Origin of the sequence: Paraburkholderia sp. SIMBA_054, assembly GCF_046534875.1 — a bacterium.
Lineage (GTDB): Bacteria > Pseudomonadota > Gammaproteobacteria > Burkholderiales > Burkholderiaceae > Paraburkholderia > Paraburkholderia hospita.
On the sequence record NZ_JAWRXV010000001.1, the window covers coordinates 387,055 to 443,288 of the forward strand.

64 protein-coding genes (2 of these 64 only partly in view) are annotated in these 56,234 nt (G+C 59.9%); 28 read left to right on the forward strand and 36 right to left on the reverse strand.

What is annotated here, in order from left to right; translation table 11 throughout:
• Both SB822_RS02250 and SB822_RS02255 read right to left on the reverse strand, forming a co-directional pair.
• Positions 1–21: the start of a hypothetical protein gene (locus SB822_RS02250; RefSeq protein WP_410853992.1), read on the reverse strand. 1,479 nt of this gene lie to the left of the window's left edge; the window shows 21 of its 1,500 coding nt (coding positions 1–21); the start codon lies at positions 19–21; its stop codon lies beyond the left edge, outside the window.
• A 62-nt stretch (positions 22–83) separates the two neighbouring features.
• Complete coding sequence (locus SB822_RS02255) at positions 84–2,096, reverse strand: hypothetical protein (protein ID WP_410853993.1); 2,013 nt, start codon at positions 2,094–2,096, stop codon at positions 84–86.
• A gap of 318 nt (positions 2,097–2,414) precedes the next feature.
• On the opposite strand from SB822_RS02255, the gene SB822_RS02260 reads away from it, so the two are divergent.
• Positions 2,415–2,690, forward strand: coding sequence for a hypothetical protein (locus SB822_RS02260; RefSeq protein ID WP_410853994.1), 276 nt, complete (start codon positions 2,415–2,417; stop codon positions 2,688–2,690).
• A 384-nt stretch (positions 2,691–3,074) separates the two neighbouring features.
• On the opposite strand, the gene SB822_RS02265 is transcribed toward SB822_RS02260, so the two are convergent.
• The 14 genes from SB822_RS02265 to SB822_RS02330 all read right to left on the reverse strand — a co-directional run bounded on the left by SB822_RS02265 (position 3,075) and on the right by SB822_RS02330 (position 11,781).
• Complete coding sequence (locus SB822_RS02265; protein ID WP_410853995.1) at positions 3,075–3,566, reverse strand: hypothetical protein; 492 nt, start codon at positions 3,564–3,566, stop codon at positions 3,075–3,077.
• Positions 3,567–3,829: 263 nt separating this feature from the next.
• A complete protein-coding gene (locus SB822_RS02270; RefSeq protein ID WP_410853996.1) occupies positions 3,830–4,324 on the reverse strand; it encodes a hypothetical protein in 495 nt (164 codons plus the stop codon).
• A gap of 65 nt (positions 4,325–4,389) precedes the next feature.
• On the reverse strand, positions 4,390–4,818 hold the full coding sequence (locus SB822_RS02275; protein WP_410853997.1) for a hypothetical protein: 429 nt from the start codon (positions 4,816–4,818) through the stop codon (positions 4,390–4,392).
• A gap of 214 nt (positions 4,819–5,032) precedes the next feature.
• Complete coding sequence (locus SB822_RS02280; protein WP_410853998.1) at positions 5,033–5,188, reverse strand: hypothetical protein; 156 nt, start codon at positions 5,186–5,188, stop codon at positions 5,033–5,035.
• A gap of 108 nt (positions 5,189–5,296) precedes the next feature.
• A complete protein-coding gene (locus SB822_RS02285) occupies positions 5,297–6,484 on the reverse strand; it encodes a sterol desaturase family protein (RefSeq protein ID WP_410853999.1) in 1,188 nt (395 codons plus the stop codon).
• Positions 6,485–6,580: 96 nt separating this feature from the next.
• The gene (locus SB822_RS02290; protein ID WP_410854000.1) at positions 6,581–6,733 is read right to left on the reverse strand and encodes a hypothetical protein; all 153 of its coding nucleotides are present in this window, start codon (positions 6,731–6,733) and stop codon (positions 6,581–6,583) included.
• Positions 6,734–6,911: 178 nt separating this feature from the next.
• Entirely contained in the window at positions 6,912–7,355 is a 444-nt protein-coding gene (locus SB822_RS02295) for a hypothetical protein (RefSeq protein ID WP_410854001.1), read from the reverse strand.
• Between the two features lie 105 nt (positions 7,356–7,460).
• Positions 7,461–7,976, reverse strand: coding sequence for a hypothetical protein (locus SB822_RS02300; protein ID WP_410854002.1), 516 nt, complete (start codon positions 7,974–7,976; stop codon positions 7,461–7,463).
• 247 nt (positions 7,977–8,223) lie between these two features.
• Positions 8,224–8,796 carry a hypothetical protein gene (locus tag SB822_RS02305; RefSeq protein WP_410854003.1) on the reverse strand — a complete coding sequence of 191 codons (573 nt, stop codon included), beginning with the start codon at positions 8,794–8,796 and terminating at the stop codon, positions 8,224–8,226.
• 143 nt (positions 8,797–8,939) lie between these two features.
• Entirely contained in the window at positions 8,940–9,146 is a 207-nt protein-coding gene (locus tag SB822_RS02310; protein WP_410854004.1) for a hypothetical protein, read from the reverse strand.
• Positions 9,147–9,294: 148 nt separating this feature from the next.
• Positions 9,295–9,918 (reverse strand): hypothetical protein, encoded by a 624-nt coding sequence (locus SB822_RS02315; protein WP_410854005.1) that lies wholly within the window; start codon positions 9,916–9,918, stop codon positions 9,295–9,297.
• Between the two features lie 60 nt (positions 9,919–9,978).
• Positions 9,979–10,227 (reverse strand): hypothetical protein, encoded by a 249-nt coding sequence (locus tag SB822_RS02320; protein ID WP_410854006.1) that lies wholly within the window; start codon positions 10,225–10,227, stop codon positions 9,979–9,981.
• A 106-nt stretch (positions 10,228–10,333) separates the two neighbouring features.
• Entirely contained in the window at positions 10,334–10,957 is a 624-nt protein-coding gene (locus tag SB822_RS02325) for a hypothetical protein (RefSeq protein ID WP_410854007.1), read from the reverse strand.
• A 326-nt stretch (positions 10,958–11,283) separates the two neighbouring features.
• Positions 11,284–11,781 carry a hypothetical protein gene (locus tag SB822_RS02330; RefSeq protein ID WP_410854008.1) on the reverse strand — a complete coding sequence of 166 codons (498 nt, stop codon included), beginning with the start codon at positions 11,779–11,781 and terminating at the stop codon, positions 11,284–11,286.
• 381 nt (positions 11,782–12,162) lie between these two features.
• On the opposite strand from SB822_RS02330, the gene SB822_RS02335 reads away from it, so the two are divergent.
• The 10 genes from SB822_RS02335 to SB822_RS02380 all read left to right on the forward strand — a co-directional run bounded on the left by SB822_RS02335 (position 12,163) and on the right by SB822_RS02380 (position 17,676).
• Entirely contained in the window at positions 12,163–12,459 is a 297-nt protein-coding gene (locus SB822_RS02335) for a helix-turn-helix transcriptional regulator (RefSeq protein ID WP_410854009.1), read from the forward strand.
• Between the two features lie 27 nt (positions 12,460–12,486).
• Positions 12,487–12,861 (forward strand): hypothetical protein, encoded by a 375-nt coding sequence (locus SB822_RS02340; protein ID WP_410854010.1) that lies wholly within the window; start codon positions 12,487–12,489, stop codon positions 12,859–12,861.
• A 4-nt stretch (positions 12,862–12,865) separates the two neighbouring features.
• Positions 12,866–13,627: a hypothetical protein gene (locus SB822_RS02345; RefSeq protein ID WP_410854011.1), complete on the forward strand. Its 762-nt coding sequence runs from the start codon at positions 12,866–12,868 to the stop codon at positions 13,625–13,627.
• Between the two features lie 3 nt (positions 13,628–13,630).
• Entirely contained in the window at positions 13,631–13,810 is a 180-nt protein-coding gene (locus tag SB822_RS02350; protein WP_410854012.1) for a hypothetical protein, read from the forward strand.
• A gap of 9 nt (positions 13,811–13,819) precedes the next feature.
• The gene (locus SB822_RS02355; RefSeq protein ID WP_410854013.1) at positions 13,820–14,032 is read left to right on the forward strand and encodes a hypothetical protein; all 213 of its coding nucleotides are present in this window, start codon (positions 13,820–13,822) and stop codon (positions 14,030–14,032) included.
• 16 nt (positions 14,033–14,048) lie between these two features.
• Positions 14,049–15,353, forward strand: a complete 1,305-nt coding sequence (locus SB822_RS02360) for a type II toxin-antitoxin system HipA family toxin (RefSeq protein WP_410854014.1) — start codon at positions 14,049–14,051, stop codon at positions 15,351–15,353.
• A gap of 382 nt (positions 15,354–15,735) precedes the next feature.
• Positions 15,736–16,032: a hypothetical protein gene (locus SB822_RS02365; RefSeq protein WP_410854015.1), complete on the forward strand. Its 297-nt coding sequence runs from the start codon at positions 15,736–15,738 to the stop codon at positions 16,030–16,032.
• Between the two features lie 18 nt (positions 16,033–16,050).
• A complete protein-coding gene (locus SB822_RS02370; protein ID WP_410854016.1) occupies positions 16,051–16,464 on the forward strand; it encodes a hypothetical protein in 414 nt (137 codons plus the stop codon).
• Positions 16,465–16,671: 207 nt separating this feature from the next.
• Positions 16,672–17,079, forward strand: coding sequence for a hypothetical protein (locus tag SB822_RS02375; RefSeq protein ID WP_410854017.1), 408 nt, complete (start codon positions 16,672–16,674; stop codon positions 17,077–17,079).
• Between the two features lie 216 nt (positions 17,080–17,295).
• On the forward strand, positions 17,296–17,676 hold the full coding sequence (locus SB822_RS02380; protein ID WP_410854018.1) for a hypothetical protein: 381 nt from the start codon (positions 17,296–17,298) through the stop codon (positions 17,674–17,676).
• On the opposite strand, the gene SB822_RS02385 is transcribed toward SB822_RS02380, so the two are convergent.
• Positions 17,623–18,321, reverse strand: coding sequence for a hypothetical protein (locus tag SB822_RS02385; protein ID WP_410854019.1), 699 nt, complete (start codon positions 18,319–18,321; stop codon positions 17,623–17,625). The two genes, SB822_RS02380 and SB822_RS02385, sit on opposite strands and share 54 nt — an antisense overlap.
• Positions 18,322–18,814: 493 nt before the next feature.
• Here SB822_RS02385 and SB822_RS02390 point away from each other — a divergent pair, with 493 nt between their 5' ends.
• On the forward strand, positions 18,815–19,690 hold the full coding sequence (locus SB822_RS02390) for a TraB/GumN family protein (protein ID WP_410854020.1): 876 nt from the start codon (positions 18,815–18,817) through the stop codon (positions 19,688–19,690).
• Between the two features lie 551 nt (positions 19,691–20,241).
• On the opposite strand, the gene SB822_RS02395 is transcribed toward SB822_RS02390, so the two are convergent.
• Positions 20,242–21,099 (reverse strand): PA4780 family RIO1-like protein kinase, encoded by an 858-nt coding sequence (locus SB822_RS02395; RefSeq protein ID WP_410854021.1) that lies wholly within the window; start codon positions 21,097–21,099, stop codon positions 20,242–20,244.
• Positions 21,100–21,573: 474 nt separating this feature from the next.
• On the opposite strand from SB822_RS02395, the gene SB822_RS02400 reads away from it, so the two are divergent.
• The 3 genes from SB822_RS02400 (at position 21,574) to SB822_RS02410 (ending at position 24,451) form a co-directional block, all read left to right on the forward strand.
• The gene (locus SB822_RS02400; protein ID WP_410854022.1) at positions 21,574–23,586 is read left to right on the forward strand and encodes a hypothetical protein; all 2,013 of its coding nucleotides are present in this window, start codon (positions 21,574–21,576) and stop codon (positions 23,584–23,586) included.
• Between the two features lie 112 nt (positions 23,587–23,698).
• On the forward strand, positions 23,699–24,073 hold the full coding sequence (locus SB822_RS02405) for a hypothetical protein (RefSeq protein WP_410854023.1): 375 nt from the start codon (positions 23,699–23,701) through the stop codon (positions 24,071–24,073).
• Positions 24,074–24,115: 42 nt separating this feature from the next.
• Positions 24,116–24,451 carry a hypothetical protein gene (locus SB822_RS02410; protein WP_410854024.1) on the forward strand — a complete coding sequence of 112 codons (336 nt, stop codon included), beginning with the start codon at positions 24,116–24,118 and terminating at the stop codon, positions 24,449–24,451.
• Positions 24,452–24,542: 91 nt separating this feature from the next.
• Here SB822_RS02410 and SB822_RS02415 read toward each other — a convergent pair whose 3' ends face one another.
• Complete coding sequence (locus tag SB822_RS02415; protein WP_410854025.1) at positions 24,543–24,827, reverse strand: hypothetical protein; 285 nt, start codon at positions 24,825–24,827, stop codon at positions 24,543–24,545.
• Positions 24,828–25,046: 219 nt separating this feature from the next.
• Here SB822_RS02415 and SB822_RS02420 point away from each other — a divergent pair, with 219 nt between their 5' ends.
• Positions 25,047–25,553, forward strand: coding sequence for a hypothetical protein (locus SB822_RS02420; protein ID WP_410854026.1), 507 nt, complete (start codon positions 25,047–25,049; stop codon positions 25,551–25,553).
• A gap of 192 nt (positions 25,554–25,745) precedes the next feature.
• Here the strand turns inward: SB822_RS02420 and SB822_RS02425 are convergent, their stop codons facing one another.
• The 4 genes from SB822_RS02425 to SB822_RS02440 form a co-directional block, all read right to left on the reverse strand.
• A complete protein-coding gene (locus SB822_RS02425) occupies positions 25,746–26,093 on the reverse strand; it encodes a hypothetical protein (protein WP_410854027.1) in 348 nt (115 codons plus the stop codon).
• 21 nt (positions 26,094–26,114) lie between these two features.
• Positions 26,115–26,471 (reverse strand): hypothetical protein, encoded by a 357-nt coding sequence (locus tag SB822_RS02430; protein WP_410854028.1) that lies wholly within the window; start codon positions 26,469–26,471, stop codon positions 26,115–26,117.
• 230 nt (positions 26,472–26,701) lie between these two features.
• Entirely contained in the window at positions 26,702–27,292 is a 591-nt protein-coding gene (locus SB822_RS02435) for a hypothetical protein (RefSeq protein ID WP_410854029.1), read from the reverse strand.
• A 405-nt stretch (positions 27,293–27,697) separates the two neighbouring features.
• Positions 27,698–28,447, reverse strand: coding sequence for a hypothetical protein (locus SB822_RS02440; protein WP_410854030.1), 750 nt, complete (start codon positions 28,445–28,447; stop codon positions 27,698–27,700).
• 275 nt (positions 28,448–28,722) lie between these two features.
• On the opposite strand from SB822_RS02440, the gene SB822_RS02445 reads away from it, so the two are divergent.
• Positions 28,723–29,661: a DUF4189 domain-containing protein gene (locus tag SB822_RS02445; RefSeq protein ID WP_410854031.1), complete on the forward strand. Its 939-nt coding sequence runs from the start codon at positions 28,723–28,725 to the stop codon at positions 29,659–29,661.
• A 327-nt stretch (positions 29,662–29,988) separates the two neighbouring features.
• The gene (locus SB822_RS02450) at positions 29,989–30,741 is read left to right on the forward strand and encodes a DUF4189 domain-containing protein (protein WP_410854032.1); all 753 of its coding nucleotides are present in this window, start codon (positions 29,989–29,991) and stop codon (positions 30,739–30,741) included.
• A gap of 1,004 nt (positions 30,742–31,745) precedes the next feature.
• On the opposite strand, the gene SB822_RS02455 is transcribed toward SB822_RS02450, so the two are convergent.
• The 3 genes from SB822_RS02455 to SB822_RS02465 form a co-directional block, all read right to left on the reverse strand.
• Positions 31,746–32,957, reverse strand: a complete 1,212-nt coding sequence (locus tag SB822_RS02455; RefSeq protein WP_410854033.1) for a DUF1173 family protein — start codon at positions 32,955–32,957, stop codon at positions 31,746–31,748.
• A 118-nt stretch (positions 32,958–33,075) separates the two neighbouring features.
• Positions 33,076–33,738, reverse strand: coding sequence for a hypothetical protein (locus tag SB822_RS02460; protein WP_410854034.1), 663 nt, complete (start codon positions 33,736–33,738; stop codon positions 33,076–33,078).
• 593 nt (positions 33,739–34,331) lie between these two features.
• Entirely contained in the window at positions 34,332–35,726 is a 1,395-nt protein-coding gene (locus SB822_RS02465) for an integrase domain-containing protein (protein ID WP_410854035.1), read from the reverse strand.
• A gap of 1,800 nt (positions 35,727–37,526) precedes the next feature.
• On the opposite strand from SB822_RS02465, the gene SB822_RS02470 reads away from it, so the two are divergent.
• The 9 genes from SB822_RS02470 to SB822_RS02510 all read left to right on the forward strand — a co-directional run bounded on the left by SB822_RS02470 (position 37,527) and on the right by SB822_RS02510 (position 44,362).
• Positions 37,527–38,354, forward strand: coding sequence for a hypothetical protein (locus SB822_RS02470; RefSeq protein ID WP_410854036.1), 828 nt, complete (start codon positions 37,527–37,529; stop codon positions 38,352–38,354).
• A complete protein-coding gene (locus SB822_RS02475; RefSeq protein WP_410854037.1) occupies positions 38,351–39,121 on the forward strand; it encodes a hypothetical protein in 771 nt (256 codons plus the stop codon). The genes SB822_RS02470 and SB822_RS02475 overlap by 4 nt, the downstream gene beginning before the upstream one ends.
• A gap of 3 nt (positions 39,122–39,124) precedes the next feature.
• A complete protein-coding gene (locus SB822_RS02480; protein ID WP_410854038.1) occupies positions 39,125–39,790 on the forward strand; it encodes a hypothetical protein in 666 nt (221 codons plus the stop codon).
• Between the two features lie 882 nt (positions 39,791–40,672).
• Positions 40,673–41,590 (forward strand): hypothetical protein, encoded by a 918-nt coding sequence (locus SB822_RS02485; RefSeq protein ID WP_410854039.1) that lies wholly within the window; start codon positions 40,673–40,675, stop codon positions 41,588–41,590.
• Complete coding sequence (locus SB822_RS02490) at positions 41,583–42,245, forward strand: hypothetical protein (RefSeq protein ID WP_410854040.1); 663 nt, start codon at positions 41,583–41,585, stop codon at positions 42,243–42,245. The genes SB822_RS02485 and SB822_RS02490 overlap by 8 nt, the downstream gene beginning before the upstream one ends.
• 150 nt (positions 42,246–42,395) lie before the next feature.
• The gene (locus SB822_RS02495; RefSeq protein ID WP_410854041.1) at positions 42,396–42,863 is read left to right on the forward strand and encodes a hypothetical protein; all 468 of its coding nucleotides are present in this window, start codon (positions 42,396–42,398) and stop codon (positions 42,861–42,863) included.
• A 421-nt stretch (positions 42,864–43,284) separates the two neighbouring features.
• Positions 43,285–43,680 carry a hypothetical protein gene (locus SB822_RS02500; RefSeq protein ID WP_410854042.1) on the forward strand — a complete coding sequence of 132 codons (396 nt, stop codon included), beginning with the start codon at positions 43,285–43,287 and terminating at the stop codon, positions 43,678–43,680.
• Positions 43,661–43,987 carry a hypothetical protein gene (locus SB822_RS02505; protein ID WP_410854043.1) on the forward strand — a complete coding sequence of 109 codons (327 nt, stop codon included), beginning with the start codon at positions 43,661–43,663 and terminating at the stop codon, positions 43,985–43,987. Before SB822_RS02500 ends, SB822_RS02505 begins: the two co-directional genes overlap by 20 nt.
• A gap of 18 nt (positions 43,988–44,005) precedes the next feature.
• A complete protein-coding gene (locus SB822_RS02510) occupies positions 44,006–44,362 on the forward strand; it encodes a hypothetical protein (RefSeq protein WP_410854044.1) in 357 nt (118 codons plus the stop codon).
• 94 nt (positions 44,363–44,456) lie between these two features.
• Here the strand turns inward: SB822_RS02510 and SB822_RS02515 are convergent, their stop codons facing one another.
• On the reverse strand, positions 44,457–44,975 hold the full coding sequence (locus tag SB822_RS02515) for a lytic transglycosylase domain-containing protein (protein ID WP_410854045.1): 519 nt from the start codon (positions 44,973–44,975) through the stop codon (positions 44,457–44,459).
• Positions 44,976–45,003: 28 nt separating this feature from the next.
• Entirely contained in the window at positions 45,004–45,213 is a 210-nt protein-coding gene (locus tag SB822_RS02520) for a hypothetical protein (RefSeq protein ID WP_410854046.1), read from the reverse strand.
• Positions 45,214–45,385: 172 nt separating this feature from the next.
• On the opposite strand from SB822_RS02520, the gene SB822_RS02525 reads away from it, so the two are divergent.
• Positions 45,386–46,468, forward strand: a complete 1,083-nt coding sequence (locus SB822_RS02525; protein WP_410854047.1) for a CAP domain-containing protein — start codon at positions 45,386–45,388, stop codon at positions 46,466–46,468.
• Positions 46,469–48,277: 1,809 nt separating this feature from the next.
• Here the strand turns inward: SB822_RS02525 and pilV are convergent.
• The 8 genes from pilV to pilP all read right to left on the reverse strand — a co-directional run.
• On the reverse strand, positions 48,278–49,561 hold the full coding sequence (gene pilV, locus SB822_RS02530) for a shufflon system plasmid conjugative transfer pilus tip adhesin PilV (RefSeq protein ID WP_410854048.1): 1,284 nt from the start codon (positions 49,559–49,561) through the stop codon (positions 48,278–48,280).
• A 12-nt stretch (positions 49,562–49,573) separates the two neighbouring features.
• Positions 49,574–50,053, reverse strand: coding sequence for a hypothetical protein (locus tag SB822_RS02535; protein WP_410854049.1), 480 nt, complete (start codon positions 50,051–50,053; stop codon positions 49,574–49,576).
• Positions 50,053–50,862: an ATPase, T2SS/T4P/T4SS family gene (locus SB822_RS02540; RefSeq protein ID WP_410854050.1), complete on the reverse strand. Its 810-nt coding sequence runs from the start codon at positions 50,860–50,862 to the stop codon at positions 50,053–50,055. Before SB822_RS02540 ends, SB822_RS02535 begins: the two co-directional genes overlap by 1 nt.
• 223 nt (positions 50,863–51,085) lie before the next feature.
• A complete protein-coding gene (locus SB822_RS02545) occupies positions 51,086–51,586 on the reverse strand; it encodes a prepilin type IV pili (protein ID WP_410854051.1) in 501 nt (166 codons plus the stop codon).
• 42 nt (positions 51,587–51,628) lie between these two features.
• Positions 51,629–52,684, reverse strand: a complete 1,056-nt coding sequence (locus SB822_RS02550) for a type II secretion system F family protein (RefSeq protein ID WP_410854052.1) — start codon at positions 52,682–52,684, stop codon at positions 51,629–51,631.
• The gene (locus SB822_RS02555; protein ID WP_410854053.1) at positions 52,681–54,420 is read right to left on the reverse strand and encodes an ATPase, T2SS/T4P/T4SS family; all 1,740 of its coding nucleotides are present in this window, start codon (positions 54,418–54,420) and stop codon (positions 52,681–52,683) included. The genes SB822_RS02550 and SB822_RS02555 overlap by 4 nt, the downstream gene beginning before the upstream one ends.
• Positions 54,421–54,467: 47 nt before the next feature.
• The gene (gene pilO2, locus SB822_RS02560; protein WP_410854054.1) at positions 54,468–56,087 is read right to left on the reverse strand and encodes a type 4b pilus protein PilO2; all 1,620 of its coding nucleotides are present in this window, start codon (positions 56,085–56,087) and stop codon (positions 54,468–54,470) included.
• Between the two features lies 1 nt (position 56,088).
• On the reverse strand, positions 56,089–56,234 hold the 3' portion of the coding sequence (pilP, locus tag SB822_RS02565) for a type IV pilus biogenesis protein PilP (RefSeq protein ID WP_410854055.1). The gene runs 391 nt beyond the window's last position; 146 of the gene's 537 nt are visible here — the last part of the coding sequence; its start codon lies beyond the right edge, outside the window; it ends in the stop codon at positions 56,089–56,091.

A 56,234-nucleotide genomic window follows, 5' to 3' on the forward strand; every position in this document is an offset into this window, starting at 1 on the left:
CACTGCTTTCTGGTCAGCCATGACGTAGATGTCCTTGAAAGTTGTCAATCGCCGCGACCACGCGGCGCCGTAAGAACTTCGTGCTATTCGCGCGGCCCGATCGCATCGCGGGCGATCCGGTCCCTCGTCCGCTCTGCGGCTTCCGCTTCTTTCTCCGCTTTCTCCCGCTCGTGCGCGAGGTCCTCCTGCCTTTGTGGGCTGTTTTCATCGCGTTCGCGCTCGTGGCCCGCGAGTTTTTCGCGAAGACGCTGAAGGTCTTCGGCGAGGTCCCGCTTTCGCTGCATCGCCTCCGCAGTCGCATCCCCCTTCTCAATTTGCCTCTCGACTCGCTCGAGATCGGCTTCTCGAGCGGACGCCTCTTCACGCGTCGCATTGGCAGCTTCCGTCGCCGCAGCGTACGTCGATACCATCGATTCAGCCCGCTGCCGGAGGACTTCGCCGCGCATACCGGCGACCGCGGTACGAACTGCACTCGCCAGATACCCTTCACCCGTCAATCCGCCAGCGGCGAGATGCATGGTCATGGGGGTGGCGTACGCTTCCAGCAGGCCGGCGTGAACGATACCTTCCCCGTGAGCGTCCGCGAGCTTGCGGTACTCTGGAATGTCAGATAGCCCCGAACGCACGAATTCGTCGATCGTTCGCGCAATGGCGGACCGCAGTCCAGACTGGGTCAACCGCTGCATCGTGACTTCCGCCGGCGCGGCAGCATCCACCTCATTCGCCAAAATCTGCTGCCGGACTTCGTCATGCACTGCGGCTGCCACCTGACGCCGTGCAAAGTCCCACGGCAGATCGCCGCCGGCTTTCGCCAGTTCGTCACTGATTCCTGTTCTGAGCGTATCAACGAGTGTCTGCAAGGGCGCGTAACTCTCCGGGTCATCCACGAACCTGTCGACACCTCGCTGTACCTCGGTGTCGATATCGTCGACCGTTTCGATTTTCGGAGGATCTTGCAGATCGATCCCGACGACCTTGTCGGGGAAGAAAAGATGCAACGTTACCATCGCCTTGCTGAGCGCATCGTAGGTCGACAAGACACCGCGGTCCCAGTTTGACCATTCATTGCGAGTAGCCATTTCCTCGTTCAAACGCTTCAGCACCCTGCCGTCGAGACCGAGACCGCCAGCGCCGAGAAGGCCGAAATCCTTGATCAACTGCGGCATCATCTCCGCCAGAGCCAGTCCGCGGCTAAACGCGCCTGACATCAGATGGGTCATCGCGGCTTCGTTAAGCGCGTCGGGCAAGTTGCACCCGAACGATAGCCCGTGCTCTCCGACACCCAACGTGCCGCAGACGATATGGCCCGGTAGCGTCTTATGTTCGAGCATGAACCAAAGAAGCCCGCCGCCAAACGTGTGAAATACCGTGGTCATCGGGTACACCGCCTGCACCAGACGGCCATCCGGTAACTCCTCGACGAAGTGGTGCCCCGGCGCGATATCGACGATAGAATTCGAGCCGATCGCATGCGCGCCTTCAAGGGGACTTCCCGCGGCATACTGCATGGCATTGCGCTGGCGCAGTTCTTCCATGCTGTCAGCCAGAACATCAAGCACAGAGCCGTCGATAGCTCGCCCCGGAGCAGCCAGTTTTGCAGCCAGTTCGTCACTGACACTGGCGAAGATGTTTGGAAATCCTCCAGCCAATACAGCGCGCATCGTATTGAGATCTCCGATCAGCTTGGAAGGGTCGGCGTCGCGCAGACGAACCGGCGTCAGTACCAATTTGGCATGGCCACGCGCTGGGGTATCGGTAGTCTCGAAAGCGTGCATTTCCTTCCCTTCCGCGGAATTGAACGCTGCACCCAGTTGCTCACCAACTCCTCCTACAACTGTATCCAGCCCTTGAGCGAGCTGATTTCGATTCCGCTGAATCATCTCGGCTAGGGCTCTTGGCAGGTAGGGGTACGTCAACCCTTCAGGAAACCGGCTCCTCGGAAACTCGGACTGTGGCAGTAAGGTCGGCAACACCAGGCCGTCCATGGTGCCGTCTGCTATCTGTTTGGTAATGGTGCTTCGCAGTGGCAGTGAAATCACACGACGAACAAACGGCGAAACGTTACTGCTTCGAACGAAAATGCGCGGGACTTTCATTAATCCTCCGCTAACGGGTGTTGGCGTTTGAGTGGTAGACGTTCGAGCGCGCAGAGAAGGCGGACGCGTGTTATTCGTTCTGCATGAATTCGTCGCCCGACGCTGCGATAGCACCCCTGGGAAGTCAGCGGTACGAGATTGCATAACGACGCTCAAACCTGGATCTTTAGGCGAAGCGCAGACAATTTCCTTACTTTTTTCGGTTGCGCTCTCAACCGAATTCCTGTCGGGCATGCGACGATCCGATAGTCGTTCTGATACCCTCATGGTTGGCTCACGTTTGCCGACAACACGGACAGGAAAACAACGGTTCAATATATGAAAGCAAAAACAGCCGCGGACAGCTTGCCGACGATTCGCCAGCTCAATCTGATTGTCCTAGCCCTCTGCGCACTCTGTGCGACGGTCGGCGGGCTAGTCGGTTTCGCGGTCGCAAGGGGCTTGATGGGCGCGCATCTGATGCCCGCCCGGGCGACGCCGGGGTTAGTCTTGGCAGGCGCGGTGATTGGTCTGGTTTTCGGAATCTGTTGGTCTATCGAACTAGCGAAGACGCTCGATCGCAAACGTGTACGGGCGCTCGCGCGTGGCGCTTGAAACCTGATCGGAAAACAACGTGTAACTCGATCTGCATCAACGGGTGGCGATATGGTGGGTAGTGACTGTCCCGTTTGCGTTTGCGCCCGCATTGGCTTCGTCACACCTACCACAAGAAGGTCGTTTGATCGCAGAGGGCGTGGTAGTGACGACGGTTTGCATCGCCGCATGCCCGCTGATGCTCCAGTGGGGTCCGTTCAAGCGTTTGTTCTGCTGGACGGACGCTTTTTCAGGTAGTCAACGTGAGGCGCTCGCAGGACGCGACTTGGGTCAGTACTATCGAGCGGCACAGGATACCGGATACGTTGTTCCCATCGTGCGCCCCCGGTTGGTAGCCAATTCGAGTAAAGGATTGGTCAGGCCGGTGTCTCACAGGGACGTGTGTCAGGTATGCAGCGCAGACGTTGCGCGCCGCGTTTTGTGACGCCTGATCGCCTCGTTCACGGCGGAGCGTTCGCGACGCAACCAGTGATACGCGATATCGCTATCAATGCCCGGGAAGCGCCTTACACGTCGCTCGAGTTCGATGTACGCCTCCACGTCGACGGGATCGTACGCCTTGAGGAGCAAGCCGACTTTCTCGGTATGCGTTTGCGGGGCCGTGCTGAATCGGCCGACCAGAAACATGACCAGCAATCCCCCCGCCAGACCGACCCAGAACGTACCGGGCGGTAGCTGCATCCCAACTTTCGGCGCAATGACCATCGCCGCGCAAGTCCCGACACAGATCGCCCAGCCCGACAGCATTGACCGGGCGGCGCGCGGCCCGAGCATGTGCAGCCTGCGAGCGCGCAGAGAGCGGTCAATGTCGCCGAGTTGCTGGCGCAGAGACCGCAGATGCCGAATTTCCGAAGTCGATTTCGATTCGCTTTTCATCCAGTAACCTCACGTTGAACGGGCTTGTCTGGGTCAGTTCGTGGTGCATCAAGGCGCAATGCCCGTGCCCCAGAAGCAGGTATCGGGGCCGTCTCCGCCCTGCTCTGCCTGGCGTCAACGAAAAGGCCGTGCGCGCTCAATCACGTAGAGCAGAAGCCCGACCAGCAATTACATGCCCGCGATCAGGATCAGAGCGGACGTTACCCAGTCGATACCCGTGTCGGTTGACATTTCCTAACCTCTTCGTAAATCCTCAAATTGGGTCACGACACGCTCTTCACGGTCACGCGATACTGCGCGCCACTCTCATCGATCGCGATCGCAGTCTGCTTCCCGAGCGGCACCGGCGTGTCGACATGCTTTTGCCATTCGCCGTGATAGATGTCGACAACAACCCGTGCCGTGTTGTCCGGATTGAATCCCACGACCTTCGTCACGAGCGTCAGCGGCAACTTGCCATCAGCGGCGCCGATTTGCTGCACACTGCGCACACCGACCGGGCGGTAGGCTTCGAGTGTTCGTTCCGGGTATTGCGTCGTTGGCTTGTCGTACATGGCGACTGCCACGCTTGCCGACCCAAGTGTTTTGGCGTCCTGCCATGTGCCGTTGGCGCACAACACGTCCTGATGGGACGCAGTGGCCCCAAACGTCCCATTGTTCTCATCCGGACACGATGAGCCCATGACCTGCTGCGCGTGCGCCGCTGTGCACAGAGCGCACACCGCGACGACCATCATTGATTGAAAGACCTTGTACATTCTCATCCCCTTGTTTCTGTAGATATCCACTGCGCCGCTTGCGCCTGACGCCCGCCACTCGACGCTCACGCGCCGGCCTTTTCCATCCGACGCAGAAGCGTCATCGCCGAAATGATGCTCCAGCCCAGGACAAGCATCGAGATCCCCATGATGGCGAGACCGATCGACTTGAACTTCCGTGCGTGCGCCTCAGCATCCTGAGCCTGTTGCATGAGTTTCCGCATGTCGTCGAACGCTGCCTTCACCTTGGCTGCCGACTCGTACTGATGCGCTGCGAGCAACGCTGCGCGCTCCGGTTCGGCGACAACGTTCAGATCTTTCGAGATGGTGGCATCTCTGGTTGCGAACGTGACAGCAACGAGCGTAAGCGAATGCGCCACGTTCTCCGCCTTGATCCCGCCAAGCGAGAACGCAAAGGACGACCCCAGAAACATGAAAGAGATCAGCATGGTCCAGCTCAAGGCGAGCGGCGAGATTTTCGTGTGTGTTTTCATTTGTCGGTTCTGTCGGTGTGTGACTTCGTGTTTCTGACTGGCGCACGGAAGTTAGCGGCGCAAAACGATCGAGAAGGATCGAAATCGCGAGTACCCGACCGAACAGCGTCGCGAGGTAGCAGAAAATTTTGGCTGATACCCTTGACGACATCGTCGCCCTTACCGCGCCGAGTGCGGTCGCGAGCATGCCGGCGATCGGGCCGCCGACAACAGCCTAGTGAACAACGGTGCCGAGCGTCCCCGTCACTGGTTCAGTTGCCGTCAATACCATGATCGGCAACGGCGCCACGATGAGCAGGACGCCCGCGATGATCGAGTATGCCCACGGGTTTCTGGCTAGCCAGCTATCTTCCGACGTTGCAATTTCCAAAATTTCCTCCTTGATGTCCCGGAGTGACCGGTGTGTGAAGCGTCGGCCCCGTTCGCCCAACGCGATATCTCTCAATGCCGCAATGTCTGCCCGTCTTCGGCCAGCACGCTATTGAGGCCCACGAAACGGAAACGCCTGCTGGCGCACGAAACCATCGGGCATGTAATCGCCCACCACGCCGTAAGTTTCCGGAAAGCGGCGATTTGCCTTGACGGCGGTGCCGAACAGATAGTCGATGAACGCGAAATGTGCCGCGTAGTTCTTGTCGATCGCTTCATCTTCGGACGAGTGATGCCAGTGATGGAAGTCCGGCGTGACGAACACGTAACGCAGCGGCCCCCACGGCAGGCTCACGTTCGCGTGATTGAACACCGCCTGGAAGCCGACGACGATGATGTAAGCGTCGATAACCGCCTTGTCGAACCCGAGCACGAATAGCGGTCCGAGCACGGCGACGCGCGTGGCAATCAGCTCAAAAATATGCTGGCGCGACCCGGCCAGCCAGTCCATCGACTTGACGCTGTGATGCACCGCATGGAAGCGCCACAGGAACGGCACTTCATGGTAGGCACGATGCGTTGCATATTCGGCGAGATCGGCGACCAGCATGCAGAGCAGCAGCTGCGGCACGAATGGAATCTGCTGCACGGCATGTTGAAAACCTGCGTTGGCCATCCAGCCAAACGCGCGATGGATCATGAAGTTCACGATCAGCAGTGCCAGCCCGATGACGAAGTGATTGAACGCAAAGTGCACCATGTCCGTCTGCCACTCTGCGCGGAACACGGGCTGCTTGCGGTGCAGAGGGAAGAGCTTTTCGAGCAGCACGAAGATGGTCGTTGAGCCGAGCAGATCGAGAATGAACCAGTCCGCACCGATGTACGGCGTGTGATCCGGAAAATTGCCCACAGGCACGCGTGAGCCGCCAAGGGCGACCGCGACAATTACGAACACGAACGAGACGGCGTTGATGTGACGGCGGTTATCAACCACGATGCTGCCCAGCGCGAGGCCGCCCGAGACGATCAGCGCACAGAACAGGATCTGCCGCATCAGGTCGACGGAATAGACGTGCCGCAGTTCAGGCGTGGTCAGATACTGCGGGAAATGGAATGCCAGTACGCCGAACAGCGACAGGAAGCTGATAACGAGCGCCAGAATCGTCGCGATCAGTCCGTTGCCGAGGACCAGATGGCCATGACTGGTCAGCAGCTTCTGGGTCGACGTCGCCGCCTTCACAGCGGTATCGCGTGGCGATTCGAGATGCAGGTCGGGTTGGTTTTGATTGCGGTTCATGATGTCCTTGACGTGGTGCGGTCGATCGTAGTCTGGCGCGCCCCCAGTAACTCATCAGAAAGCTACGTTGAACTGCCGTACGGAGGCGCTATGCCGTCAGTTCAGACCGTGTTCTTTCAGCGCGAACTTCAGCGCCGCGCTCGAATAGTCATCGCCATGGTCGATGGTCAGCTTCCCCTCGGCCTCGAGCTTGCGGCCCAGTTCTACGAGACGTTGCGACTGGGGCATAAGCTTGTGCAGCGCGGCCATTTTGTCCGGTCAGTCTCGAATGGCGCCGGGCGGGCTATTCCGTCCTTCTCGCTCTGAAGCGTCTGGCACAAAGCCAGTAACTCGATGCCGCGCTCAATCTCAGCTGTGAGGTTCATCAGTTCTTTCCTCCGGTATGGCGGCGCTGGCGCGCTCGCGCTTCGCGCGCCAATTCGCCGACTTATCTGATCGTGAGCAGGTAGTCGGCCCCGTTCGCACCGTGGATCGTCGCGGTGTGGTCGCCGACCTTGATGTCGAATGCGACAACCTGATGCTCCGGTTGCCAGCCCGGCGCGTGCTCATCGAGCGTCCCCGACAGGGATCTGGAACCATCGGGATGCAACGTGACTTTGTCGATCACGAGTTGCCACGAACCAGCAAAATCTGCGGCCTTCTCTTCCGCTTCGCTAAACGGAGTGCCGTCGAGATGGGCGTGCGCGACCGGGTACTCGTAGTAGTGACCAACGCTCGCGCTGCGGTCATTTCGAACGACCATACTTCCCGCGCTCTCCTGCTGTTCACCGTGCAGTACGCTGACGTTGATGGACGTCCAGTCGTCTGCTGCACGCGCGTTCCCTGCTGCAGCGCATGCTGACATCGCCAGAGCGAGCAATATTTTTTTCATGATCATCTTCTCGGGTAACCGGTTAAATCGACAGTCTGGTCGCAGGCGGCGCGACGGATACGCACGGTAGAGGGTGAACCCACGCCGCCATTGATAGCTCGTGCGTCACACAGGAATCACAGTAAACGGCTTGCCTGCGGCGAGCGCGGTCCGGATCGCCAATACGATGACCGGGTCGGGCGTATCGGCGCCAAACGTCAGCACGCCATTACCCGAGTCGAAACAGGCGTCCACAACGGATTTCAGATCTATCTCAACTTCATCCGCGGGACGTGATAGAAGCCTGGAAGTCGCGCCGGGTCGAGCCTTGATTGCTGCGGCCAGTTCCGCCAGCAACGGTCTGCCTTCGCATGCACTCACAAACCCATTTAGCAGCGGGTACCCTGACTCAAGTCCGCGCACGACTGACACTGCTTCTGCACTTTGCTCGTCGGTCAACGTCACGCCAGCGTATTCGCTGGCAAATATCACCATCCAGGCATCCATGTAGCCTTTCGCGTGCTCGCGTGTCGCGTGCTCACCGCTTATCGTCACAACCTTGGCGTTGCGCAGCAACTGCGCAGTGTCCTCGACCATGCTCGCTGATGGGGGTACAGCCTGATCATCATGTTTGTCTGTCATCAAATTTTCCTGTCATCCGACGGCTATTGCCCGCTGGCAGCATGTCGCCCTCTCCTACGCACCGCACGGATATGGTTGACGCCCGAAATGTCGCTACGGCCGGTCGGCGGCGACGTTGTCAGCAGGCGGGTTGTTGCGCGACGCTCATTCGTGGTTTCCATCAGGGGTTCGCCTCAGGTATTTGGGCGCCTGCCTGCTGTATCGGTCGTATGCTGGCATTGTTCAGTCACTGTCGCGTGCGGCACCGTCACCCGTTCACGTACGCTGGCGGCGCGTCAACGCCGAACTCTTTGCGATACGTATCGCGCAGGTTCGCCCTGTAGAGAAAAACCTTGGCATCCCGCGAAGTAAGCTTGTCAAACTCAAAGTAGCGCAGGCGATTTGGGCCGTGATTGGCCACTGAGACGTCGCACGAATCACACAGTGCAAACTTCACCTGGTAGTACCGCCCGCTTTGCGCCCTGGCGAGGACCGCCCATCGCGGATAACTGTAGTTCTGGTCATCCCGGACCCAGCCGAGAATGGTGGCGCTCTCTCCCGTCCAACGGACCTCGGGGGTCAACCCGCTAAAGGTCTCGCGAACCGTTGTAGCCCGGAAGATGGCAGGAAGAAACGTGTCGATATTGGCGAGCACCCTGGCGTTCTCGGTCTCTTGTGCGGCTTCGGCGCGAGACGACTCCACTATTTTGTGGATTCCAAACCCGACGCACAGAATGGCTACGGTCCCGAGGACCAGCGCGGGGATGAGGGAGTCCAGCCGTTCCCAGAACTTGTGTCGACCCACATCATTCCGGCTCGCTATTTCAGTCATCTTTTCCAACACCCCGTTTGAAAGTTCTGCGGCACACCAACGCGGTCGATTTCCAGCCAATCCACGAACGCTGCGCCTGATTGCGTTATCGGTCGCAATCTGGCCTTGTTCAGACCACGCTGCGTATGTCGCGTGGACACCGTGCGGAGCACTCAAAAACCGAACGTCGACGTGCTCCACCCCAACATCCCAAGGAAAGGCAGAAGAATTGCCAGCGGCCACAATGCCCCGAGGAGTTCCAGTGCCGAGCCCGCACCATCGGCAAACGTCTGCCACAGGTCTTTAAGGATGAACGCTCTTGCGCGTCGGCGGGCATCGCTGTCTACATCCAGATGGTTTTCCAGTTTTTCCTTTCTCACGCGCACTCCTCTGAGTAAGACCTACCCTGCCATTTCTCGTGACATCTTATGTGCCTTATCGGTATGCCTCGCGCAATGTTCAGGTCTTGCCTCTGATACACACGAGGCATATCCTGGTCCCCGGGCATCTGCCGGCGGAGCACGTCAATCAGTGCATCAGCGCGCGATGCTCGAGCATCGGAATCACAAAGAGCCGGAAAGCGACGAACGACAGAAATAGCGTCACGCCCATGTTGAAGGCGGCGGCCAGCACATCTGGCCGGAGCTTCACCGCGGCATCCTGCGCCACCCGCTTCAGATCCGGACCGAGGTACTCGACTACCTTGCGCTGGTAGATGCCGCGTGTCTGCAGTTCCGCATCGATCGCTTCGAACACCTCGGCCGCCAGCGTTTGTGTGACGCTGCGCGTGGCGCACAGACGAAGGATGATCCGGCGAGACTGGAACACCGAGTACAGCGTATAGCCGAGCACACCGGCGTAAGCCAGATAGAACGGCCAGGCGCTTCGGAGCAGGTACACAGGGAGCATGGCGAGCATCAGCAGACCGTTCTGCCATAGGATGTTCGTGATGACCGTGCGGTGAGCATCGGCGAGGACCGTTCGAGCCTTGGCGCACGCCTCCTCGCGGATGTTCTGCGCAACCGCTTCGGAAATGAAATCTTTCGCGGCCGTCACCGCGCCGAAGGTGGGGAACATCGCCGTCATGGTCGATTTCGCGGCGGCGAGGAGCCTGGCGCTCAGGGAAGCCGGTTCATGGGTGTCAGTCGACATAAACGAAAAACCTGTTGAGTGAAGGCAGGCAGACGACGGGTCACCGTCGCCTGAAGATGTTCAATCTGAACGCCGGCGAGCGCGTGAACGGGGATGCTTCTCCATGGGCGCTATGATTTTGGTGCCCACCAGGGTCAGAAACGCGCCTGCGACGAGGAGAACGCAGGCGACCGTCAAGTGTTGATCGACCCTCAGCGTAGTGCCTGCGAAGGTGACAAGACTGGGGGAAGCCGGCTGTCCGATCATTACCAGACCACCCACATTCATCAGGATGCCGGCGACGACAACAGGCAAGCTGCTGAGTTTCATTTTTGTCCTCGTACAGAATTGAGAATTGCGACGCCAGAAGAGCGCCGCGTAACTGACTTATCGGTTGCCGACGGGAAACGTTCAGTGCCCACCGCTTCGGGCAACGTCAGATCCGCGCCAGACCGTGGATGTATCGTGCCAGCGCGCCAATCAATCCACGCGGCGCTGGCGCCCTGTCGGCGGAGACATTGGGTTCGCGGCGCACCAGCGTGCCTGCGGCGAGACGCTGCCCATAAACGTAGCCCGCGAGTTCCTTTTCGAGTGCGCACAGCGTGTCGCGGTGCTCCGGCGCGAACCGGCCGCGATCGAGGGCGCGCGACACGCCCGCCCAGATGGATTCGAAGAGCTGGAGATCGGCGAACACCACCGCCCGCTTGCCGTCGGCCGCGCGAAGCGTCGTTTCGGCCTTCCGTGCGAGTTCTGCCACGCGATGGGTGTCGTCTGCTCCAATCGCCTCCAGCCGGCGGGCCATGAACTCGAGCTCGTCGGCTTCATCGCGCGGCCGCCGTGCAGCAGCGCTCAGCCGATCGCGCGCTTCATCCATCTCTCTGGCGAGCTTCGTGAGGTCATATTCCGAGGGAAGCAAATGGCCTCGCTCGCGCAGGCTCGCTCCCATCTCCGGGTTGCCGTAAATCATCGTGGACAACCACTGCATATCACCGACGTAGAGCATCAGGCGTTCGCCCGCCGAGTATGCGAGGCTGCTCGCGCCGCCCTCGATATCGAGCACGTACCTCGCACGTTGGGCGGTTGCGCGCGCGGTCGCACTGAAGGGCTCCTCCGTCGCGAGAGCGAGTGAGACGTCCATCAGCGCGCGCGCAGTGCGAAAGGCAAACGAGGTAGTCTGTTCATGCATGTGTTTTTCTGCCTACGATGGTTGGCCGGTAGCGCGCCGCGGGCGCAGCGCGTCAACCAGCACGAATACGCATATTCCGGCGTAGATGACGAGGACACACCCTTTATCGGTTGCGAGATGGTGATGTTCAGGGGCGACAGACAAACAGTCCGCAGGTGGCGCGGGCAGTTAACCTGCGCGCCCGCCTGCACGCCACGTGCTTAACCTCTTGGCGCCAGCGCGCCGGCGTCGCGCGGGAATACCGCCGCGCGGATTGCTTCGATGCCCGGCATACCGTCTTGCCTGAACCGGACAATGCGCACGCCGGTTGCCGCGTGCGGGGCATCCCGCTCGTTGCCCTTCCTGTCTTCATCTGTGCCAACAAGCTCCACGATGACGAGCAGGTCTTCCTCGTTCGTGTAGATGCCGTATTGCATCCGGTCCGTGGCATCGGGACTTTTCGCGAGCGGCACACCCGTCGCAATCATCCTGATCACGCCGGTCAGCTGGCGGTGCGGAAAAACCCGTTCGCGCGGCAAGGCTTCTACCAGACGAGCATGAAACGCCTTCTCCGTCTTCGTCATCGCCTGCGGTGAACCGGCAAGCTCGCGCTTAACGTCATCCGCGGATGGCCGGAACACGCGATAGATCGCATAGCAAAGCGGGATAGCGGGAAGCAGCGCGAACGCCTCACCCGAGAGTTTTACGTAGTCGAGCATGATGATTCCGGTGACCTTCCGTCGATGACCCGTCGAATTCGTGACGGCCGCAATATCGAGCCTCTACTGTGGCGGATCAAATCTCTCGCGCGCGCCCAAAAGGGCACGACTTTCAGGCCGGATTCGGCTTTCATTCGCGGCTCGCTCCTCCCCTCTGCGCTGCAACTTCGTGCTCGCACGTGCGCGCCTGGTTGGCCGGTAGGCGCCAGTGCTTTCTGCGCCGGCTGCGCGGACGCGCTGAGCCACCAGTCAGGCGGCGCGCCGCCGGGGCGTCCGGGAGCGCCCACACGGCATCATTTGGTAACTATACCGATCATTTAACCAATTTGATCAGAATACTTACCGTGTTACCATACTTACCATCTAGCTCAATTGGTTACTATGATGACCACCTCCGCCTCCCTCGGCGCCGACATCCGGCAGGCACGCGAAGCGCTCAAGCTGAGCGCCGGCGAACTCGCAAGGAAGGCGTCCGTGAGCCGCCTGACGCTGCGGGAACTGGAAACCGGGACGGGCAATCCCCGGCTCAGCACGCTGCTGGCGGTCTGTCATGTGCTCGAACTGGATCTGGCTGTCCTGCCGCGCGGGCTCGCGCCAATGGTCAACAGCGATCAGAACCTGCGCAGCGGCTCGCTTAAGCGCTTGCTGGGCGGCAAGCGCGGCACGCACGAAGAATGAGAACTGAGAACCGGGAGAACGAACAACATGAACGCACCCGTCAGAGCGGTGTATCTGACCGACGACCGCGATCTGCCTGAGGACGAGCAGCGCACGCTGGTCATTTTTCAGGGCGGCAACTGCGACTGGTACGTGCAGGTTGCGCCCAAACACGGCCGCACCTTCGAAGGCGTGCGTATCTCGACGTCCGGCGGCGCGCAGACGCAGTGCCCGGGACTCGGGCCCGCCATCGCGGAGGCGTTCCGCGCGATGCTCGCTGCGCAAAACGGTGAGCGACACGAACAGCCCGCGTCGCGCGCGGAAATGGAGAGCGAACTGAGCGCATGGCGCCGGCACTTCCCGAAACTGCGCTTCGATGGATTCATGGACATCGAGGCAACTGACGAGACGGAAGAGGCATAGCGCAATGGATACCCGCCACACATCGATCGATCAGCCGATGGTCGACGTACCGTACCTGAAGCCGTGCCCCTTCTGCGGACATGCGCTCGCGGTGAAGGCTCGAAAGAGCAATCCGTACGCGCGCTGTGCGACGGAAGGATGCAAAGGCAAGCAGCTTCCCCTCCTGAATCTGGACATGCCCGAGGACGTCGCGGCCTGGAATCGTCGCGCCGATGAAGCTTGTCCCGTGGTCAACGGCGCCGAACCGGAGAAGGCCAGCGACAGGATGAGCGCCGATCTGCTGATCAGCCAGCTTGCCGAGCTTCACCATCACTACGAGCATCTGCAGATGCTCGACGGTCAGAACGGCGACGGCCCGCTCGACAAGGAAGCCCTCCCTGTGCCCGCCATCGTGCTTGAGCGCGCGGCCGACATCCGGTCCGGCAGGATCAGCAAGGAACTGGACGCCGTGCGTCTGCTGCTGCGTCTCCTGTGGCAGGGCTACGACGCCGGCGGCACCAGTTGCGGCCGCAGTTTCGATGCGCGCATCGTCGAGGCGGCAATCATGCTGCTTGGCCAGCCCGTGGCCCAGTTCGATGTGTCTCGCGGCGGCATGGAGCTTGTCCAGCATTGCGAGGACCGCGCGTACGAGATCACGCGCGTTGCCCAGATCGGCGAGCAGTGGGACGCCGCGGTGCGCCGGTTCCGCGACGCTCAGGAACGCCGGCATGAGATCGGTCAGCAGCACCGCCCCGTCGAACCCGCAATGCACGCGCAACAGGAGTGAATCATGGCCCAGTCACTGGAGAGTTTTCTCGCAGAGCTTCGCACGGATGTCGACCGTTTCGAGAAGGCATACCGCGCGAAAGTCGCCGAGATTCCAGAGCACTATCCGCTCACGATGGTCGACGGCAACGAGGGGCTCTGGTTCGAGTTCTTCACGACCTTTGTCACCACGGGTGAGGCGTAGAGAACGACGATGAGCGAGCGTTTCAACAAATCGAACATGACCGCGGCCCTCCAGCGTCGCGCCGATTCGCTGCAGGAAAAGCACGGATTCAGGCCGGACGACGGTACGGCACAGCTGGCGGGGCCGCTCGCTACACAGGACGCCGCTGTAGCGTACGGCGACTACCGCCTCTGCCTGAACCTCATCCAGTGGATCGAAGACGGGTCCTTCTTCCGCCATTAACCAACGAGAACAATTCATGAGTCTTGTCCGTTCCCTGCGCATTGTCATGGACACGGTGAACGTCGGATCGCTCTTCGAGCTCGACGACGGCCGCAGCTATTTCCGCTTCGACGAAGCCTACGCAATGATGCCCGAGGGAGAGCGCCCCGTGCTGTCCCAGGCCTTCGAGGGGGATTCCGAAGCCGAGACGCGATCGCAGCTGCTCGACCCGGCACTCGAAGAAACCCGCGGCGACGGCAAGCGCGGCCTGCCGCCCTTTTTCGAAAACCTGTTGCCCGAGGGTCGATTGCGACGCCAGCTCGTCGAGGAGGCAGGCATCGAGGAGCGCGACAGCCTGGGGCTGCTCGCATACTGTGGCTCCGATCTGCCGGGGAACGTGCAGGCGCAACAGGAGAAGCTCACAGAAACTGAACTTGGCCGTCTGCTCACGCAGGGCAATGACAGCTTCGAGATGAGTTCCGCGCAGATGCCCGCGCCCGAGTCGACATCGCTCTCGGGCGTTCAGCCCAAGATCGCGCTCGTGCGCGTGCCGGGTGGGCGGTACGTGATGCGCTCGAAGAACAGCGGCGGCCATTTCATCGGCAAGCTGCCAGCGTCCGATTTTCCGCAGATGCCCGAGGTCGAGCACGCCTCTCTCGATCTCGCCCGCGCGGCGGGCGTGACCACGTGCGATCACGAACTGCTGCCGCTTACCGCGATAGCCGGCCAGTTGCATGAAGCCATGCGGGAAGATTCAACCCGGTTTCTGCTGGTGCATCGCTTCGACCGGGACGCCAACACGCCGAACCACCGGTTGCATGCCGAGGATATGGCACAGGTCACCTCGACCCTGCCGCAGAACAAGTACTCCCTCTCCTATGCAGATCTCGGGCTTGTGCTGCTCAAGCGCTCAGTGCGCGGTGAAGATGACGTGCATGAACTGCTGCGCAGACTGACGGTGAACGAACTCATCGGCAACCCCGACGCGCACCTGAAGAACTTCGGCTTTCTGTACGGCACGCCGCGCGCCGCTGAACTGTCGCCGGCCTATGACATCGTGGCCTACAGCGCGTGGAACCGCTCGACCGGGCACGGCCTGAAGCTGGTCGACGGCGCCAAAGCGCGCGAGATCTCGCCTGCCGTCGTGCGGCAGTGGGCGAATCACTGGGGCATGCCGGAAGCCGCATTGTCGAAGACGATCACCACGACGGTGGATGCGGCCATGCGTTCATGGGAGGGTGTGCTCGCCGCGGCGACACTGACCGAGCAGCATCGCACGCGTATCTGGGAACACGTGCGATCGACTAAACTTGCCGCGCGCTGGCTCAAGCGCAACAGTTAGACGCGGCGCGCCGCCTCGCGCGGACGCTGCGGAGATCTGACACCGCCGCGATGAGCCGCGCAGGTACGAAGCTTGAGGCCTCGACTGATTCACACGATCGATCGACGTGATGACGCTTCTGAACACTGCGCCACGCACCAACCATTCATAGGCTGTGCCGTCACGCGGAGCAGCCCGAGTAATCACATGGAAATTCAGGATGAGCGAAAAAACATACGTTTATAGGCGCGTCGAAGGCGCATGGGTCTCCGGCTTTCCAAGCCGTCGGTTGGCCTATGATGCGGCTGTCGCTAGCGGACTGACGCAATTCGAGACAGCGAGCGTCACGGCCGAGACGCCCGCCTACTTCGTCCGCTTCCTGGCGCAGATCGCGATCAGGAAAATGATCGACGGCATGCGCGAAGGCGAAGAAAGCGGCCATGTGATCGATAGCGCGGACGCCCAGAAGGCCATAGAGCAGATCGCCGCGGCGAAGTTATTCGACGGGATCTTGCCCGGCAATGCGAACGAAACAGCGGATGAGTGGAACAAGGTCGTTGACCTGATGAACCGCCTGCAGGACGCCGCCGCCGGGTGGTTCGTGGCGAACGGCCTGGCAAACGTCACGGCTGGATTCGTCGACCATGGCAGTACGGAATTTCATATCAAGGGCACGCCCCTGAATGTTCCGCTTCTCTGACAGGACGGTGAGCGAGTCATGACCGGAATTCTGACGATCGACGACGTTGAAACGGGCGTGTACGGCGTGACGCTGTTTGCGATGCGTTCGAAGGCAGACGGGCAGAGTCTGGATTTCCTCGACGGGATCACTCCCGTGTTTCTGAACGAAACAGAGATCACCCCGTTCTTGCGCCTCGCGCGCAGGGACCCACTGCGCCAGACTCTCGAATCCGACCTCCGGGCGCGCGCTACCGATCTTCAGGGAAAGTTTCTTGTTACCTCGCGGGTGCCGCTCGCGCATCTGCGTGCGGCACTTTCTGATGAACAGGCCGCGGACATGGGCGAGGACATCAAGCCGATGTTGAGCCACGTACTATGGCAGACCGTCGGCTGGCAGAGCGCCGGCGCCGAATTCATAGAAGTCTGTTTCAACTGGGGGGCCGTATCATGACGGAAGGAGGGATGGCTGTCTTTCCGGACCGACGCCGTCGCGGCACGGCCTCGTACCCGACGACCTGATGCGACAAACCTCGAAAACCAGTCAACGGGTTAGCACCTGATTCTTGATGTGCGCGGTCACGGCCTAAGCCCCCATTCGGACACGCGACCGCGTCGGAATGCGGCATACTTTCATCCTTCCAACAATTGCGGGGTGGGTATGTTTCGCACGCTCGTCGCGGTCCTGACACTGTCGCTCGCCGGTTGCGCGACCCATCTGGTTCCAATGTCCGAGACGAAGGCAGTTCCAAAAAGCAGAATCACTGCCATCGAGTCGACACAGCCTTTACGGGGCGCCCAGAAAATCACTGTGGTCCGCAATGCAGGCTCTCTGTTCGCAGCGGGCGTCACGGTTGAACTGTCCGTCGACGGCCGTCCGACCGCATCCATCGCCACTAGCGAATCGCTCGAGCTGTACCTCGACCCAGGTGAACATCTGCTGCGCGCCAAGGTCGGAGGCCTCGGCCAGGTATTCGCGGCGACGACCGTTACCGTGCCGAGCAGGTTTCCGATCTATCGGATCGACATGACGGATGGAGACATCAAGCTTCAGCCGTCTACCGAATGAGGAAACCCAAGCGGCTGTCGATTTGCGTCGGCCCAGCCGGTGCTGCAACCCGGCTAGCCGGTCTCTTCACGCGCTCGCGCATAAAGACGAGTTTGACTTTCGCAGCCGGCGAGCGCGCCCGAAGCACGCCGGAACACGCTCGCCGGCCCTTCCTACCGTCGTTGTCCACCGACGTTGCGTTCGAGCTTCTGGTGGTCCGCCAGCGGGAAGCGCTCCATGAACGGGGTGCAGGACGCCGGCGGCGACGCTCGCAATTCCCCATCGCGCATCAGTACCGCCACGCTTTGCTACCGCTCCCGGTTCGCCGAACCCGGTGATGGCGTCGACCACCTTATTTTCGCAGGCGCCGACGGAACTCTATTCATCCGTGGGGTGCCACCGCCCGGTCCCGGCTTCGCGAACATCCCCATTGCGCGAGGCCCAGAAGCCCGTTTGCGGCTCATAGTAGCGGCCATGTTCGTCAAACGAATCAAGCCATCTGTCATTCGCGACGCGGGCAATGAAATGAAACCTGTTCATCGCGCTCTCGTGATCCGGATCGGCTCAGCAGACATAGCCGCACGCGCCGCCGTCCGCGTTGTCCGCGTCATGCGCTGATTCAGCCCCGTCCGAAAGTGCCTCAGCATGGGACTCGGCATACGGGTCATCAACGGCGAGCGCATCGTCTCCCTCAAATGACTTTCCCGTCATATGCCGGTAGATGCGATGCGCCGTCTCCCTGCCGGTATCAACAAAGGTCGCTGGTGCATCAGCGGAGCCTTGTATCGTGACATCGACGACCGACGTCCAGCACGGCATGCCGTAGTCATCGTCCGTCTCACATTCGCCTGTCACCTCAATGACCCAGCCGTTCCACGTGAGAGTATTGCTGCGACCGATCCCGTCGCGGATGGCGCGCGGGGTCAGCTCCTCGAGCGCCACCCGTCTGCCGCGCTCGTACGCCTCTGCGTACGCATGCTGATGCTCGATCAGAGTGAAGATCGGGCTATGCCGCGCGTCGTCGCCGGCTTCGCGACAGCGCCTCGCGAGCATCTCAACGTCTTCACGAATGCCGTCACTGAGGACGATCAGAGGATGTGTACGCGTGCACCACCCTTCGCTCAGATAGGAAGGCCCGGCGTCGAGTTTCCCAGAAATCCGATAAAGGGCCGAGCGCGCGGCGAGATCCAGGAGGATCGAGCGCACCGAAAGTCCCGTTGATGATTGCGCGATCGAGCTTGAGCCGGTGAATGTCTGGACCATGATGTCTGCGTTAAAGAACCCTGCACTTCCCGTCGCCCAGAAGCCGCGCCGGGGCCTGCGCCAGATTCCCATACCACGGGACGCCGACCGCCGCTAAAAGCCGGATCAGAAGCCCGTCATTTGCCTGCTGCCCAAGGCATCGCTAATTTCCGTCGGCTGGCCGTCGATATACCGCGACGACGTGAGCGAATGGTGTCGATCGGTCGTCGACCGGGCGCCGGCCTCCCGACATGCCAAGGACGCGGTTGCTCGTCTTTGCCGCATCCTCGCTTAGACCGAAAACCCACCGAAATTTTGCCATTTGTCATGAGTTCTGGAACGATCAGGGCTACACCTGGAAAAAGGACTGACACCCGACTGGTCCGCGTTTTAACAGTCGGAGCTGGCGATTGCATGAGAACGACCGATCACCAGGGGAAAACGGATTCAAACAACAACGACCCGGCCGCGCCCGCGTGGCAACGAACCTGAACCAACAGAAGGGAAACACGAAGTGAAGATCAAGACCTGGATTACGCGGTTCGCCGCAGTGCTGTCCGTGCTGGCTGCGCCTGTAGCTCAAGCCGCGACGAACGCTGGTGTGCCCGCGCTGCGGGTCACAGCACCGGACGGCGAGTCGAGCATCCTCATCGGGTCTGCTCACGTGAGCGCCAAGGGAATGCTCCAGCCTGATGCTTCGATATTCACTGGCGCGCGGCGCTACGTGACCGAGCACCTGGGCTTGCCCCAGCCCGGCGACCAGGGGGCGGGCGGCGCGCTCGCTCCGTGGGCTGCGAATCTTACACAGGAAGAAGTCGCCACGTATCTCGAACGTGCAAGCTGCGCGGGATACACGACGGACGACGCGCTATCCCTGCTACGGCGACCGTCCGCACAGTTCGCGAACCAGATCGCCTATACGACGTGCGAACGGGTTGCGGGGGTGCCCGACCGTGACACTGTCATCTGGTCTTTTAAGCCTGCGAGCGTGCCTGAAGGCTTTCTGGAGGACGACGCCGCTGTCGAGGCAACCCGACGTAGCGTGCCTCCCCACCTGACCGACCTCTCGTTCAAGTGGGCGCTCGCGCACGATCCACGAAAGGTGATGGCTGATATCGGCGACGCGGTCAACCGCGGGGACTATGACACCATACGCACGATATTTGTCGAGTCGCTTGGGGATCCCCGAAATGCCGAGGCATTCAGCAAGATAATGGTCGACGGCCGCAACGCGGCGTGGATGCCCCGTCTGAAGCAGTTCCTGGACGAAGGACATGCCGTGATTGTTGTCGGCGCCATGCACCTGCCCGGCGAGAACGGACTGATCCAGAAGCTCAGGGACGACGGATACAGAGTGGACGCAGTCACCCTCCCCGCTCTTCCGGAGTGACGCCGCTGCCGGCGACGCTCTCATTTGACGAAGGCGTGCGGAGGCAACAGCAAGGGTCCTTCGCACTTGCGCGCCGCCTAAGGCGCCGCGGTTAGGCAACCCCACACACGACAACGGCGCCCGGGAGCGCCGTTGGTCGTTCTTGCCGCTCGAGTTCTGTCGAATATCAGTTGCGGCTTTAGTAAACCTTGTCCTGCGCCTCCGAGCAGCCTTGGGGAGCTGCGTCAACGACCCGGAATGCGGCCCGCATGTGAATACTCATGCTCACGCGTCTTCTAGACGTTTGAACAACTCTTTGTGCTGAGCATGGATCGCGGCAAGTCGCGACCTGTCGTCATCCTCCCGATATGCCTTCGTTCCGGCTGCAGCCGTGCAGGCCGCACGACACCGTGCCTGTCGACTCTGAACAAGTTTGATCCGTACACGCTGCTTCATGACTTTTGCGAGATGGCGGGGCTCTTCCGGTCGATTGTCAGCCATTTTGCGGCCCGGCGTCGAATGACTGTTCCAGACCAGGCGGCGACATCCGCGAGATAGCACGTCGCGCAGGGTTACCTGCCAGCGCCCACTTCCTGGCGTCCTCGTACGCGCGCATCCTCCTCAAGACGTGTCTCTTCAAGTTCCAGCAGCACGCCATCGAGGTCTACGGGTCGCGTGTCCAGTTCGACGCGCCCTGTAAGTTTGGCGTCGACATGCAGTTGCCCTGCTTCGAAGAGCGCCCAGATTTCCGTGCCATAACTTGTGCCGAGTAACTGCGGTGCAAACCGTCCAAAGTACGCGGCCAGGTTGTCGACGTCTCGCGTGAGCATCGAGGCGGCTTCGTTGTTTCCAGCAGCGTCGACGGCCTGTGGCAGATCAATGATCACCGGCCCATCCGCAGCCAGCAGGATGTTGTATTCCGACAGGTCGCCGTGAATCACCCCTGCACAGAGCATACGGACAACCTGGTTCAGCAGCAGCGCGTGCAGTTCGAGGGCGCGGGCCTCCGTCAGATCGACATCGTTAAGCCGTGGTGCGACTTCACCCGCCTCGTCGATCACCAGTTCCATCAGCAATACGCCGTCGGTACAGATATACGGTTTCGGCACGCGGACACCCGCGTTGGCGAGCCGGAAAAGCGCGTCGACTTCAGCGTTCTGCCATGCCGCTTCCTGCATCTCACGGCCGTAGCGCGTACCTTTTTCCATCGCGCGAGCCTGCCGGCTGTTCTTGACCTTGCGACCGTCCCGGTACGACGCAGCTTGCCGGAAACTGCGATGCTTCACGTCCTTATAGACCTTGGCGCAACGCGTCGATTCGCCACTGCGCACGACGTAGACTGTTGCTTCCTTGCCGCTCATCAACTGGCCGATGACTTCGTCGATAAGCCCTTCTTCGAGAAGTGGTGCCAGTCGTTTGGGGATTTTCATATGATCGTCGGGCGTGAACGGCGTGAAGGGGTATAGGCGACCGGCAAACCGACGGTTCGGACAACGGGTACCGGCGCTCGCAAGCTTGCTGCGTCAGCGATGAAGCGATTCATGCCGGATTATAAAGGTGGCCGGGGACGAGCCGACACATATGTCCTCGCGACCGGGTAGTGATGATCACCGGTCCCACGAACGGTATCCAGCTGCTCCCCGATGCAGCGCTTTGTTGCGCCGACGGGTACTTTGGCCACGTGTACCAACCTCCCCAGCGATCAAATGCGTTGCTGTCTGAATTGTCGGCCGACGCATCCCCGACTCTATCTGGCCATTGAGATCCAGGTGGCCGGCGGCGCGTGGAAGTTGATGTACCAGGCCCAGCTTTCGCGTTTGACTCAGCAAGGCGACATCGCACAATCAACCGTACGAGACACCGCCCTCGCGCGGTGGTTGTTGCCCTGTGCCACGGAGTTGAGAATGGACAAAAGCGTTACCAAGCTTATTCACCCTGAGACTGACCCTGCGGGCACGCCCGAAGTCACGGTCGAGCGGAACGCGCACGAACTCGAGCTCGGGGCCTGGTACTGGGTCAAAGACGTCGCGTCGTGGGATGACGAGGAAAACGGGCGCAAGCGCGGCGAAGCATACGAGTGGTTCGGCTGCGCGATGCAGATCGGCAGCAACTACGTTGAAATCCGCAGCCCCGGCAACTCGTTCACGCGCGTGCACTTCGACAGCTACTGGACGACGCTGCGCCGGGAGACCGATCCCGAAGCCGTCATTGCCGCGCGGGTCGAACACTGGCGCGAGAAGGCGAAACACCTCATTGAGGAGATCCGCAGCGTTTCGCATCGTCTGGGTCTGGCAAAGACTCCCGCGATCGCGGGTGCCTCGACTGCTTCCGGGCAATCGACGGGATCGGCGCTCGTAACCCTGTCGGGCCAGGCCGATCTGAATGCCTACAAGGCTCAATTGACCATCGCGAAGGAACAGACCCTTCCGGCACTTCACGAAGGTCTGAAGAAGGCCAACGAACGACTCTCGGAGTGGGTACAGGCGTCGGTGCTAAGCCTGGAAGCTTCGATCGTGCCGCTGCGCGAGTCGATCGATTCGATCAATGACCGGCTCTTCAGTTTCGGGCTCTACGCTGGACTCACGGAGAGCGCAGTGCAATGCTGCGAAGGCTCGCCGGCAGGCCACGACGAACCGCTGCACGTCATGCAGCGCCGCCTGTATATGGACGAAGAGGCCTTGCTCTCGTATGAGGCGGGCGGCATGGACTTCAGTGGGGTCGCTGAGTTTGATGCCTGGCTGTGCCGCCCGGAGAACCGCGACCGCATACTCCCATTTCCACGGACGCTTGTCGCGATGCGCGTGCGCCGAAACGCAAAGGAGCGCGAGACCCACGGCGACCCGCTCGCCACGTTCATCAGCATCCAGGAATCTCAGGCCGACAAACTGACCTTCCTCTACGTTCGCAATGGCGAGCAGGTCTGGCGTATCTCGTGCGAGATGGACTTCGGGCCGATGATCTTCCCGGACGGCGCGATCTATCGGGCTGGTGAGCCGATGATGGTTCGCATGTTCGCGACCAGCGTCGACAAGCTGATCACGCGGGCTGAGTACGATCAGCATCTCGCTGCGTATCGCGAGCAAAAGGCCCGCTCATCAGCATGGAAGCGCGCCAACCCGGACGAGGATCCATTCAGTAACCCGTACCGGACGGGTGCCAGTGACGATGGGATCTACATAAAAGACTTTGGAACTTTCCGTCCCCGTGAGTGGGAGCCATTTGACCGCAGCAACGTCCATTTCGACGAGGTGATGAAGACCATCGAGGCGCAGATCAAGGAACATAACCGTGTCGCGGTGATCATCCAGGGGCTCTTCGATCGCTCGGAGATCCTCCACCCGCATCCCGTCGTGCAAACGTGGCGTCCCGAGAGTTTCGCGCGTTCCGTCAAGCTCGTGTATGACGCAAGCCACGCGCTCAATCATGGTGAGAAGCCCGATTTCGAAGCCTTTCGCGCGGAGCTCAACCGCTCGCTAGGCGTCGGCAGCGTGGTCGTCGGGCAGGAACACTTCTGGATGGCCCGCGAAGCAGAAAAGGAGAACGCCAGGCGTGACCGGGACGGCCGCACTGGCGCGCCACGGTATCGCTACGACCTCTACGCGCCCGTTGGCGACCCAGGACCGGGGCGTGTCGCGACGATCGAAAACTGGAAGCCGCGCGCGCGGGCGGCTACATTTTCATGGGAGCGAAAATCCGGGCGACGACACGGCACCCCGGTTCATCAAAGACTTTCAGTCCCGGCGACCGCGCTTCTCAACATTTCTGCCTACACACCCGGCGACTTCAAAAGGTTTTTTGCCGACCCGCGTACGCGCGCCGAGTATCTGCAGTGGGCACCGCTCCTTCTAACCGCCGAGGACTGGCACAGCGGCAAACTTCAGACGGGCGAGCCACGGAACATCGGCGGTGTCCGGTAATGAACGCTGTCTGCGGCATACATACCGCCGTATGCCCTGTTCGCCGCGGGGAGGCGCCCTGACAGAGCCGGGCCGTCTTCGGACACGCGCGATCGATTACACTGGCGGCGCGTTGACGAAAGCCACCGCTTCGTGCAGCGCCATTGATGAAATCGAATTGCAATCAGGCCGCCAATCGAGGGCGCCGCATTACCAGGAGTACCTGATGAAAGTTCTGGGCGTCTCGCTCCGCAAGCCCGACCCGCAAAGCGTGTTAGCGATGCTGGTGGCCAATTCCGTGGTCTTCGCGATCCTCATGGCCATCGACCGCGCGATCAACAAGCACATCGATCTGCCGTTCATCGGCCTTGTATTCGCGTTCATGATTTCCTACCGTGTGCTCGAGCTCGTGGGGATCAGCCAGAAGGAAGCGGGCTGGAGAGGTTTTGCGCTTCAGGTGACGGGCACTGCGCTGGTCGTTCTCGGCTGTGTTGCTGCCTTCTACTGACCGCCTGATACAAACGATCGGTGTTTTACCAGGACTACGACCATGAAAGAAGCAGAACGACGCGATGACGGTACTGCCGAGCTAATTCTCCTGCGCAGAATCCTGCCATTCTCGGCGCTCGCATGGGCTGTGGCGGCGGTCATGTACTCGAGCGGACTGGTGCCGTTTGAGGGCGAGCTTGCCGTCGTGGCACTCCGACTTTTGCGCACACTTACGTATGTCGGCGGATTTGGTCTTGCCCTGGCAGTCGCGTGTGTCGCGATCTATCGGCCGCGGCCCATCAAACTCGGGAAGGGTTGGGTATTGATGACCATCGCTGGGGCGGTGGCTTCAGCCGGTTTCGCCGTGACTCTAATCTCCCTCGTTTCGGCCAGGTGAATGAACGTCTTCATTAAGCCCATGTCCGTGCTCGCCGGCACCCGCTTCGTCGATGGTCTGTGTTTCTGCTTAAGCCGCCGACGCGGCTGAATCAGCGCTCGCCCGGCTCGCTGAGTCGGTCGCGAGGATCAAGACGTGGATCGATGCGTGAACCGCACTGCGGCCGCACGCGTTGCGCGCCGCCGCGCTCGATCCGGAGAACCGGCTGCGTCGTTTTCTTGACCAGAAAAGCTTGCCGTCCGATGACCTTGGCATCGAATGCAACCGGATCGGCGTCATCGAGGACGGAAAGGCGCCGGAAGAGCACATCGGGCTGGTCAGGGAAACCTGAGACTGTGAGGCGTGGCTCGCGAAACAGCAGGATGGCACCGCCCATTGAAAAAAATTTTTTCCGGCCGGGCGACAAATCAAATCACGCACAGTAAATACTGTTCGGATCTAACCGACACACCACCGATCTGGCGGTGCGCTCAATGGTGATGATCCGCATGGCGATCCAGCGATGCAAAAAGTCTGTCCGCCACTATTTACTATCCTGGTGTCTGGCCGACTCCTGTATCCGGATCTGATGGAACCTTAACTGTGAAGAAACAAAATGAGTAGCCTAATTCTTTCTACCGATCCCATAACCAACGTCCTCGCGAGCAACCTGGCTCAACGTGTCGAAAACGTTCTGTCCAGGAAGCTGGATGACGACGCAAAAACGGCGCTGACACTCTTTGCGAGCACCCTGCCCGCAGACGCCAAGGTAAGCGACCTGGTCAAGGCGAGCGCCATCGACGCTGCTACCCGCGCCGCCATCACGTCCGACTCTATCGGTTACTTCGAACCCGTCCGGATAGCGCTGCAGACGGCGGGCGCGCGGGCAAACCTTCCACTGTTCGATCTGTTCATGACCGACCAGCAGCATTTCGGCCAGCCGAAAGGGGATCACACGCACTTCGAGACGAAGTGCCCGATCTGCAGCGTCAAGGTCGCGTGGCCCGCGCAGCTGTGGCGCGACGTCAAGGATCGTCCCTACACTTGCAGGAACAAACATGTCTTCGCCGTCGGGACCGGTAGCTTTGTCAATCGCGCTTCGCGATCGCCGACCGGCGAGTAAAGTTTGATCCGGAACGGGAGCACCTGATGCATGTGCCCCGTTCAGGGCGAGTCGCGACTCGACATCGGCCTCACCGGGCGGATTGAACCCGCATTGCTGGATCGACTCCGCTGGATTGGACCCAAACGGTGGGCCGCCTCGTGGTATCGCAATCAGCGGCACCTCCAGCTTGCGCGTGAATCGGCCGTGGGCTCAGCCCGTATGCACCCAGCGCAATCCGAGCGAGGCTGAAGCCACGATTGACAGCCCTGAGATGACAATCAGACCTGACGCAGAGGCGAACCAGTTCGACAGGTCTACGACCACGCCCTCGTTGTGCGCGAGTTGGCCAGCAAGCTCGGGCAAAACCAGAAATCGCACAGCCATCAGGACCAAGGGCGTGCACGTGTTCGCCAGAAACGTCGTGCTGCGCGTCACGGCCGTCATCGTCAATCCGATGCCCACTGCAGCGGTCGCGAGACACAGGTCGATGGGCACGTCACCAAGCTCGTGTGCGATAACCGCGACAAGCAACCAGCCGGGAAAAATTCCGATATTCATGTTGGTGGGCTCCCGTCGTCCTTATTGCGCCGCGCAGTTGCGATCCATCCACCGGCGCAGCGCGCTCTTGCGCACCTCTTTCACGAGCCTGATGATGAGCAGGAGCGTGGCGCCAACGGGAACGGCCCACATCACGACCGCATAAATCAAGTCTTCGTTTCGTTGTGAGATCTCGGCCAGCGGACGCGGATTGAGCAGGTCGGCCTTCAGGCCTTCGTACGCCGTGACAGTGAGCCACGGCACTGCAGTCAGGAAAATGGCCACCAGCAACAGCAGGACAACGACCAGCGCCGAGGCGTAGAGCACGTTCTCACCACGCGAGAACGTCTCGCCACTCGGGTATCGCTTCTCTTCATTCCACCACGCTTTAACACTCATCACTCTCTCCTTTTCTGTGACCCGGTGATGGGGCGCTTCGCCCCGCTATAGGCGTTATCGGTTCTGGGCGGGAAATGTTCAGTGGGCAGGCGACTACAGCACACCACGGGCGCGCGCCGCCGCGAGTGCCCCGCAACATGGCCCACCTGTGATTGGCAGCACAATCCAGAAGCCGCCATTCGAAACGGGCGGCGGCGCACTTTGAGGCACGCGCCGGCCCGCGCGACGGATCAACCTCCGTCATAACCACCGACGTAATGGTGCTCAAAGAACACAACCCCGCCCTGGCTATCGGCGTCACATTCAAGCTCGATGTTTCCGTTGGTGTCGTTGACCCACCATGATTCCGTGAAGGCGTAGACGCCGTTGCCGATCGGGAGGTTGAAGCCTGTGTTCCAGGTCGTCGGAAATCCCTGCCCGGCGGTGTATGCATTGCATGTGGCAACAGGATCGGCGGACGCCGACGGCGGGGGCGGCGGGGGCGGCGGCGCGGCGCAGCCGAGTCCGATCCAGCTCGAGCCATTCCACCATGGCGCGGACGTCTGCGAGTAGCCTGCCGGGCAGGTCGGCGGCGGCGTGTAACTGCAACCGGGCGCTGACCATCGTGATCCCTGCCACACAGAAGCGGTGACGGTCGTCCAGCCCGCACCATTGGCCGAGCAGTCAGGTTGAGGGCTTGCCGTGTGTGTGAGTTGCGTCGCGCACGCCGAATCCTGAAACCCCGGCGAACAGTGGGCAGGCCCACCGGCGCTGGCCCCGCCCCCGAACAGCATGACGCTACAGGCGAGCAGCGTCCGCGCGCTTGCGCTCTTCTTTTTCATCTCTTGTCTCCAAACCACCATCTACCACGTGGGAGCCGCGCGCCCGATTCCGGGTCTGATGCAGCCCACACACGAAGGACAAGCGTTGCGCACCATGCCGGGGTATTGGCGAGGCGTGTCACGCTTGATGCGGATTGGTCAGGGAGACAAAGTCTCATCGCCGATCCGTCATTTGGTTGCGCCGACTACAGTCATCGACCGACGTCGCGCAAAAGCGCATTACAGAGGGCGTGTTACTGCGCGCCGCCCTTCAGAGCATGTTGTAGAACCCGATCAGATTCGTAGTGCCCGGCTCGAACCAGCAGACATCCCGGTTGACGTGTTGAAACCAGAGCATTTCTGACGATGCATTGGCCGCGATCGACGCGCCAACGGGAGCGAGATCCTTCTGGCGCCATGTCACAGTTACTGGGTGACTCCGCGTCGCGGCCCGCTGATGGCGAGCACGGCATAAGCCACCGCGCCAACCAGACGGGCAGCGACGAACAGCACGGCCGCAGCGGTGAATCCCGCTACGCAGATCGTTCTGTCGACCGGCGTCGTGCCCGCGTCCGACAGAAGCATTTGGCACATCCAGCCAACCAGGGCGAAGGTAATGCCGTTTCGCATTGCGCTCGGCACGCTGCCATGAGAGGGCGAGAGCCGGTTGTCCGTCATGAATGTACCGACGCCGATAGCGGCGCCTACCGCGAGGTAGAAGATAACGCTCGACACGAAGAGCGATGCAACGATCGCCAGTGCACATAACGTGACGTCTTCGATGATTCCGGCGGCGCTTATAACGCGCTTTAAGGGGGCATGCCGCTGCATTTCCCGGATTGCGAAGCCTGCCCGCCTGAAGGCGCCCTTCTCGTATGGGGATCTGTACTGAAGGCCCGGATAGGGGTCACCTATCCAGACGTGAGATTCCCCTTCCGCGTGGCCACCCACTCGCGCGATGCGACCGTAGACGGGATGCGCCCACGCGTTATCGCCCGCCTCCAGCCAGCCCGTCCACAGTTCGCCCTGGTAGACCATGGCTTGCTCGACGGTCTCAAACGCGTCAACGATTTCACCAGCGGGATTGGTGACCTGAAACGTCCCATTGGGAAGACACTGGATGACGCCCAGTTCAGCGTGTGTCCACTTGCCGTTCTGCTCTTTGATCCACTGCATTGACCATCTCCGATGACCCGCCCCCTCTTCTTATGTCGAGAGCCGGATTGCGGCGGCGCGCACAGGCTGCCGCACCCTATCAATCTCAAGCTATCAGCCTTCAAAGTCACATCACGCCTGAAAGGTCGCCGCCACAACACTCCATTTGCGTCCCGGAGATCATCCGCGACACTCGATGGCGTATCGGCACTTCAGTCTTCTGACAGCGTGCCGATATGAAATAGGTTCGGGTCCACCGCGACCGGGCAAACAAAACTTCAACTCACATCAGGGCCATGAAAAGAGCACTCTCCTCCCTTATCCTCGCGGGCGCATCCCTGTTTGCATCGTCGAGCACTTTCGCGTTCATGACGCTCGCCGTTGGCGACAACAACACTTCCTTTGTCACGTACAACGCGAGCACACCGGACGAAGCCAGGTCCTCCTCGCTGAAGGGTTGTGCGGAACTGACCACCAACTGCCACATTACCGACGACATCGTCTTCACCGGCACGTCGATGGTGATTGCCAAAGGCATCCAGGGATGGGGTTCCGCTGAAGACGCCAATCCGGACGTTGCTGCCGCGAAGGCAATGAAGCAATGCAAGCAGTACGCGGACGGCGGCTGCGCGATCACCTACGCTGCGTGGGACGAAGGCATCAAATGGGCGGCCTTTGCGTGGAGCAGGAGTGGCGCGCACACGTTTGTGAGTACCGACTCGAATACGCCGGCGGAGGCCGAGGCCACTGCGCTGCAGGGCTGCAAGGAGGCGTCGTCTGCCGATGACTCCTGTGAAGTGTTGTCGGACTTTACGATGTCGGGTCACGCGTTTTTCGCCACTGCGCGCGGCGCAAAGAAAGGCCTCGGCGTGGGTACCGGGCCGAACAGCCAGACTGCGAGAGCCCAAGCGCTGGATGGTTGCCGGAAGCACACCAGCGCGGATGACCCCTGTTCAGTCACAGGCATGGCGGAGAACACGACGAAGGCCGCGCCGCCTTCCATGAAGCGCTATCTGGCGATCGCAGAGAAGAACCGCAACGCCAAGGCCAAGGCAGCCCAGGCCACACCCGTTGCGTCGAGCAACGTCGTGCACTGCACGAACCAGTGCGTGAACGGCGAGTGCGTGCGTACGTTCGACAATGGCCGCAAGGAACGTTGGCAGGCGCCGCGCGTGTTCGATCCCGTCAATCAGAACTGGACGTTCGATATTTCGACGCACGCATGTGGTGTGTGACGGGACGCCAGCGACACACCTGATCTGACACGGTCGCCGTGCAACGCGGCGTACCGTGCTACCGGGCGGCGCGGTAACGCTCGTCGCCCGACTCCCCGAAGATCCCGCCTCCCTTTCCCTCGCCTTCCTTTCGTCGCGACCTGAACCGCACCCCAGACCAGACTGCGTGCCTGCGAAAAGGAAAGTCCAGACGGCTTGCGATCCAACGTAACCCTACCCGCTCCAGGCGTCGGGACTTCAGTCTTCACATCGTCGTGCCGATAAATGTCAGGCCGGGCAGGCGTCAGCGCCGCCGAGACATGATTCCAACCCACATCATCAGGGCCTATGAAACAAATCCTCTCTTCCGTCATCTTTGCCGGCGCATCACTCCTCGCACCCGCACACGCTTTCGCGTACATGGCGATGGCTGCGGGCGATAACGACAGCCTCTTCATCGCGCGTGACGTGGCAACGCCCGAGGACGCACGAAATGCGGCCCTGCAGGGCTGCGCGCAGCACGCCACGAACTGTCACTTCACCTCCGACGCATTCTATGAAGGCACTGCCCTTATCATCGCCAAAGGCAAGGATGGTGGCTGGGCCGCTGGAGTTGACCGTGATCCCGATGCGGCGGCCGCGCAAGCCATGCGCGACTGCAAGACGGTCGCGAAGTCCTGTGCCATCGCGATGGCTGAGTGGGACAACGGTGCTGTGTGGTCCGCGATCGCATCGAATGCGAGCCGCACGCACACTGCGATGCACACGGGCGCGATGACCCGGCGCGACGCTGAAGGCTTTGCTGTGCGCAATTGCCAGTTGGCCTCAGCGCCGAATGATGCCTGTTCGGTGATCGCGGGCTTCACGACCTCCGGGCATGCGTACTATGCGACTGCGCGCGACGGGAAGAATGCGGTTAGCGTGGGTGCCTCGACAGTCAGCCGCGCAGTTGCCGAGGCTGGCGCGCTCGATGAATGTCGCAAAACCGCCAGCCCTGCCGACAGTTGCAAAATCACGGGCTCTGCCGAAAACCCCGGCCCCAAGGCTGCGCCGGCGTCCATGCAGCGCTACGTCGCGTTGGCTGAGAAATTCGGCAAGTAGCCCGCTGACTCGCCCTTCGATCGATCCGTTGTCGCTGGATCTCCGGGTGGCATGCTTCAGTACAACGCCACCCGCCACACCACAGAGGATTCCGGTGGGCATTTCTGACTCACGGGGAAAGGTTGGCCGTCCGCGCGGGGCCAACGGCGATAACTCCCAGCTCGACGCCGGACGCGCCGGGGAATTGCGTCATGCGTCGATCTCCGCTTCATTGCTGACGCCGACGCCCGATCTCCTCTTGCGCGAATTATCGTCGCGAACTCTTCCGCGGGCTTGCCTGACCATCGATGCCCGCACCGCGGCTGAGGCAACCGCCGGCTGCTCCCGAACAGGACCTGAGCGCGCGCCGCCTCTTCACTATCCAAACCAAAATCGTTCACCTATCGTTGGGCTTGAGATCCTGCGCGCCCTTCACGGTCAACTGGACACCACATCCGTCGCCAGGTGCTGGACCGTACTCATACCCTTCGCCGTCGCTCTTGCTGTATATGCCGCCCACCGGCATCGGTAACCAGAAGAACGACCATGTGATTTACCACAGGCCGAACGGCTGCTGAATCTTCGCGTCGACGAGCGTGCAGTGCCCCGAACGCGCTCGAACCATTATTGAAAGGTCGTCGCCCCTCTACACTTCTGCCGCATCCGCGCCCCTTGGCCTTGCACCTCATCGACTACCCTGCAATCAGCTCGCGGAGCATTCCCGGGAAAACCAGCTCGTCCCACAGTGGGACAAACTGGAGGTATCAGACGATTGATTTGTAAAGGAAAAGTAGAGAGCAATTCACGCCAGATAGCGTTTTCGTGGCGTGAATTAACCGCAACACCGGAGGCACCAGCCGGGCTGGCGGGCCCACATTTCGCCCTGCTAGCCGGGCCATCTGCGATTGGCGCGTTGAGGGCCGCGTGGCGGCGCGCATGAGTGAATTCTTCCGGGACGCCGCGCCCCCGAAAGAAATATTCCACTCAAACCTGGCTGTCCTCAATGGTTGAACTACCCCGTCTGCTTATTTTTTAGCCACACCCGAGGTCACGCGCAAATCAGGCATCGGCTGGCGTGTATCCCACGCGATAACGGGAACCTTGTTCGCCCGGTAGATCGCGTCCTTCTCCTTCTTCCGTCGGACATAGCTGGGCATATTCATCATGCCCAGCACCTCAACCACCGTCTGGGGCACCGTGTCCAGCAGCTTGAAATCAGGGAAGGTCGATTCGATCGTGTCGTATCTCAACGGCTTGACGAATGACCGGCCCGCGTCCGTCAGCGCGTTCGCCATCTGGACCTCGTACGATGACTCGCACGGTATGTAGTTCTTTGTGGTGAGCATGAGAGCCATGTCTACCACCTGCAAGTACCCCTTTGCCGTGACATCGACGAGCATCAGGACCACAGTGCGGGTATCGGGGTTGTCGCGCGCCGCCACGACCGCGCGAGCCGATGTCTCAAGCGCCTCAATGAGTTGCTTGCTCGCGAAATAGGACGTTCGCTGGTGCCGCAGTTCGATACGATATCCGTACTCGGTCGCCTGGTAGCCCTTCAGTTCTCCGAGCACATAGCCGCGGTGCCGAAATTCGCCCTTAGGTCCGAGGCGCGCGCGGAACGTCGAAAACTCCTGTTCGATCTGGTCTTTGCGCGCCGGCTCCCACGCGTGAACGACGTACATGCACTCGCGCGTTGAAACACCATTGATGCGACGGTCTATGTTGAGTAGACCCCAACGGCAGCGCGACCAGTTGCGCGACCATCCCCGCCCCCAACGATTGAGCGATGCCGCCTCCCATAGCTCATGAAGCAGGCCGAGCATTCCGACTGAGCGGCGTCGGTGACCGGGGCCGTTCTCGGATGTGCCGCGCGGCAAGCTCGGCGCTCGATCGGCCGAACGGAGTTTGAGCGGAGCCTCGACCTTGATATCGGCCGATCCGTCGTCGCGGTCAATGATGGCCGCCGATGCGTAATCACCCCGCCCGGAAGATTGCGGAGATTGCTTGTGGAAGAAGCACGAAGCCTGATCGTGCGATTCGCCCTCGTTCGGCCATCCGGCAAGGTGGAAAAGTCCATCGCGAAGCCGGATCTGAAGGCGAAGCCGCGGCGTGGAGCACAGGCATTCGGCGAAACCAGCCTCAGCTCTCGCGCGCTCAAACCAGTGCGCGTGTCGGGCTGGCTCTGCCTGGAGGTCTTCAAGGGAAAAGCGTCGCCCTCCCATATAGACGTTGGTCATCTAAGCCCCGTCGGTCAATGAAGTTTCGAAGAGCGGAACCTGAGGGCTCTGCTCCTATCAAGACTTCATTGTTGAACCCGCCGCGGATATGGGAAGACCGAAAGACCGCCTTAAATCACTAACTTATGTTTCGACGGGCCAGCGTTGAGGCATCATCGGCCCCGCTGTTGTCACTGCCATGCTCGCCTGTACCATCGGCCTGCTCGATATGTTGCGCAAGCAGCTTTCGCCTGACACGGACCCATCCCAACTGGGCAGACGCCTCTTCCTTATCGAGGCCGAGAAACTCCATCACCTCAGACACGGTCGCATCAGGATCGCTGTCGAGGAGGCGACACACAAGGTCAGACTTCCGCTGTCGTTCGATCTGGGCGGGAGACGGACCTTTTGCAGCCTTGGACTCTTTCGCACACGCAAGCAACTCTTCCGCCGAGAGTCCCCCTGCAACGAAATCCCGCGGGTAGTAAATCTCAGCCATCTGAACAGGGAAATGCGTCCAGAGCCAGAGAAGAACATGTAGGCCTGCGGTATCAAACTCTTCTTCGACCACGGCTGCTAACGCCGGCAGGAATAGCATCTCCATGTGCCCACGTTGCGTCGGCTTTTTAATAATAGCTTTATCGTCCCGGTCTAGATCCAGCAATTCGACGAGAGGCTTTAACTGTTCCCCAAATTCGAGGCCTACCATCCGCGCGGCGTCTTCCAGGGAAATCAGGACGATCTCCTCCCGCTCAGCGCAATAGACCTCTATCTGCCCGAAATATATACGGCGCACGGACATATTTTTCTCTTCGCTTCAAGTGGCCCAGTAGTACAAAGGCCCGTGGTTGGTCACTGTCTCTATTTTTTTTCTTCCAACGGGATGCAAAAGCAATAATAGCGCCATTCACCTCAAAAACCCCCCTCGCGCCCTATCACTTTTGTATTTTCTCCCCTTTTGAGGGCGAGTGAAAGTGTTTTGACAGCTTCCCCACACCTTGAAACGTTTGGCGCGCCGAGCTTACCGTTGTTCGCGCGCGACAGTCTGCCTGTTGTCTGACCCTTTTCATCTTTCAGAGCCACAGTCCGCTGCCGTTCTTCCGGTCTGGCGCTCAGCGTGGCTTTACCCGGACGAGCAGCCCACCGGACTCTAGCGGGCCGGATATTGACGGGTGCCATTCTGATCGATTATTGGTTAATCAAACGTGACGGCCGTCACCAGGATTTATCAAAAGTGGCCCACACGTGCCGTCTGTTTGATGCGTGGTACCCGCTACAGCACCGGGGCGACCGCTACTGCCCGTTGCAGCGGCGCGACGCCAAAGCGCGCCGCACGTGGCAAACCGCCCCTGCCTGGTCGTTCCGAGGCAGGGACTTCTCACCGCGGGCCGCCCGTCATTGCCCCGTTTTGACACGCCCCTTTGTAGTTTTGACGTCCGTCAGCGGGAGTCGAAGCTGGCGCTCGTCGATAGGCTTACCGGAAACCGTTTTCGTGCCGACAGATTTTTTCGCGTCACGCTTCGGGGATGGGGCCACTGTCACTACCGGCTCGCTCGACTCAGTCGGTCGTGCGCGGCCCTTCGGCGCATCGTGGTAGTAGGTGTTGACGAATCCGAGCGGACTATTCATGACCGGGCCGCTGAGGGGTGACACCACCTCGGTCGATTTTTCCGTATTAACCACCTCGACAGGTACCAAGTCGGCCGCTTCGCCGTCAGCGCCCTCACGATCTTCCGCGGGGATATCGTCCTCCTTGAAGGGGCCGTAATAGGCCATCGTCTTGCGAGGCGCGCTATGCCCAAGGCGTTCGCTAACGCGCACCTGCTTGTTCTTGAGCTCCTCAGGGCTCATCTGGTTGGCTTTCCCGCCCAGCGTTCCAGGTACGAAGCCTTCCAGCAGCGCACAGTTTTCGGCGTACTCAGCGCGCAGTCCGTGGCCGGTTACGACCGAGCCGTGTGCCTTGGTCATCCCCAGTTCGTGCATGCAGGCCTCGTACTCCTTGATATTGCTCGCCAGGGTAGCGTCCTTGCCGCGACGCGTCTTACGCCATCCGAGTGAGTTGCGTTTCGCAGTATGTGCTTTCACGTAATCCAGCACGCGAACCTGAAATTCAAACTCAATCGGGATCAAACGCTGACGACCGCCCTTCGTACCATCGCGCGTGTAGAGAATGAACGCCGCGTGTCCCAGGTCGCGCTGGTCAGAAACCCATGGGCGAACGCACAACGCCTCCTTCTTGCGCAAACCGAACGCAAGCTGCATTGAGAGAAGCATCCCCATCGTGTGATCCTTCTCGAACGCTTCCTGCAGCTTTGCCTCCAGGTCGACGCCGTTGGCGCTCCAGGATTTGGCCGACTTCGCCACTGTGCTCACCTTCAGGCTCTCACGATCGACCCCCGGCAGGTAGTACTCAAGCGGCTTCACAAGATTCGGCTTACCGAGCCAGCCGCAGAACTTGCGCAGCATCGACAGATCGTTGCGCATCGTCGACGCCGCTTTCCCTTCCTCGTACCAGAAGCGCGCGAGAGCTGTGATGTGCTTCTCACCGAGGTTATACGGATTCATGATGCGCATACCCAGCTTCTCGTGCCACGTGTTGAACGCGTGGAAGATGACACGCGCATTCAGTTCCTGCGTGCGATTCGAGGCGACCTTCCCGTTCACGCGCTTTTTCACGTTCGCGGAGATCACCTCCTGCACCAACGTACGCCACCCCGCCGGCTTTTCGACCGCAGTAGTGGTCGGGCCTTTGAACTCTTCCGCGTCAGAACGGATATCAAAACTAGCCATTTCCCTTCTCCCATAATGTGGAATGCCGCCACCATGCTTTGGTGTTGAGACGGCATGCGATGGCTTGCGCCACCTATGCGGTCGGTCACTGTCGGAGCCCTTAGCCGATCTCGCCATCGGTCAGAGCACGGAGCGCCTTTACAGCGCGCCTGGGAGTCCGACACTCCCGCATTTCACATCGTGGTAGACGCCACATGGGTTCGTAAAAATGTGCGATTCCGAGTGGGAAGCTGACGTCTGGTACTTCTCCACTTGGCCCTGTCCTCACGGATGCAGAGTTACCCGAGCACGTAGCTCTGGTGCTGGCCCTTTAAAGGGGAGCCACGCCTATGCGCTCCATGCCCGTGATCGGGATGGTTCTGAGATAGCGCATGTACCTCTATGGATTCACGACTCCGGCCGCGCAGGCAGGAGGAAGCTTTAAGACCACGCGTGCGCGCTGGTCCCTAACCCGTCGCAAAAGCGGACGGCAAAAGCTTCTATCGCGGTGTGTTGGCGCTGGTGGCCCGATGACATGAGTGTTGTAGTTAAGCCGCCGGAAACCTCCCGCTCGGCCGCACTCGTCAAGGGTTTGCGCCTTGCCTCTGTCCCGGAATGTCCCCGGGAATCGCATGGCTGAAAAAAAACGCCGTGAGGCGTTGGATCGTTCTTGAAACTACTTCGAGAAGCGTCGTGCGACTGCTTCTTCTGGAGGGGTGTTCCCTTGCGAGTCGGGAACTGCCGCATCGGCGGCACGTTGAAACCGTAACCTGCAAGCTCAAAGCACTAAAGACACTTGAGCGTTGGCAGCAGTAGAACACACCGCCCGAGAACCTGCAATAGCCAAGACGACACTTATGGCCTGCTCTGACAGGGCCATCCCGTTCGCATCACTAAAAGCGAATGAATGCCTTCGGGCTACCTGTCAACGCGAATGCAGTTTCTTCTACCGACGCGGAATCACGCACCTAGATTGGCATGTCTACTAAGTGGTCACGTCGCACCGGACTTAACGCTGTTTGCCGCTTAAGTTGTCGAAGTCTGTCGGCTGCGTTGTCCGCCGTTGCACCGTTGAGGGCGCGGCGAGCAAGACAATAGATTCGCAGCAACGCTTCCGGCCACGTCGCATGCGGCAGCTACATGTGATTGGCGTTATCGACCGGGTACGCGCGATCGAATCCCCGCACTCGTGCATCTATCTCTCTAGGTTCCGGAGCGACCAGTCGGCGACCGCCCGTCACTAGAGCGCCCTCGCCTTGTCGCTTAAGTTGTCGGCGAGTGTCCGAGGCTCACAAACTGTGTACGAGACTTAACGTTACTTGCCGCTTAAGTTGTCGACGTGTGTCGGCTGCGTTGTCCGCCGTCGCGCCGTTGAGGTTTCGAGGAGCAAGACAATAGATACGCAGCAACACTTCCGGCCACGTCGCATGCGGCCGCCACATGTGATTGGCGTTATCGCCCCGGGGTGTGCGCAATTGAATCCCCACACTCAAAACGCGCATCTATCTCTCAGGGTTCCAGATCGACCAGTCGGCGACCGCCCGTCACCAGAGCGCCCGCGCTTTGTCGCTTAAGTTGTCAGCGAGTGTCCAGGCCCCTTCTGCGCTTCATACCAGTTGTTCGCTCGCTTTCTCTGGCCGTTGCTTCTCTTTTTTCTGGTCCAGTTGCCGGCTACCTTTCCATGCCGTTTTCTTGTCCCGCTTGCCCGCGAGATTTCCTGCCCGTTTCTTCTCCTTTCCACGTTCGCTTGTCCGTCTCCTTTTCGAGCAGTGCCCTGTGTCACCAACACTTTCTCTTAGTTGTCTCTTAAGTTGTCACGACATGTCGCAGCGTTTGTCTCCGCATGACGAGCTTTTCGATTTTCTGTCAGCGTTCGCCGCTTTTTTTCAAATGTTGTCACCCAACGCGGCGCATTCGACCTCGCCCAACGGCAGATCTCACGAACAATCTGAAAGATCGAAGTCCCCCGTAGAGCATGGTCAGGAAATGCAATCTCAATCGAATCTTCTGGATATCGCGCGTCAGTTCCTTGCCGACCGACGTCGCGCCTCGAGAAGCAGGAAGCTCGAAGCCCACCAGATCCTGATCAAAGACTTACTCGGGATTGACTTCAAGTACGCGGACATCGCGGCGTACCTTGCGAAATATAAGGGCGTGCACGTATCGAGGCAGGCGGTAAGAGCGCACTGCCTCAAGGCCGCTGCGAATGCCGTGTCAGAGCCAGCAATCCAACACGCGGCTGGATTGAATCGCCCGGCGGGGGTGCCGATGCAACAACAGGTTCCTGGCAATTCCGACGGTGGGGCTCGAGGCAATCCTTCCTCGCCGCCCACTCCGGGTGAATCGAAGAGCGCTCCAGGCACGCATTCGATTGCCCCGAATGCTGCGCAGAAAGACGTGCTTTTCCGGACGTCCCACGCTGGCCACGTCGACTACGATGTTTCAATTGGCTCAGCAGATTCTCAAGCTGAGAGCCCGGCCGCGCCAGTCGCGCGTCGCTTTGATAAACGGCTGCACGAAGTGCTTGTAACCAGCAATCCGGCGAGCGGACTCAAGGACACGATTAACGTCCGCCGTTTCGAACAAAACGGCAAGCCTGCCGACTTGCAACCGCTTAACACTGGAAATACCCAAAGGAACGATAGATGAACGTCTTGGTCATCCATAACACCGGCAGCGTCGGCAAAAGTACCCTCGCGGCTGTATTGCTGCGCCCTCGCATGGGGGGTGATCTGCTGTCCATCGAAACCTCAAACTTTGGCCCGGAGCGATACGGTGAACCCGTACGCCTTTTCGAGGCGCAGGACTACCCGGCCTACATCGAGCAACTGATGATTGCTGAGGGTACCAATACAATCACGGACCTCGGATCGTCAAATTTCACGGAGTTCGTTCACCAGATGTTGATTGTTGGCGGACTGTCGTTGTTCGACTATGTGATCGTTCCCTGCGAGAAGCAAGACCGCACGCAGCTCGAGACGATCACGACTATTCAGACACTGTTGAACGCCGGTCTGGACCCAAGCCGGTTGCGCATCATTCTGAACAAAGCCTCGATCCCGACGCCCCGGCGACCTATCCAAGTCGATTTTGCGTCCCTGTTCGCGGAAGCAGAGAAAGATTCGCGGATCCAGATCAATCCGAACTGCTATGTTCCTACGCTGCCCTTGTTTGCGCATATGGCGGCAAACGGGCTCTCGTGGCAGAACATCGTCGCCGACAAAACCGACTATCGTGCCCTGATTCGCGAATCGCATGGCCAAGGGAATACCATGGAGCGGATTGAATATGTCACCAAGCAAATGGCGCAATTCATGGTCGCGCAGACCATCGCGATCCTGGATCGCGCCTTCGAAGAACTGGACATCGGTCCTGCGGTAATCACACAAGAAGCCACCGTGATCGACATGGAGTAAGGCTTGCCCCGCGACCCCAACTCTCTTCCAGATCCCCATACAGCAGAAGTCATCCGGTATCTGTTTCAGCACGACCTCTTCGTCGAGACGATCGAAAGTTTCAAGAAGGCTACCGAGAGTCATCAGCGTCTTCTGATCGCGACGGAACACTCAATCAGAAGGGGGAACGAGGTTGCGGCGCTGATACAAAAAGCAGCGGACGAAGCGAAAAGCGAGACGCTCTGGGGAGCGGAGATTAAACGGATCGCTGAGGCTGTCAATCTCAATGCGAATGCCGCTCTCGAATCGATAGCCAATTCTACTGACCGCGACAGCAAAGCGTTGGCCGAAGGAACGCTAGAGCAGATTAAGCAAGTGGCGGCGCAGCAGCAGAAGGGCTTCGAAGAAGCCCTCAAACAGTACCAAAAGTCTTTCGACGAGTCCTTGCGGCAGCAACAGAAGGGATTCGACCGACGAATCGAGAATCTCGAGGCCGCGGTCAACGGCAGAACTCCCTTGCCCATAGCTCCACACGATGCCACATTGCCGCAACGATTGATTTACGCTTGCCGACGATGGCTCCGGCACGTCCATCGGTGGTGCCTCGATGCTTTTCCACCGCTGCTGGTCACGGGGATTCTCCTCGCTGGCGTTGATATCGCACTCCGGGCGCATCTGATCTCCAGATAGCCGGTTGCCGCTTCTTCCCGCCCCCTCTCCCTCGCGGACCAAACCTTAGGTCCGCTCCACAACCTGCGGTCGCACCCACCATCGGGACTCGCGCAGGACGAGCAGATCCATGACAGTTCACCGTTTTTTGAGTGAGTGATATACTCGCGCCACATTCGGTCCGGGAGCGGTTAGACCTCTTGGCGAACAGCCGGATTTTTCCCAGCCGAAGATAGCCTCGCCACACGGGGCGACGCAGCGCCGAGCGTTCGGCATTACACCTTCAAGACCTATCGGGTCTACCTCTTCGCGACGGGGCACTTCGCACAGCCCGGCTTCGCGTCATCAATTTTTCCATCTCCAGCACTGACGCAGCCCACAACGGGTCGGCCTCTCTGCGTCTCGCGCATTTACGCTCCAGTCCCACAGTGGGACAACTCGCAGCTCACGACGCATTGATTTAAAAGGGAAAAGTTGCGAGCAAAACACGCCAAATCTCTACTTCGTGGCGTGAATTAACCGCAACTCCCGACCCGCGCGCAAGCGGTTAGAGACTTTTTTCGAAAAAATTTTCAAACGTGCTCTGAACTCGGCCCACTTTCTTCCGATAGTGGTTCCATGCCCCGATCCCCGCCCGGTCGGAGCGAATCAAGGATTGAAATTGCTTGCTTTTGTTTCAGGTCTTCCAGATAGGGGTGGCACTCTGGGGGTGATAAGTCTGTGTGTGTATAAGGAGCTCACATGCCCTCCGCTGTTGAAGTAGTCGTCGCGACCTCTCCGTCGTTGAACCAGATGTTGATGCCTGTAGGCCTCGCGCCCGAGAAGCAACCGTTGGTCATTGCGCTTTCGCAGACCATTCGCATCAGGCACCGCGCCGCTACTCAGGCGCTTGCCGAGACAGCGGTGGCCGTCGCGGAACTAAAAGATGTCTTCGACAACCCTGTGATGTTCCAGGAATTTTGCGAGACCCAGTTCAGCTTCAGCCGTACCACAACCTATCGGTACGCCAAGATGGGGCTCATCGTTCGCGCGCACTTTCTCACGCACGACGGCCAGCTGGTCCCGGAGATCAATAGCATCCATTCGTCCGTTTTCAAGGCGCTCAGTGACGACCTCGACCCAGAGGTGTTCGAAAAAGTCAAACTTCTGGCGAGTCAAGGCCAAGTGACGAAATCAGATGTCGACGAGGTGATTGCCGGCCTGAAGGGGCAGTTGTCTGCGAAGTCCGACGAACTTCTCGAAGCTGCTGGCAATCTGGCGAACACACAAGCCCAACTGGTTGAAGCAAACCGCCTGCTCACAAGCGAGACCGCCCGGGCCGATCGCAACCAGATCCAGGAGCGCGAGACCGCCGCAGCCGTCTCCCGGCTGGAAAGCGAGGTGCAGGCTTACCAGCAGGACATCCGGCAGATGGAGCAGACAGTCGCAGCGCTGCAGGCAGCGACCAGCCAGGTCCAATACGAAACGAAAATCGAATATCGCGCGCCTGAAGGCTTCACGAGCAACGAAGAAGCCATCGCTGCGATTACAGTTACGCGCCAGGAAGCCGAGCGCGAACTCGCGGAGGCGCAAACGCGTCTGGGCGAAACCAAGGCACAACTGGAGCAACTCCAGATCGCTGTTGCGTCGTCGCGGGCTGCACAACAAACGCTCGCCGAACTGAGTGCGGCAGTCGACGAATTGACGCGGAAGTTTCCGCTCGAAATTCTCACGAAGGCCACGGACCACGCACCTGAAAGCCGTGAAGCAATCGTTGCGGCGGCCGCGCAAGTTCGCGCGCTCGGAGATCTTCTTATGAAGGCTGGGAACGGCGATGCATGAATTTGCGCAACTGCAACTCGATGTAAGTGATCAGTGCAAGGAAAAGATCAAGGCTGCAAATCGGGCCGTCATTGAGGCGGTTGCCGCGTTGCGCGATGTCGAACTCGCCTCAGCACACACAATCTTCGGCATGACGGCAGAGGCGTTCGCCGCTGTCCGAGAACTTCAATCACGCGCAGTCATGCAGCTCAGCGACACCAGCGTTCCCATGTGGAAGAACCGGTTTGAACTGCGCGCGTTGCCCGCGCCGAGCGGCGCCGCCGTGCTTCCGGATCGAGCACTCCTTCGATCATCGGTTGCGGACTCGTACGTCGACGTCGACGATGCGTTGTGGACACGGCTCAGCACACACTGCAAAACAAAAATGCAGGCCGCAAATTCCATGGTGGTCGACGCTATCGTCGCGTTCACGGCGATCGATGATCCCGCCGCCCATCTTCTCTTTGAGATGGCGCCCGCATCGTTCTCGCTCGCGCGCCGCCTGCTGAGTGTCGATTGGCGCGCTCTTCGCGACATGGACCGACCGATCTGGCAGATCCGCTTTGAACTGAAAAGCATACAGGACGCCGGCGTAACCACCGTGGCGCGACCTGATCGGGACCATGTCGTCACTTCCCTGCTCAAGACGTTCAGGGACTTCGAGATACCGCGTTAAGACAGACGTCAAAACAGACAATAACCAGCCAACCAGAAAGCGAATTACGGGGCAGTAGAAATGAACGAACAATCCAACAGAATCGAAACGGCCGAACTACACGAAAAAATCGCGGAAACCCTCGTCGTACACGGGTTGCGCGCGCCCATCGTGAAGCGGATCGCAAAGGTCCGACCCGCCATCATCAAGCACTATTATCTGCAACACCACAATCGCAACAGCCCGTCCGGCCAGATGCCTACGAACACGCTATGGCATGCCGATGGGTACAAACAGAGTACCCACTCGGCGCTGGTGGTTCTGGTGTTCCTTCGCCTTCTGGACGAGATCAAACAGACGCGCCCCAACGCCACCCGCGATCAACTGATCGCACACGCGTTCACGCGCACGCTCGCGTTCTACAACGATTCCTGCCAAGGCGATCCTGTGCTGTCGCCCGAGCGCGCGTGGTCGATCACCCAACACTTCTCGGACAAGAGCGCCTTCGTCCGGAACGCCGGAAACCCGAACGGCATCAAGGTCGTAAAATGCGCCTGTTGCGAGATCCCGCTGGTCGTCCTTTCACACTATCGCGACTACACCTGCGAACTGTGTCTGTCGGGAAAAAAAGTGCACTAAGTCACCGCGTGAACGGAACAAAAAAGCCGACGTGTCGCACCGTCGGCTTTTTTTCCGAAAAGGCCGGTCCACACGAGCGACAATAGTGATTTGCGATACCGAAAACTTGATACCCTGAAGAGGTAGACTCGGCCTAACCGCCGGGATTTAGCGACATTATTCGCGAATTTTGCGCGGATCAGACAGGCCACAGATGACAACACGCAACCTGCCACCGACACTGGGCGAAATGTTCCTCATGTCAGAACTCAGGTCCAGAGGGTGGACCCCGCAACTCGTGTCCCGCTTCCTCGGGAGGCCAGACACAACAACGTCCGCTACGGGTACGGAGGGGCGCGGCCGCCCCGCGGGGCTGTTTCGTGCTGACCGGGTTATATCCGTCGAAGGGTCCTCTGCTTTTTATCGTGCCAAGCTTGACTCCATGAATCGAACCCGGCAGACGAAGGACGCGCTTGCTGCGAAGCGAACCGCAATCCTGGCGTTTGCCGACGCGATCCCGCTGCGCCTTCCTGACATTGCGCAGAGTGCGCTCCTCGACCAGGCGCGACACGAACTCGAGATGGACATCACCTCGGCGGTGCCCCGATCGACAGAGGATCAACTAGCCCAGCACGCGGTCACGATTGCGCTACGGGGACTGGAACACGCAGACAACGTCCTTCGCCTGTACGACTGGAATCCCGGCGTACGCGCAGCTCGCAGCAGACTGCTGCAGCGCAAATTGAACCTCGTGGCTTCCCGATACCCCACTCTTTCAGATGCGTGCGGTCGTCTCGCGGTCACGCAGGATATCGAAGATGAAAAAGCTGCTGCCTAAGTGGTCCCGCAGTGCCCACCCCAAATCTGCCCCTGGGAACTCCGATGGACCCGAGTTGCCCGAGGTCCAGAAAACGGTGTGGCTTGCACTCTTCGGGCGTTGGGTATGGAAGGTTGACGGCTGTCTGGCTGCCGTGGTCGCGCTGACGATGACCGTCGACAAGTTCGTCACCAGCGGTGGGCGATTGCAGATGATTCTGAACGTGTTTGCGTTGTTCGCTCTTGGGCTTATCCTGAAACGGAATCTGCGGCGAGACGTCAAGTGGAGAGATCTCCCGGACATCATGCGGCAGGCCCGATCAAAGTAGGTACCCAGGAGATGTTCAATGAAGATGCAAAACGCAAAATCCACGAAACTCTGGCCGATCATCGAACCGGATGATCGCCTGCCCATTCCTGCTGCTGGCTGGGCGGTCGTCAATTTGGTCGCAGCACTTGCGATCGCGGTACCGTTTGTCGTGCTGTTGATCACCTTGGCGCTTGGACTGTCAATGGCGAATGAGCTGCGTACATTCATCGACGCGCACGCCTCGCACGGCTCCCTCGCACCCGCTATCGCGGCAAATACAGTGAAGGTGTTTCTGCTGCTGGCGATCTTTCGTATCGCCGCGATCCTTGTAACCACCGTGCCCTATCTGGTTCGTCAAGGCCGCGAGGGCCTGCGCACTTACATCGAATCCTGAGCGATAGGTTTGACACATGCACACACCTGCTTTCGAGCAGGTGTTTTTCTTTGTGCGTGCGCTTTACGCCGGGCTTCTCTGTCGTCATGCCTCACTACTGGCCGTATGCCAGCAAGCGTTCCGCGATCGCCTTTACCTTTGCCGCATACTGATCCCGATAGTACGGTGTCGACGAGTGATAGCTGCCGATCGCGGCCCACGTGTTCCCATACTTATCTATCCCCTTGCGCAAGATCCACGCGCCGGTGTAAATGCTCTTGCAGCCGTCGAACAGATCTTCCTGTGACATGTGGTAGCGCGCGAGCTCGGGAAGGTGAATCGAGTTGATCTGCATCTGGCCATAGTCGACTGAGCCGTTCGAGTTACGGTTCACAGCGTATGGCTTGTTACCGCTCTCAACTATTGAGATTGCACGGAGAATCGTCGGGTTGACGTTGTGGAAGGCTGCCGCGTCATCGAAGCAATCGGCATAAGCCGACCATGACGCGAAGAGCAACACCAGCAAGCTAAATAAGCGCGCAAACATTCCTATGATCCCGCTAGCCGTACCGCGACGGCGTAGCTCATAAATTGACCGTGATATGGGAATCTTCGCAGCCGAAATCCCATTCATCTCTTTGAATCTCCTCGAAAAAGACTCTTCATTCAGCCGAAGGAACGCCGCTGACAGCCCGGCGCACTTTTCCACGAAAAAACTTCTGGTATGCCCCTTCAAAGCGCTTGTCGCCGCCAACCCGCTTTGCTAAGATCGCCATGCATTTACCGCCGCACTCCGGCATGACACCGATCCCGATTTGCATCAGAAGGGATATCAATTTGTGCATCTCGCACGTCAGCAAAGCGCCGTCCATTTTTCATGGATTTGCGCTCAAGTAATCATCGTAATTTCCGTTAATACACAGGCAATCTCTTTGGTGAATACCAGGGAAAGCTGTCGCCCGTCGTAGCCAGGCATTTGCGTTTGGCGAAGCCGCAGCGAAACTGTGTCCACCTTAGACGAAGTACTTCACAACCGAGGACAACATGAAAGTCGCATACAAGAAAATCAGCGCCATCGCAGCAGTCGTGGCGCTCGCAGGGGCATTGGCAGCATGCGGTGGTGGTGGCGGTGGCAGCACCTCGACGCCCCCCGCGCCGAGCCAGCCTGCTTCGACGGGCAATCTGCAAAACACTGTGCCGGCGCCGACGTACGCTGCTGGCTCAATGCAAGCAGCAGCATTCTCGCAATTGAACGCGTTTCGTTCGGCGATGGGCGTGGGCCAGGTCGCGCAAAACACGAACCTCGACACGTCGGCCGATAAGCACGCGTTCTACCTGAACACGAACATCGGCACGGGCGCCCTGACGGGCCTGACGCACAATGAAACGTCGTCGTTCGCGAACTACTACGGCGACACGCCGCTCAGCCGTGCGCAGAAGGCAGGCATTTCGGTCAATGACTGGATCGCTGAAGACGTCGCCGGCGGCATTCCCCAAACGGACGCAACCGCGTACGCAAAGGACTGCCTGAGCCGCCTGCTCGACACGGTCTATCACTTGCAAGATATGACCAGCAGCGTGGAACAGGTCGGCATCGGCTTCACCCAGAACTCGGGCACCTATGTCGACTACAGCTGCGCATTCGACTTTGCTGAAGTGAGCAACGTTGTGGGCGCACCGCAGGCGAACGCCGTGTATATCTACGGTGGTCAGCAAATGGCAGCGGATGCCGTCGCAGTCGCCCCGCTGCCGAACGCTACGGGTGTGGAACTCGCGATGGTGCCGGAAACGACCAATCCGGCTCCTGACCTCGCAAACCCGGGCCGCCCTGTCATGGTCCGCGTGAACGCCGCTTCTCCGGGCGACGTGCTGACGGTTAGCAGCTTCACGTTGACCGCCGCTAACGGCACGGCAGTTCCGGCACGTATCATCGTCCCGAGCGCCGCGCTGACTGGATCGACGGGTGCAACGGCCGATGTCAACAACAAGTTCTATCCGGGCGTTGCAATCCTGTTGCCGCTTGCTCCGCTTGCCCCGAACACGACCTACACGGTCGCGTTCTCTGGAGCACGCAACGGCAAGCCGGTCACGCCCAAGCCTTGGACGTGGACGACCGGCGCGAACTGATCGATGCAGGAAGCTTAACAAGAAAACAGAAAGCCGCCTTCGGGCGGCTTTTTGCGTTTACTGCCCTACCATCGTCAGTTGCCGAGTGTCACGATGCAATCGTTTGGAATGTAGCGAAATGAGAGCACTCCGCTTCCGAAATCCAGATCTGGTGCTCTCGCGATCTGCGACGCGTTACCCGAATTAAAATCGCTCATCGCGCAGTTATATGCATCGTCGGGTGCCATGGGCATCGGGTCGAAATGCAATCCGGCGCCGTCGTAGTACGCTACCGCCCCGCTCGAATTAACGATCTTGAACGTCAGATCGCTTTTCCAAAAGTACATGGGCCCGTCGAATGTATCTGCGTGACACCAGCAATTGCCGTTGAAGCGCGAAACGGACGGCGCGCCACCACCTGGCGAACCCGGGTCGCTCGGGGGAGGAGGAGGAGGAGGTGAACAACTCAGGCCAATCCAGGAAGACCCATTCCACCAGGGCGCCGCCGTCTGGCTATACCCCGCGGTACAGGTGGGTGGCGCTTGATAGTTGCATGTGGGATCAGTCCATCGGGACCCGATCCACGTTGACGGCGTAACCGTAGTCCAACCGGGTCCGCTCGAGCACATCGGCTGTGGGCTGGCCGCGCGTTGGATCTGCCCAACGCACGAGCTGTCCTGGTATCCTGCGCTGCAGAGCGTGGGAGCAGCAGCGCTCGCATGGACCGACCAGCAACTTGCCATTGCAAGGGGGAAATTTCTGAGCGCACGTCGCATATCTAATCATGTAGTTTCGACAGTCACCGACTGTAGGCACTTCGCATGAAACAGTGATGAGGGTTTTATGTTATTGCCTCGTTCTCCTATTTATCTAGAAAAGACGAAAGCCCGTTGGCAACGACTCTTAGTCGAAGTCAACGGGCTTCTTGGTCAGACTTTAGCTGATTACATACTTCGAGCGAGAGCCCCACACTGGGGCCGTCTTGCACGCGCTAGTGATTACACTGACCGCTACTAGCCGATTCTCCCTGGCCGACTGCAGAGTATAGGAAGTGGTGATCCGAACTGCTGAAGATACAGACGCCTACCCACTCGTTGCTGTCGCGGCAAGGCAATGAGTATGTCGGACCAGTCATGTACCAGGCGTATTCGAGCTGTCCGTTGTATTGAGCAGCTGCCCCGCCGGCGCCACTGATGACCTCAGGCCACGATACCAGCCTTAACGGACCGCCCATGGTGTAGCCTGGTCCTGCACTAAGCAATCGCGGAGTACAGTATCCCAAGGGGTCCGCATCGTCGGATGGCGGCGGTGGCGGCGGCGCACAACCCAATCCCACCCATGCCGACCCCGTCCACCACGGAGCAGAGGTCTGGCTGTACCCCGCCGGACACGTCGGCGGCGCCTGATAGCTGCACTGAGGACTGGACCACGCGGAGCCCTGCCATACCGAAGACGCGATGGTTTGCCAGCCAGCTGAAGCGGGGCATTGTGGCTGAGGCGCTGCAGCGTGCGCAATCTGCCCCACACATGTGCTGTCCTGATAGCCGGCGGCACAATGCTGGGGGCTACCAGCAAACGCGGACTGACCCACTATCATCAGTGCCGCCGTGATTATGGCCTTCGCCACAACCTCTATTCTTTTCATTTTTTTGCTCCTCGTCCTGATGCAAAGAAGTCGTTAGGAGCCCAATTTGCTCCATTCAAACCAAACCTTCACGGAACTATAGCGGCAAAAAAAGCTGATTAGTGCGGGAAAGGCTCTGATGCCCGACCAACATTCGGAGATGGCAGAGATCATGTTGGATCACTGCCCTTTCTCATCACTCGTTTTTAATACGCGCAGTAAGTTGAAGCGACCGCTGAACCAGCATCTGGGTTACCTGCGCCATCAGTGATGAACGTCGTCCACGGCCCACCACCCACCACAGGGCCAAAGTTCACCACCGCAGTTGGATTCACATAGAAAGTCTGAGGCGCGACCTCGATTTCAGGCAGACCGCCAGCCGGGCAGACCGGTGCAGGTACAGTCGATCCGTTGACCACCGTGTAGTACGCCATCCGCAGTACCCGACCGCCAATCGGGAGCCAGACACCGCCTTGGCAAGACAGGATTTGTCCTTGCCCATCCGAGTTAGCGGCAATATTCCCATTAGGGGAGCACGCTGTATTTGGTACAGCGATGTTGCCGGCCTGCAACGTTCCTTGCACCTTCAACGCTGCCTTCCCGTTAGCAGAGATCAGCGAGATATGTCCGTCTGCATCATTGATGACCCGCGCGTTGTAGTCCTGGACGCCCTGCCCCGCAAGATGGAAATCTACATAAGGGTTCCCCGCGCCCGCGGTCGTGTTGTTACCGCCTAACTCGAGCGAGCCGCCCTGGTCGTCGTTGAGCGAGCCACCGCGCTTCGTTGCGAAGGAGTTGGCACCCGTAGCGTTGTGCGCCGTTCCTCCAGTGTCCGTGAGGCTCATGTCCGTCTGCATCGCATTCAGCTGCGGCTGACCAGGGACCTGAACGCGATAAAGATAGCTCCCGTTAGTGACCGCGCTTGTGAACGCCAACAGCGTCGCCAGATGACCGCTCCCGGGATTCGTGTATCCAGCCAGCGGGAGTTTCCACGCACCGTACGCGCCATACGCGGTATTCGCGTTCATTGTGGCGTCCCCGGCCTGATTTGCGTACGGGATGAATCCCCCAACGCCGCTCTGGGAACTAGCCTGCGCGGCGATCTGAACGAGTTGTTTCGTGTCTGAGATAGCGGCACCTCCGATCGACTCGACCAGCGTCTGTAGCGTGCCAGCGGTCGGCTGCAAAACCTGCATCTGCCACGTCTGCTGGAACGCGTTGGTCGCAGAAAAGCCTGCCGGCAGATACCCGCCCGCTGCGATCATCTGTGCCGCCGTAACAGTCACCGGCACGGTTGCCGTTGCGGTCGCCGCGAATGTCGTGCCGTTATCCTGAACGTACTTTAACGACGCCTTGTTGAACGTCTGGTATTGCGCGGCCACCACCGAATTCTTGATATTCGTGACGCCGACCTTCGCCCATGTCATGAAGCCGCCGACACTAAGCATCGAAAGCGTGAAGGCGACTATGAAGCCGATAATCGAGTCCATTTCCTGCGCCCTTTATGGAGTAACCAAGACCTGTTGCACGACCGTGCCGGCTGGAATCGTCGCTGGCACGGTGGTCATCTGCCCCGTCGCGAGGCTTGCCGCATTCCCTTGCCCTAACCCTCTGAGCCACAGCTCGCTCATCGCGGTATCCGATGCGATCTGTCCAGCCTCACCTGGAACGCTTGGGACATAGCTATAGACATAGCGCGAGCCAGCAGGACCCGCCGTCGTCATGCACTCCGCGTTCGCAGGTGCGGTGACTCCTACCGGAAGCGCGACCGCGATATTGCTGCTCACTGATCCCGGAGTAGCGAGGGCGGCATTCAGACACGCAGTTGAAAACGCTTCTGCCTGCAGCGCGGCGACAGCAGCCAGACTGTCTTGCCGGGCGAGTTGCCCGGAACCTGGCGCAGCCGAAGCGAACTGCATTGCCTCCATGGTCAGCCCGGCGAAAAAGAGAACGACGGCGAGCGGCAAAAGTGCAAATCCCATCAGATCCTCCCCGTGGCAGTGGGCGGCTGGTCAAGGACGGTCTTTTGCCGTGCGATCTCGGACGACAGAAGCGAATAGTCACCCTTTCGCAGATTTGCGCGCGTCGAGCTTTCGTTCGCCGAGCTTCCGATAACGAGCGGGCTCACCGTGATAAGGCGTCGCGAGCGGTCAGCAAACGTCTCGACCGTCATCGTCTGGTGGATCACTGCCGAAAGGGCATCAGCCAGCATATGAGCATCGAGGCCAGACTCTTTCACCAGATTCTTGAGCCGCTCCAGGGCAGTCGAAACGTCGCTACCGTGCAGCGTTGACGAAACGACATGTCCACTCATCCCAGCCAGCACCGCTTGCGCCGCTGCGCTCGGCGTTCGGATCTCTCCGAGCATGATTAGATTGGGCGCGGCACGGAGCAACCTCTGGATCGCTACGGCAAATTCCGAATCGTCCTTGACCTCTGTCTGATAACAGGTGCCCACTGTGTCGTTGCGGCCGACGTGAGGTCCATCGATGTCAATCTCCGCGGGATTCTCGACTGTCCACGCGGTGCCGCCGAACGTCTTCAAAAATTCCGTGACGTACGACGCCTGACTTGTCGACTTCCCCGCACCGGCCGAGCCCGTCCAAAGAATCAGTCCACCCTTTCGCATCCTGGGATGTATCAGCGCATCGACAAGGCGCTTCGGGAAGCCGATGTCACCAAACGGAATTGGATCCGCGCGAATGTCTCTGCAGACGTACACGTCGCCACGGACTGTGTACTGCTGCATGATCCGAAACGTCCGATCGCCGTATTCGATCCGCGCGTCCATTGACGTGCCGTGCCCCGTGAGCATCTCGCGCAACCGAGTTGCCTCGGGCCGCGCGTCGACGGGAAGCAAATTCCGCCTCCGGTCGAGAGGGCTCTCCTTGAACCAGGCATCGCCCTCGGGCTCCAGATAAAGGTCCGAAAAACTGAGGGTCGACAGCAGAGAGCCTTCACTTTCTAGCCGAAACATTCGCGATCTCGAATAATCTTCTGCGTTGGCCAGTGCGTTACTGGAAAGTAAGCGTCATCGCGAGGGAGTTGCCGCAAGCCTGACCTGCCGTCACCGCGTCCGGCTGATTCGTTTGATCGAAGGTCGTGCCGCCGACCTGCAGCGTCACGTAATCCTTCAGGCTCGTGACCACTGCTGCGCAACCTTCTGGATCTTCGGAGCCACCACCGCCAAACGTGATCTGCCCTTGTGTGGCGGAGTTAGCGCTCGCGAGTTGGATTGCGTTACCCCAACGGTCGATCACCGTCGCCCCGCGTACCATGTTTTTCGGAAAAATCCCGGCGGTATTCATGGCCGCGATGTTTCCGGTCACGAAGTTTGTATAGCCGTTGTTGTTCTGCGAGAACTGCGCCCGCGCGTTCTGAACTACCTGCGTGATATCGCTCGTCACCGCCCCGTTTTTGTCGGTCGAGAAGCCCTTGTACGCCAGCAGGCCGACGCCGGCCAATGCCAGCAGACCCAAGACCACAGCTACGATCCGACCAAGAATGCCGTCCATTGATAACTCCTTGCTGTTCGATAAAGGTTGAGAAAACTTGAACTAGATCCGGCCGACCGACGACGAAAGCAGATTCGAGATTTCGTTTGCGCCAAGTTGCAGGATCGCGAATGCGAAAAACATCAGTCCTGAGAAGCCGGCCGACAGCACCATGCCTTTAGCAAGGAGACGTCGTTCAAGCGTCTCTGCATATTGCTTGGCAACTACTTCGATTTTTTCCGGAAAATCGGGGAATCCGACATATGCATTCACTTCGTCGATGAGATCGAGCGAGGGAAATTCATATCCGGAGAGGCGCATCGCAGCCGCCATGTCGCGACCGTTCTTCAGCCCACTCTGAATCGGGCGAAGGCGCGACTTCATCCACGGCGACGCGGTTTTGATCTGATCGGCCAACGCGTCGGCGTCTGGAACTCCGGACCGCAGTAATGTGGCGAACGACAGCAGCCAGGCAAAACCTTGCACTTCGCGATAGACGGTGAACGGGAACACGTACTTGTCGCAAAAAGCGCGTCCCTTGATGCGCTCGCCTGTCCAGTTCGGAAGCGCTTTTGCGATCCCGATCCCGGCAAGAATCGACAGCACCGCGAATACGGGCGCCTTCCATCCCACAGCGAGATCACCCATGACGTACAACGCTCGTGCCCACCCGGTCCATCGGTTCGCGGGCAGCGCCATCTCGAATTCCGGCACGATCATGTAGCCGATTGTGAACAGCACGCCGTACAGGGAGAGCATGTACACCACGGGCGCAAAGAAGCTCGACTGCATCGACCTTCGAATGCGGGTACTCCGTTCACGCAGGTCAAGCACCAGCCGCATCGAGTGCGACAGCGCGCCTGCCTTCTCCCCTGAAGCGATCACGCTTCGCTCAAGAGGACTCAGCGTGCTGCCGAGGGCAACGTTGAACTTGTCGCCGTTGATCACCTTCCGGTAGATTTCGTTGGCGATCTTGCCTGAGTCCTTCTTGCCTCGGCGAATCAGGCGATCGCGGAAATCCAGAAGAATCTCGGGCAAGGTGCGCCCGTTGTCGAGCTGGCTCGATGCCTGCTCGTACAGACGCTTCCGGTAGCCCCAACCAAAACCGCTCGCGCTCATACGCCCTCCGCGAATTCGAAGAGACGCACACTGCGTTGCGCATCGTTGGGGTCAATGCAACCAGCGAGAATCAGATCCATTGCGTTTCCGAGCATCGATTTATCTACGCCCTCGCGCTTGCGGTAGTTGCGACGTGCCTTTGCAACGCCCTCACGACGTACGTCTTCCATGAACTCCTCGTCGGTCATGACGACTTCGGCAACTGCCTGCGTCTTGAAGATGCCTGTCCCGTTGCACTTCTCGCACTCCTTGTTTTCGCCTCGCACATGAACATCGTGCGTTTCGCCCCAGGTACGGATGATCTTCCCGAGGTACGAGGGGATCGCGTCCGCCTTGTCTTCCAGCGGAACACTGCACTCGTCACAAAGGATCGGAACAATGCGCTGCGCAAGAAGTCCTGAGATCAAATCCGCGTCGGCAAGCTCGCTTCGTGCGAGACGTGTCCGGTCCCATCCTTCGAAACGCGAAAAAACCATATAGGGATCGTTTACGTGGACCGTCGACCACACGAAGTGGCCCGTCATCGCCGCCTGAACCGCAGCGATAGCTTCCGCGGCCGCCCGTAGTTCGCCCAGCAGAATGATGTCGGGGTCCGACCGCAGCGCGGTACGCACCCGCGCCTGGAAGTCCTCACCGTCCGAGGTCAACTGGATCGCCCACTCCTGGGGATACTCAGGCGGGTTTTCGATCGTCATCTGCGCGGCGTGCGGAAACAGCTGCGCCTGACGCATCATCAGGTTGAAAAGGGTGGTCGTCTTGCCCGAGCCCGTAGGACCCGTCACGAGGACGATCCCCGTGGGCAAACGGATGAGACGGTCGCAAAGCTCCTTTTGCAGGTCGTTGAAACCGTCGAGCACCACGTCGCCGGTTGGCCGCTTGGGTGTCCTGAGTTGCAGCCCGACGCCCTTCGGGAGGGCAATGCGCTCGCCGTTCGATTTCAGGTATTGAAGACGGGCGACGACAAAATTGCAGCCAGCTTCCTCCGGGTACGACGGGCCGCGAACGATACGAACGCTCGAGAGCCCGCTCCCCGGCAATGCGTCGCCGTGGATTTGGCCGTCCTGGAACTGCCGAGGGTTGAACGTGCCTTCCTTGCTGGTTGCAAGCCCCGTGTACATGGATCGGACCAGCGCGTCGCCCTCTTCGGACTCCATGCTGTACTTCTCCACCACAAACAGATCACCCTTGACGCGAACCAACACCTCCGTGTACTTCTCGCGTACGCGAATATGGATGTCGCTCGCGCCAATACCCGCTGCCTCGAGAATCAGCGTTCGGACCTTCGCCAAGGTTTGGAGATCAGCCTCTTCCTTGGCGGGTGCTGCACGCCTCGCATCCTTCACGGTGACGAGGTCCTGTGTCGACACCCGACTGATCTTCGGCACAACGCCGAGACGCCGGATCTCATCGACCCACGTCAAAAACTGTCCAGTCGCCGCGTGTTGCGCGGACACGGTAATCTCTACGGCTTGAGCGTCGATAATCTGCTGGACCTGCTCCTGCGTGAGGAGCCCGGCGGCCACGGCGACCTCTTCCAGCAGTCCACGCCTGGCACGATGTTCACGCGCGAGAAGCTCTGCCTGCTGGAGCGACAGGATGTTCAGCAGCATCCCTACTCGCGCGAACGTGCGAGCAGTTTCGCTTGACAGGACGATACGTTCTTCAAGGCCACGAGGAATCGTGGGAAGCTTAATCAACTCCTCCCGCGTCATTTCGAACGCGCGCGCTTCGACCACGCTCTCGCTCTCAGCGACAACGGTCGCCTTTCGCATCAGAAAATTCTTTACCACGTTTCCCCCTGTTGAGCCGCGCTCTTCTTCCCCGCTGGTGCTTGAGCAGCGGGGGCGTTCGGTTCGGCAATAGCGGCGAGCGCCGCAGGCATCTGGGCTGATTGCAGCCTCTGGGGTGATTGCTCAGGTGTGCCGGGTGCGGCTGGCGCGGACGATGGCGCCATGGCGAGTACCTTCACTTCCGGCCCCTTCGGCATTGCCTGCGCAGGACTTGGCGTAGCAACGGCGTTGCCTGGAGAAGATCGACCAACAGGGCCTGCCACAGCGGTCAACTCTCCCTGAACGCTATTGGTAGCTTGCGAATTCGACGACGGCTCCGGCGTTGCGATCGCGGCTACGGGATGAGTTTCCAGCGCGCGCCCCTTCGAACCGGGCGCAGTGGTACTCGCCGCCGCCCCGTTACGAAGCGCGTACAGCGCTCCATTTACCTTCCACCCGCCGCCTAGCGTCCACTCCAGGGCGTTGACCCGCAATCCAGGGACAGCATCGAATGCAGGACCGAACCAGAACCATGGCGCAACGCGCGTCGTATATGTAGCCGGTGAAGATATCCACGGGTCGACAGGCACGTCGTTCTTGGCCGCAGTCCCGGGCAAGGGGGCGATCAGCGGCGCAGCCGTCAGGCTCAGCGTGAATCCATAGCGTTGCGACAGCGTCCACGCTGCGCGACTTGCCGCTTCGATCGGCTCTGCCAGGGACGACGGCACCGGAAAGGCGACCACGCGCGTGTCGGACGAACGCGAATGCTGCGCATCCGGGCTCATGTGTCCGGGCGCGTCGTCGGCTAGGCCGCCTGCTCGGTCCCAGGATGCGTCAACCGCAATCGACTGTTGCTGGATCCCGCAATGCCACGCGGTCAGCGTCCAGCCCTCTTGTGTCATCGGTTGCGCGCTCCACGCGTCACGGCAAGCCCGAAACGCGTCCGAAGGCATTGCCTGGCGGGTCCACGGGAGAATCCGAGACTCGGCATCCTTCCGCGCTTTCAGTGCCGAGACGACCGCGCGACGTTGCGCGGCAACGACTTCCGCCTTTTCCTTTTCGGTGTGCTGGTAGTACATCCAGCAGCCGATTCCGCCGCCAACGATCGTCGCAAGCGCGCTCCCGGCCACGATCGCAGTTCCCCAGCTGTTTGACTGGAGGTCACGCAGCTTGATCTGTCGTGTAGACGACTCAACGAGACGGGCGAGGTCTTCGAGCGTCCCCTCCTGCTCGTCCCACTCGCCCAGTTCATCGAGGTGCCGGTTCCGGACAGCAAGGACTTCCGCTTCCGTTCCAATCTGGTCTCCTTCCGGGATGACACCGTGCCCGTCGCGAATCGCGACATACCAGTAGAGGTTGTCCGCGAGTTTGTAGAGACCCATCCACGGCTGCTCGCGCTGCTCGGCGACGAGAGCGGCAAGAGAAATCAGCTTGGCCGGCTTTTTTCCGTTGATGGGATCGCAATACGCGCTCTGGAACTGGCCCGCGATGGTTTGCCGCACAAGACCCCAGCGGCCCTTCTCTTCGGAATGGCGAATCAGGTCCTTGCGCTTCGGCTTGTCGTCCTCGTGTCGCCAAGAAAGCCCGACGACGAACTCACCCTTGACATTGGGGAATTGAAGAGTCCGCGCCACGTTATCCCCTCAGCAACAACGTGCGCTTGCCCTTCCCGAGCTCGACGCCTGATTCGTCGATGCGAAGCACCTTCCAGCCACCGTCGACGGTGTCGCCGACTACAAACGGTAGCCCGCTCCGACCATTGATCGTAAGTAGTGCCTCCC

Coding starts and splice junctions, on each gene's coding strand:
- SB822_RS02255 (WP_410853993.1), bottom strand. CDS start 2,096: ATGAAAGTCCCGCGCATTTTCGTTCGAAGCAGTAACGTTTCGCCGTTT.
- SB822_RS02260 (WP_410853994.1), top strand. CDS start 2,415: ATGAAAGCAAAAACAGCCGCGGACAGCTTGCCGACGATTCGCCAGCTC.
- SB822_RS02265 (WP_410853995.1), bottom strand. CDS start 3,566: ATGAAAAGCGAATCGAAATCGACTTCGGAAATTCGGCATCTGCGGTCT.
- SB822_RS02270 (WP_410853996.1), bottom strand. CDS start 4,324: ATGTACAAGGTCTTTCAATCAATGATGGTCGTCGCGGTGTGCGCTCTG.
- SB822_RS02275 (WP_410853997.1), bottom strand. CDS start 4,818: ATGAAAACACACACGAAAATCTCGCCGCTCGCCTTGAGCTGGACCATG.
- SB822_RS02285 (WP_410853999.1), bottom strand. CDS start 6,484: ATGAACCGCAATCAAAACCAACCCGACCTGCATCTCGAATCGCCACGC.
- SB822_RS02290 (WP_410854000.1), bottom strand. CDS start 6,733: ATGGCCGCGCTGCACAAGCTTATGCCCCAGTCGCAACGTCTCGTAGAA.
- SB822_RS02295 (WP_410854001.1), bottom strand. CDS start 7,355: ATGAAAAAAATATTGCTCGCTCTGGCGATGTCAGCATGCGCTGCAGCA.
- SB822_RS02300 (WP_410854002.1), bottom strand. CDS start 7,976: ATGACAGACAAACATGATGATCAGGCTGTACCCCCATCAGCGAGCATG.
- SB822_RS02315 (WP_410854005.1), bottom strand. CDS start 9,918: ATGTCGACTGACACCCATGAACCGGCTTCCCTGAGCGCCAGGCTCCTC.
- SB822_RS02320 (WP_410854006.1), bottom strand. CDS start 10,227: ATGAAACTCAGCAGCTTGCCTGTTGTCGTCGCCGGCATCCTGATGAAT.
- SB822_RS02330 (WP_410854008.1), bottom strand. CDS start 11,781: ATGCTCGACTACGTAAAACTCTCGGGTGAGGCGTTCGCGCTGCTTCCC.
- SB822_RS02335 (WP_410854009.1), top strand. CDS start 12,163: ATGATGACCACCTCCGCCTCCCTCGGCGCCGACATCCGGCAGGCACGC.
- SB822_RS02340 (WP_410854010.1), top strand. CDS start 12,487: ATGAACGCACCCGTCAGAGCGGTGTATCTGACCGACGACCGCGATCTG.
- SB822_RS02345 (WP_410854011.1), top strand. CDS start 12,866: ATGGATACCCGCCACACATCGATCGATCAGCCGATGGTCGACGTACCG.
- SB822_RS02350 (WP_410854012.1), top strand. CDS start 13,631: ATGGCCCAGTCACTGGAGAGTTTTCTCGCAGAGCTTCGCACGGATGTC.
- SB822_RS02355 (WP_410854013.1), top strand. CDS start 13,820: ATGAGCGAGCGTTTCAACAAATCGAACATGACCGCGGCCCTCCAGCGT.
- SB822_RS02360 (WP_410854014.1), top strand. CDS start 14,049: ATGAGTCTTGTCCGTTCCCTGCGCATTGTCATGGACACGGTGAACGTC.
- SB822_RS02365 (WP_410854015.1), top strand. CDS start 15,736: ATGATCGACGGCATGCGCGAAGGCGAAGAAAGCGGCCATGTGATCGAT.
- SB822_RS02370 (WP_410854016.1), top strand. CDS start 16,051: ATGACCGGAATTCTGACGATCGACGACGTTGAAACGGGCGTGTACGGC.
- SB822_RS02375 (WP_410854017.1), top strand. CDS start 16,672: ATGTTTCGCACGCTCGTCGCGGTCCTGACACTGTCGCTCGCCGGTTGC.
- SB822_RS02380 (WP_410854018.1), top strand. CDS start 17,296: ATGAACGGGGTGCAGGACGCCGGCGGCGACGCTCGCAATTCCCCATCG.
- SB822_RS02385 (WP_410854019.1), bottom strand. CDS start 18,321: ATGGTCCAGACATTCACCGGCTCAAGCTCGATCGCGCAATCATCAACG.
- SB822_RS02395 (WP_410854021.1), bottom strand. CDS start 21,099: ATGAAAATCCCCAAACGACTGGCACCACTTCTCGAAGAAGGGCTTATC.
- SB822_RS02400 (WP_410854022.1), top strand. CDS start 21,574: ATGGACAAAAGCGTTACCAAGCTTATTCACCCTGAGACTGACCCTGCG.
- SB822_RS02410 (WP_410854024.1), top strand. CDS start 24,116: ATGAAAGAAGCAGAACGACGCGATGACGGTACTGCCGAGCTAATTCTC.
- SB822_RS02415 (WP_410854025.1), bottom strand. CDS start 24,827: ATGGGCGGTGCCATCCTGCTGTTTCGCGAGCCACGCCTCACAGTCTCA.
- SB822_RS02420 (WP_410854026.1), top strand. CDS start 25,047: ATGAGTAGCCTAATTCTTTCTACCGATCCCATAACCAACGTCCTCGCG.
- SB822_RS02425 (WP_410854027.1), bottom strand. CDS start 26,093: ATGAATATCGGAATTTTTCCCGGCTGGTTGCTTGTCGCGGTTATCGCA.
- SB822_RS02430 (WP_410854028.1), bottom strand. CDS start 26,471: ATGAGTGTTAAAGCGTGGTGGAATGAAGAGAAGCGATACCCGAGTGGC.
- SB822_RS02435 (WP_410854029.1), bottom strand. CDS start 27,292: ATGAAAAAGAAGAGCGCAAGCGCGCGGACGCTGCTCGCCTGTAGCGTC.
- SB822_RS02440 (WP_410854030.1), bottom strand. CDS start 28,447: ATGCAGTGGATCAAAGAGCAGAACGGCAAGTGGACACACGCTGAACTG.
- SB822_RS02445 (WP_410854031.1), top strand. CDS start 28,723: ATGAAAAGAGCACTCTCCTCCCTTATCCTCGCGGGCGCATCCCTGTTT.
- SB822_RS02450 (WP_410854032.1), top strand. CDS start 29,989: ATGAAACAAATCCTCTCTTCCGTCATCTTTGCCGGCGCATCACTCCTC.
- SB822_RS02455 (WP_410854033.1), bottom strand. CDS start 32,957: ATGACCAACGTCTATATGGGAGGGCGACGCTTTTCCCTTGAAGACCTC.
- SB822_RS02460 (WP_410854034.1), bottom strand. CDS start 33,738: ATGTCCGTGCGCCGTATATATTTCGGGCAGATAGAGGTCTATTGCGCT.
- SB822_RS02465 (WP_410854035.1), bottom strand. CDS start 35,726: ATGGCTAGTTTTGATATCCGTTCTGACGCGGAAGAGTTCAAAGGCCCG.
- SB822_RS02470 (WP_410854036.1), top strand. CDS start 37,527: ATGTCGCAGCGTTTGTCTCCGCATGACGAGCTTTTCGATTTTCTGTCA.
- SB822_RS02475 (WP_410854037.1), top strand. CDS start 38,351: ATGAACGTCTTGGTCATCCATAACACCGGCAGCGTCGGCAAAAGTACC.
- SB822_RS02490 (WP_410854040.1), top strand. CDS start 41,583: ATGCATGAATTTGCGCAACTGCAACTCGATGTAAGTGATCAGTGCAAG.
- SB822_RS02500 (WP_410854042.1), top strand. CDS start 43,285: ATGAATCGAACCCGGCAGACGAAGGACGCGCTTGCTGCGAAGCGAACC.
- SB822_RS02505 (WP_410854043.1), top strand. CDS start 43,661: ATGAAAAAGCTGCTGCCTAAGTGGTCCCGCAGTGCCCACCCCAAATCT.
- SB822_RS02510 (WP_410854044.1), top strand. CDS start 44,006: ATGAAGATGCAAAACGCAAAATCCACGAAACTCTGGCCGATCATCGAA.
- SB822_RS02515 (WP_410854045.1), bottom strand. CDS start 44,975: ATGAATGGGATTTCGGCTGCGAAGATTCCCATATCACGGTCAATTTAT.
- SB822_RS02520 (WP_410854046.1), bottom strand. CDS start 45,213: ATGGACGGCGCTTTGCTGACGTGCGAGATGCACAAATTGATATCCCTT.
- SB822_RS02525 (WP_410854047.1), top strand. CDS start 45,386: ATGAAAGTCGCATACAAGAAAATCAGCGCCATCGCAGCAGTCGTGGCG.
- pilV (WP_410854048.1), bottom strand. CDS start 49,561: ATGGACTCGATTATCGGCTTCATAGTCGCCTTCACGCTTTCGATGCTT.
- SB822_RS02535 (WP_410854049.1), bottom strand. CDS start 50,053: ATGGGATTTGCACTTTTGCCGCTCGCCGTCGTTCTCTTTTTCGCCGGG.
- SB822_RS02540 (WP_410854050.1), bottom strand. CDS start 50,862: ATGGACGCGCGGATCGAATACGGCGATCGGACGTTTCGGATCATGCAG.
- SB822_RS02545 (WP_410854051.1), bottom strand. CDS start 51,586: ATGGACGGCATTCTTGGTCGGATCGTAGCTGTGGTCTTGGGTCTGCTG.
- SB822_RS02550 (WP_410854052.1), bottom strand. CDS start 52,684: ATGAGCGCGAGCGGTTTTGGTTGGGGCTACCGGAAGCGTCTGTACGAG.